The organism is Paraburkholderia sp. CNPSo 3281 (assembly GCF_024206515.1).
Taxonomy (GTDB): Bacteria; Pseudomonadota; Gammaproteobacteria; order Burkholderiales; family Burkholderiaceae; genus Paraburkholderia; species Paraburkholderia nodosa.
This window is the reverse complement of record NZ_JAMBPS010000044.1, coordinates 1-57,207: the sequence shown is the minus strand read 5'-3', so window position 1 is coordinate 57,207 and position 57,207 is coordinate 1. Positions and strand designations below refer to the sequence as shown.

The following is a 57,207-nucleotide window of genomic DNA, read 5'->3' as shown; positions in this document are numbered from 1 at the left end:
GGGCGGCGTTGCGATTGGCTCGCCGTCCGCGTCGGGCGTGATGGCCGGTGCGGTAGCGTCGTCGAGCGATTCGAGCGAGGCGGGCTCGCGTGTTTCGGCTGCAGCGGGCACGACCGCAAGTTCGCTTGCTTCGGACTCCAGTGTATCGGCGAGCATGAACAGCGCGCCCGTGCATAGCGTCGTGCTGATGAGGTAGTACAGCAGTGCGCTCCACGCGAGCACGGTTTGCAGCGTGACGGCCGCAATCAGCAGGCCGACCGAGACCAGCACGAGAAATCCGGTCGTGGTCTTGAGGCTCGATACCGCCAGCGCGCCGAGCGCGCCATAGACGATCGTCGCAATGGCGAGCCACCACGCCCATTGATGCAGGAAAGCGTCCAGCACGCCGCCAGCCGCGCCGAACACGAGCGCGTCGCAGCGAAGCATCGCGTAGATGCCCACCTTGGTCATGATCGCGAACAGCGCGGCCACCGGCCCGATTGCGCTTCGATACGCCTGTGGCAACCAGAACGACATGGGGAACACGGCGGCCTTGAGGCCGAATACGAGCATGAGCGTCGCGCCCGCGAACTGCGCGAGGGGCAGCGACGCGGCGTCCAGATGCGCGAGCCGCTCGCCCATGTCGGCCATGTTGAGCGTGCCCGTGAGGCCGTACAGCACGCCCAGCGCGATCAGGAAGAACGACGAGCCCACGAGGTTCAGCAGCATGTAGTGCAGGCCGTTGCGCACGCGGCGGCGGCCGCCTCCATGCAGCAGCAGTGCGTAAGAGGCGATCAGCAGCAGTTCGAAGAAGACGAACAGATTGAAGAGGTCGCCGGCGAGAAACGCGCCGTTCAGGCCCATCAGCTCGAACTGCACGAGCGCGCGATAGTAGCGCCCGCGCCGGACATCGGCGCTCGTGGTGCCGAGCAGGCAGCAGCACGCGAGCAGTGCGGTCAGCACGAGCATGAGTGCGCCGAGCCGGTCGATCTGCAAGACGATGCCGAACGGCGCGGGCCACGCGCCGAGCGCATAGCTGGCAATCTGCCCTTGCGCCGCGAATTCGGCGAGCGCCACCGCAATGGGCAGCAGCGCGAGCGTGGCGACCACGTTGATCGCACGCTGCAGGCGTTTCGCGCGCAGCGGCAGCGCAACGATCGCGCCGGCCGCGAACAGCGGAATCAGGATGGGGAGGATGAGAGCGTGGTTCATTCGCCGCGCATCTCCTTGCCAATCCGCTGCGGGTTGTCACCGTCCACATGATCGGTGCCGTCGATCGCGAGCGCGCGCAGCGCGAGCACGACCGTGAAGGCCGTCATGGCGAAGCCGATCACGATCGCGGTGAGCACGAGCGCCTGCGGCACGGGGTCCGCATAGTGCGCGCCCGGCGCGATCACGGGCGGCTTGCCGGTGGAGAGCCGGCCCATGCCGAGCAGGAACAAGTTGATCGCGTACGAGAACAGCGTGATGCCGAGGATCACCGGCAGCACGCGTGCGCACAGCAGCAGGTAGATGCCGCTCGCGCAGAGCACGCCGAGCGTAATGGCGAAGGCGGCTTCCATCAGCTTTTCTCCACGGATTGCATGTCCTTGTCGCGCACGCCAAGGTGCGAGACGATCGTGAGCGTCGTGCCGACCACGGCGCCCAGCACGCCGAGGTCGAACAGCATGGCCGTGCTCAGTTCGATTTCGCCGATCAGCGGCACATGCAGATGGCCGAACGCGCTGGTGAGGAAGGGGTGGCCAAGCACGATCGCACCCACGCCCGTTGCGGCCGCAACGAGAATGCCGAGGCCCGCGAGCGCGCGGTAGTTGATGCGGATGCGCGACTCGGTCCACAGCACGCCGCTCGCCACGTATTGCAGCAGGAGCGCAATGGAGAGCACGAGCGAGGCGATAAAGCCGCCGCCCGGTAGATTGTGGCCGCGCAGAAAGATGAACGCGGCGACGAGCAGGGTGAGCGGCAGCATGAGGCGCGCGAGAATGGCGAGCAGCAGCGGATGCGACTGCGACGACCACGGCAGGCCGCCCGGGCCCGTGTCGGGCGATTTCAGGCGCAGGCCGCGCAGCAGCGCCTTCACGGCGAGCCCCGCCACCACCAGCACGCTGATCTCGACCATCGTGTCGAAGCCGCGGAAATCCACGAGGATCACGTTCACGACGTTGTGGCCGCCGCTGCCCGGCAGCGCGTTCGCGAGAAAGTACTGGCCGACGCCGCCGATGGGTGCGCGCGTCATCACCGCATACGCCACGCCGCCGATCAGCGCGCCGCCCGCGAGCGCGAGCACCGCGTTGCGGGCGCGCGCGGCGGGAGGCTGTTGCGCGCGCTGCACGACAGGCAGAAAGTAGATGGCGAGCACGAGCAGCAGCACCGTGACCACTTCCACGGAGATCTGCGTGAGCGCGAGGTCGGGTGCGGAAAAACGCACGAACGCCAGTGTGACGAGCAGCCCGCAGGTGCTCAGCATCACGAGCGCATAGAGCGTATTGGCGCGCACGAGCACGACGCCCACTGCCATCAGCGCCATCAGCACGAGGCCGACGAGCGTCATCGCATCGAGCGGCGCCGAGCGGTACGCGCCGTCCAGCGACGCGAGCGCGAGCAGGGCGGCGCCTGGCACGATCAGCATCGCCGCGATCATCCACGCGAGATACGCCGGCAGCGAGCGCGTTTCGAAGAGATTGACCACGACGCCCGCGGCTTTTTCGAGCTGCTGCACGAAGCGGTCGAAGCCTTCGCTCGCGTTCATTTCGGAAAGTACCGAACGATGATGGCGGAACGCGTCGCGGCGAAAGAAGAACAGCAGCGCGCCGCCCACGAACGACACGCAGCTCATCACGAGCGGCAGATTGATGCCGTGCCACAAGCTCAGGCTGTACGTGGGCACGACGCCGCCCAACGCGAACCACGCCGCGGACTCGAGCATCTTGCCAATGGTTTGCTCCGGCACGAGGCCCACGAGCAGACAAATGATGACGAGAATCTCGACGGGCAGCTTCATGAAACGCGGCGGCTCGTGCGGCGGGTAGTGCGGAAGGTCGTGCGGCGTTTCGCCGTCGAAGAACACGCCCCACACGAAGCGCAGCGAGTACGCGACCGAGAGCCCCGCGGCGATGACGGCGAGCGCGGGAATGATCCAGCTGAAGTCGCCGAGCAGACCTTGTGCAAGCGTTTCGCCGAAAAACATCTCCTTCGAGAGGAAGCCGTTGAGCAGCGGCACCCCTGCCATGGCGAGCGATGCCACGGCGGCCAGCGCGGCGGTGTGCGGCATGAAGCGGCGCAGGCCACGCAGGCGGCCCAGGTCACGCGTGCCCGTTTCATGGTCGATGATGCCCGCCGCCATGAAGAGCGAGGCCTTGAATACCGCGTGATTGAAGGTGTGAAAGAGCGCGGCGACGGTGGAGAGCTGCGTGTCGAGGCCGAACAGCAGCACGATGAGCCCGAGATGGCTGATGGTGGAATACGCGAGCAGCCCCTTGAGATCGCGCTGCACGAGGGCCATGGCCGCGCCGCCCGTGAGCGTGACGAGGCCGATCAGGCTCGTCACGTAGAAGAACCAGTCGGTGCCTTCGAGCACGGGGTAAAAGCGTGCGATAAGGAAGATGCCCGCTTTCACCATGGTCGCCGAATGCAGGTACGCGGAAACGGGCGTGGGCGCCGACATCGCATGCGGTAGCCAGAAATGGAACGGGAACTGCGCCGACTTCGTGCAGGCCGCGAAAAGCACGAGCAGGAGAATCGCGGGATACAGCGGATTGCGCTGCACCTGGCCTGCATGCGCGAGCACGACGTCGAGGTCGTAGCTGCCGCACACGTGGCCCAGCAGCAGCACGGCGGCCAGCAGCGCGAGGCCGCCCGCGCCCGTGATGGTGAGCGCCATGCGCGCGCCGCGCCGCGCTTCGGGGCGCGAAGGCCAGAAGCCGATCAGCAGGAACGACACGATGCTCGTGAGTTCCCAGAAGATCACGAGCAGCAGCAGATTGTCCGACAGCACCACGCCGAGCATCGCGCCCATGAAGAGCAGCAGCAGCGCGTAAAGGCGCGGCAGCGACTCGCTGCCTGCGAGGTAGTAACGCGCGTAGATAAAGACGAGCAGGCCGATCGCGAGCACGAGCAGCGCGAACATGAACGAAAGGCCGTCCAGACGCAGCGCGAACGAGAGGCCGAGCTGCGGGATCCAGTCGGCTTGCCAGTGCAGCACACCATGGGTGGCCATGCCCACGCGTTCGCTGCCCAGCAGGCCCAGGCCGAGCAGTGGGGCCGCGAATGCGACCCACGTGCCGGAGGCGGGTGCGTGACGTCCCGCGAACGCGACGAGCGCCGCGGCGACGAACGGTATTGCGACGAGCCACCCCATTGCCATTCGACACTCCCCGTGAATCCGGCAGGGCGCCGAGCCGCCGCGCCGCAGTTCACGATCATAGCCGCAAACGGGGACGGAGTTCATTCATGTGGCATCAAGGCGGCCACGGGATGTCATACGAAGGAAACGTGCGTCAGGTCCTCTGGCCTTGGGGCTCGTCGATGATCTTCACATCGGCCAGACGAAGGTTTCGCGAGCGCGTTTCGTTTTGCCAATCCTTTCCACACGCACGCGCGGCCCGTTCATGCTCGTTTCGCGTTGTGACCGCGACTACGCCCTCACTGCGGAATCATCCCGGTCAGCACATAAGCCTGAATCAGCGTCACCACGCCCACGACAGCCGCGAAGAACAGGCTATGGCGCACGGTGAAGCGGAACAGCGACGATTCCTTGCCGACGAGGCCGGTTGCCGCGCAGGCCACCGCGATCGACTGCGGCGAAATCATCTTGCCGCTCACGCCGCCCGAGGTGTTGGCCGCGACGAGCAGCGTGTCCGACACGTTGATCTGGTGTGCCGTGGTGTGCTGCAGCGAGCAGAACAGCGCGTTCGACGACGTATCGGAGCCCGTGAGGAACACGCCGAGCCAGCCGAGGAGCGGCGAGAAGAACGGGAAGGCGGCGCCGGTGCCCGCAAGCGCGAGGGCGAGTGTGGACGACATGCCCGAGTAGTTCGCGACGAACGCGAAGGCGAGCACGAGACCGATGGAAAGCACGGGGCGGCGCAGTTCGCCGAGCGTTTCGAAGAACGCGGCCACAGCGGCGCGCGGCTTCATGCGCAGCAGGATCGCGGAGAGGATTGCGGTGATCATGATCGCGGTGCCCACGGCCGAGAGCCAGTCGAGCTTGAACACGGCTTCGTACGGCTTGGGCGACGCGACGATCGGCGCCGTGCGAACCACGAGCTGGTCGAGGCCCGGTACGTGCAGGCTCAGAATGGTGCCCGCGAGCGGCCCCTTCGCGGCGAAGAGCGCCTTGAACGGCTTGACGCTCCACACGGTCACGATGGCCGTGAGCAGAATGAACGGCGACCAGGCGCGCACGGTCTGCGCGATGCTGTACGGCGAAGCCTTGCGGCTCGAAGCCGCTGCACGCGAACCACCGCCGCCGAAACCGCCCAGCGCAGCGGCGCCGCCGCTCACCTTCACGCTCGCGCCTTGCGTTGCCCGGCGCGGCTGCCACACGTTGAGAAACGCGGCGAGCGCGACGAGGCTCACGAGCGCCGAGGTGATGTCCGGCAACTCGGGCCCGATGTGGTTCGACGTGAAGTACTGCGTCACAGCGAAGCTGCCGCCGGCCACGAGCGCGGCGGGCCACGTTTCCTTCACGCCGCGCTTGCCGTCCATGATGAAGACGAGCCAGAACGGCACGAAGAGCGACAGCAACGGCAACTGGCGGCCCGCCATCGCGCCGATCAGGAACGGATCGATGCCCGTCACCTGGCCCGCGACGATGATGGGAATCCCCATCGCGCCGAACGCAACCGGAGCGGTATTGGCGATCAGGCAGAGACCCGCGGCATAGAGCGGCTCGAATCCGAGGCCGACGAGCAGCGCAGAGGTGATCGCCACCGGCGCGCCGAAGCCCGCCGCGCCTTCGAGGAACGCGCCGAATGAGAAGCCGATCAGCAGCAGCTGCAGGCGCTGGTCATCGGTGATCGAGAGCACCGAGGCGCGGATGATCTCGAACTGTCCCGTCTTCACGACGATCTTGTAGAGGAACACCGCGGTGACGATGATCCACGCGATCGGCCAGATGCCGTAGGCAAAGCCGAAGCCCGCGGCAACGAGCGCCTGGCGCACGGGCATGCCGTATTCGAAGATAGCCACGGCGAGCGCGAGCAGCAGGGTGATCGCCGCGGCGACATGGCCCTTCATGCGCAGGCAGGCGAGCGCGACGAAGAAGAACAGAATGGGAATGGCGGCCACGAGCGCGGACAGCCAAAGACTGCCGAGCGGTGTGTAGATCTGGTACCAGGGTTGCACTACGGTCTCCTCCGATGATGCGGGTAGAAAATTTTTGTGATCTCGTCAGGCTTGCTGTGAGCGTTATTTCGCAGGCCTGACGACATGAGCGCTATTGCGGCTGGTCGCGTTCGCGCAGCAGGTCGTGGAGGCTGCGCGGCGCAGGCGTGAGCGGCGTGCGATGCTGCGTCCAGCCCATTTGCCGCGAGGGCGCGAGCCCGCGCAGACGCGTCATGGCCCAGCGCAGCGCGCGGTAGGCACGCGGGTGCGCGAACGCGCCGCTCCAGAAGCGCCAGATGAACTGCTCGCCCCTGCTGTGATTCGCGCCCTGGCCGCGCAACGGATGCGCGACGCTTTCCTCGGGGTCGCGGTTCGCCTCGGTGCGCAGGCGCACGAGTAGTTGCGGAATCGGAATGCGCACCGGGCAGACTTCGCTGCACGCGCCGCACAGGCTCGAAGCGGTGGGCAACTCGGCGGTCGCGTCGAGCCCGAGCAGATGCGGCGAAATGATCTTGCCGATCGGTCCCGGGTAGGTCGTGCCGTACGCGTGGCCGCCGATGCGCGTGTACACGGGGCAGTGGTTCATGCACGCGCCGCAGCGGATGCATTGCAGCGTGGCGCGCAATTGCTCGTCGGCGTAGGCCTGGCTGCGGCCGTTGTCGAGCAGGACGAGATGCACCTCGCGCGGGCCGTCTTTCTCGCCTGCGCGGCGCGGGCTGCTGATCAGGTTGAAATACGTCGTGATGGGCTGGCCCGTGGCCGAGCGCGTGAGCAGGCTCGAAAGCGGCACGATGTGCTCGAGCTTCGCCACCACCTTTTCCATGCCCATGATCGCGATATGCACGTCGGGCACCGTGGTGGAAAGGCGCCCGTTGCCTTCGTTTTCCACGAGCCAGAGCGTGCCCGTATCGGCGGCGGCGAAGTTCACGCCGGAGAGGCCGATCTGCGCATCCACGAAGGCGCGGCGCAGCGCCCGGCGGCCCGTTTGAATGAGCGTGTCCACGTCCTCCGTGAAGGGCGTATCGGGGATGTGCGCTTCGAACAGGTGCCCGATGTCGCCCTTCGTCTTGTGGATCGCGGGCATCACGATGTGCGAGGGCTTTTCGCCCGCGAGCTGCACGATGTACTCGCCCATATCCGATTCGATGCAGTCGACGCCGCGCTCCGCGAGGTAATGGTTGAGCTCGATTTCCTCGCTCGCCATCGACTTGCCCTTGATCACGCGCGTGGCCGCGTGACGCTGAGCGATGGCGTGGACGATGCGGTTCGCCTCAATGGCGGTCTCGGCCCAATGCACCTGAATTCCGTTCGCGCGCAGCTTCGTTTCCAGCTGCTCGAGTAGTTCAGGCAGGCGCGCGAGCGCATGCTGGCGCACCGCTTCGCCGAGATCGCGCAGGGCTTCGAGTTCGTCCGCCTCGGGGAACTGCGCGGCGCGCTTGCCTTGCAGGAAGTCCATCGCGCCGCGAAAGCTCTTGCGCAGCTGCGGGTCGTCGAGCGCCGTGCGCGCGCGCTGGCGGAATTCCGCGGTCGGGACGAAATGAAGCGTGTTTTCCTGCGAGGTCTGCGTGGTCGTGCTCAATCGGCGGCTCCGTGCTGCGCACCCGTTGCGCGATCCTCATCGGTCACGACGACGACCCACAGGGCGCGGGGACCATGCGCGCCATAGGCGGTGGTCTGCTGGATATCCGAGGTCTTCGACGGACCCGAGATCATCACGAGATTGGTGGGCATGCCGTCACGCCAGCGCTCCGCGGCCACGGCGGCATGCAGGTCGGCGTGCAGCGTGTTCGCGTGAATCAGCGCGACGTGCAGCGGCGGCACGAGCGAGACCGTGCGCGGCGCGTTCGCGTCGGGCACGACCACGAGCGTGCCCGTCGCCGCGAGGCCCGAGCGTGCGACGGTGAAGCCCGCGTCGATGGTGTCGAAGAGTTCGGCCTTCCACTGCTCGATCGGTTGCGCGTAATTGCGCGCCTGCACGGCGGCCGGCAGCGCTGCCTCGAGCGCCAGGCCTTCGGCGCAGGCGGTGTCGAGCAGCAGGCTGCGCACGCCCGCTGCTGCGAGGCGCGCAGCGAGATCGACGGCCCACGTTGCGGCGCTCGCGCAGATCACCTCGGCGTGCGCGGCTTCGAGCATGCGCTGGAATTGCGCGATGCGGTCGGTCAGCGCCAGCGGGGCGTGCGCCCGGCGCCCGGTGAAATGCGCGTCGATGCGTGCGTCGAGCGCTTCGAGTGTCGTGGCGGGCGCGGCGGGTGCATGGCCGCGCAGGCGTTGCAGCATACGCGCACGCGCGCCCATCGTATCGACGCTCATGCGGCCTCCCCGCCGGTGCGGCGCCAGAGGAACGAGGCGAGGTGCTCCACGGCGAGCGGCGCGCCCTTGTGCGCCGCCGCGTGGCCGATGTTGAGCAGGCACCCGCAGTCGGCGGAAACGAGGCGCTCGCAGCCCGTGGCACAGGCGGAGGCGATCTTGTCGGCGACCATCGCGCCGGAAATGTCCGGGTGCTTGAGCGAGAACGTGCCGCCGAAGCCGCAGCATTCCGATTCGCGTTCGTGCTCGATGCGTGTGACGCCGGGCAGCGCATCGACGACTTCGACGCCGTGCACGCGCGTGCCCATCTCGCGCCGCGCGCCGCATGAGGTGTGCAGTACGACGCGCTCGTCGGGCTGGCGCACGGCACCCTGTGCGCCATACGCCTCGAAGTCGACGTTCAGCACGCGCACGAGGAATTCGGTGAGTTCGTACACGCGCTCCGAGAGTCCCTCGGCGCGCGCAGCGTTGGCCGCGTCGCCATCGAACAGCGCGGGCCAGTGGTGGCGCATCATGCCCGCGCACGAACCCGAAGGCACGATCACGGGCCAGGGCTTTTCGAAGAGTCCGAGTTGCGCGAGCGCGACCTCGCGCGCCTGGCGCGGGTTGCCGCTGCTGTACGCAGGTTGGCCGCAGCAGCTCTGGCTGCGCGGGAAATGGACCGTGAGGCCTTCGCGTTCGAGCAGCTTCACCGCGTCGAGGCCGGCTTGCGGCACGAACAGGTCGACGAGGCAGGTGGCGAACAGATAGACGTCGGTGGGGCGCTCGGTGGGGTATTGCCGTGGCTTCATGTCTCGCTCGGTGTCTTGGCGCGCTTTCGGACTCCTTCCCCGCGGGGCCGGGGCCGGGCAGGGTGGGGACGAGCGCTGGTTTGGGCGCATAATTCCCGCTTCGGGCGAACGGTTCAAACTGGTTGGACCACTTGTCGCAAGCTAGAACGAGACTCGGGTATGACAATGAGGGACAGGGCAGGCACGCGCGGGCGTGTGGAGACCGTGATGCGGCAGATGGAGACGTCGCTGCTCGACGGCACCTGGCGTGCGGGGGCGAAGCTGCCTTCCGAGCGCGTGCTCGCGCTGGAGTACGACGTGGCGCGCAACACGGTGCGCGAGGCGCTCCAGCGCCTGGCCGCGCGCGGCCTCGTGCAGAGCCGGCCGGGCGCGGGCGTGTTCGTCACCGACCAGCTGCGCACGGGCTTTGCTTCGCCGTGGGGGCAACTCGTGGCCGATCATCCGGCCTTGCGCGAAGACATCCTCGAGTTTCGTCGCGTGCTGGAAGGCGCGACCGCGTATTTTGCGGCGCTGCGCGCGAGTGACGAGGATCTCGAGCGCATTCGCGCGCTGATGCAGGAGCTGGAGCGCACGCGCGAAGTGGACGACAAGGCTGCCGAAGCCGACACCGATGCGAAGCTGCACGAAGTGATCGCGCAGGCCTCGCACAACGCGATGTTCCTGCATCTGCACACGAGCGTGCTGGGCGTGCTGCGCGAGCACATCACGATCAACGGCACGGGGCTGCGCGTGCAGAACGAAGACGCGCCGGACCAGTTGCTGCTGCAGCACCGCACGCTGTGCGACGCGATCGTTGCGCGGCGTCCCGAGGAGGCGCGCACCGCGATGCAGACACACATCGACTTCGTTCGCACGCGGGTGGGAGAGGAGATCGGCTGGCCGGAAAGTGGTCCAACCAGTGACGATGTGCCGCGCGCCGCGCCAGCGGCGGCGCAGGCTGGCAAGCCGCCGGCGCGCAAAACCGCGCGTAAGGCACCTCCTGGCGCAAAGGAAAAGCCAGCGGCCCGCGCCGGGCGCGCGAACGCTGCTAAAGTCGGCTGATCGGGCCGACGGGCCTCATTCCGGGCCGCACGCCGAAGCTGGCCGTATGAGCAGGAGGAACAGATGAACCAACGCGCCGCGCGAATCGTAGCGTTGAGCGCCGTGACGCTGACCGTCAGCGACGTCGCGCGGTCGATGCCCTTTTACGAGGCGCTCGGCTTCGTGCAGAGAGCCGGGCCGGCGGTGCCGGGTTTTGCGTCGTTCGAACTGGGCGGCGCGGCCGGCGCCTGCTATCTGAACCTGCTGGAGGGGCCGCACGGCGCGGTGAACGGCTGGGGCCGCGTGATCCTCTACGTCGCCGACGTGGACGCCTTTTACGCCCACACGCTGGCGACCGGCGCCAGGCCAGAATTCGCGCCGCGCGACGCGCCGTGGGGCGAGCGTTATTTCCATCTCGTCGATCCGGACGGCCACGAGCTGAGCTTCGCCAGGCCGCTCACTTGAGCCGCCGCAATGCATTTGAAATATTCGTGACACTCGCTGCGCCGATAGTGGCGCGAGTTGACAGCATATCGACCAAGGAGAGAGTCGCCATGAATGAACTGGACCGCACGATGGACGCCGAACAAGGCGATGAGCAACAGCAGGAAGCCGAACTGCATCGCCGCCGGCGTCTGAACGAAGAGCTCATCGACGCCTACGACGAAGAGCTCGAAATGGAGGTCGACGACCGGCTGCAGGAGAGCGGTCTGCAGATCAGCGACGAGGCGCGTGCGCTGCGCCGCGTCTATTTCCGCGAGCTGATCCGTCTGCAGGGCGAGCTCGTGAAGATGCAGGACTGGATCGTGAGCACGGGGCACCGGCTCGTCGTGATCTTCGAGGGACGCGACGCGGCGGGCAAGGGCGGTGTCATCAAGCGCATCACGCAGCGCCTGAACCCGCGCATGTGCCGCGTGGCCGCGCTGCCCGCGCCGAACAACCGCGAGCGCACACAGTGGTATTTCCAGCGTTACGTGCAGCATTTGCCGGCGGGCGGCGAAATGGTGCTGTTCGATCGCAGCTGGTACAACCGCGCGGGCGTGGAGCGCGTGATGAACTTCTGCACCGACGACGAATACGATGAGTTCTTCCGCTCGGTGCCCGAGTTCGAAAAGATGCTCGTGAGGAGCGGCATCCAGATCGTCAAGTACTGGTTCTCGATCACCGACGACGAGCAGGAAGTGCGCTTCCAGAGCCGCATCGACGATCCGCTCAAGCAGTGGAAGCTCTCGCCAATGGACCTCGAAAGCCGCCGCCGCTGGGAGGCCTACACACACGTGAAGGAAGTGATGCTGCAGCGCTCGCACATTCCCGAGGCGCCGTGGTGGGTCGTGCAGGGCGTAGACAAGAAGCGCGCGCGCCTGAACTGCATTCACCACTTGCTGAGCCAGGTGCCGTATCACGAGATCGAGCATCCGCAAGTCACGCTGCCGGCGCGCGTGCATCATCCGGATTACATTCGCCAGCCGGTGCCGGAGGATATGTTCATTCCGGATATGTATTGAGGGGTTGGCCCGTTCGCAGCATTCAATTAAAAAGCTGCGCTCCCCTTACAGGGAGCGCAGCTTTTTCTCTGGCCGTTCGTGCTCAGAACACGTGCTTGAACACCCAATAAAGCGCCCCCGCCAGCACGATCGAAGCGGGCAGCGTGAGCACCCACGCCATCACGAGGCTGCGCACCGTATTCCATTGCAGGCCCGAGCCGTTCGCGGCCATCGTGCCCGCCACGCCCGAGGAGAGCACATGCGTGGTCGAGACCGGCAGACCGTACACGTCCGCCGCGCCGATCGTTACCATCGCCACAACCTCCGCGCAGCCGCCCTGGCCGTAGGTCAGGTGCTGTTTGCCGATGCGCTCGCCCACCGTCACCACGATGCGCTTCCAGCCCACCATCGTGCCGAGTCCCAGCGCGATCGCCACGGCGACCTTCACCCACGTCGGGATGAATTTCGTCGCGTGGTCGATCTGGCTGCGGAAGTTGTTGATGGACTTCAGGTCGTCGGCCGAGAAGGGCACCGCCTTCTGCTTGTCGAGCAGGCGGATCGCCTCGGAAACCACGTACATGTTGTTGCGCACGTTATCGACGACCGACTGTGGCACTGCCGCGAGCGAGCCGTAGCCGTGCACCTGTTCGGCCACCTGGTTCGACAGCGCGGCGAGCGCGGGCACCGTCGTGCTCGAAATCGTGCGGCGGCCGATGAAGCGTTCCACGTCGGCGCGCGGATCGGCGGGCGCGGCCACGCCGTTCGTGTAGCGCTCGAGCGCGCGCGTGGCGTCGTGCGCGACGGCGACGAAGGTCTGCGTCTGTTCGGCCGTCACGGCGCGGTTCAGCGCATAGGCCGTGGGCACCGTGCCGATCAGGATCAGCATGATGAGGCCCATGCCCTTCTGGCCGTCGTTGGAGCCGTGCGCGAACGATACGCCCGTGCAGGTGAGGATGAGCAGCGAGCGGATCCAGAACGGCGGCGGTTCCTTGCCCTTCGGCTCCGAGTAGAGCGCGGGCACGCGCACGACGGCCTTGAGGATGAGCAGCAGCAGGCCGGCCAGCAAAAAGCCGACGATCGGCGAAAAGAGCAGCGACTTGCCCACGCCGAGCGCCTGGCTCCAGTCCACGCCGCTCGTGCCGTTCGCGCCGTGCATGAGCTGGTTCATGAGGCCAACGCCAATGATCGAGCCGATCAGCGTATGTGAGCTGGACGAAGGCAGGCCGAAATACCACGTGCCCAGATTCCAGATGATCGCGGCGATGAGCAGGGCGAACACCATGGCGAAGCCCGCGCTGCTGCCCACCTGCAGGATCAGTTCCACAGGCAGCAGTTGCAGGATGCCGAAGGCCACCGCGCCGGTGGAGGTGAGCACGCCGAGGAAATTCCACGCGCCCGACCACATCACGGCGATATTGGGCGAAAGCGAGTGCGTATAGATGACGGTCGCGACCGCATTCGCGGTATCGTGGAAGCCGTTCACGAACTCGAAGCCGAGCGCGATCATGAGCGCGATGCCGAGCAGGATCCAGGGCATCGCCGAGCTTTCGCGCACCGCCGAGAGGTCGTCGGCGAGATGCATCCCCACGTACACCGCGCCTGCGGCGATGACGATAAGGAAGGCGAGCAGGCTGGCGTTGCGCCCGCGTGCGGGGGCGGCGCCCGGTTGCGGTGACAGGGAAAATTCTGGCATGGCAGGCGGGCTCCTGGGGGAGGGAGTGGGCAAAGGTTTCGCCTTCGATCGTGACCCGCCCAGGTGTCCGTTTGATGACGGATTCGTGCCAGCCATGCCCGATGCATGCCCGACGGACCGGCGCTCCATCGAATGAATCGCGCCGTCAGCAAGAGGATTGCGCAGATGCCAAAACGGGTTCTTTCGCTGCGTCTTTTGGTGCACCGCTGGGCCCACGCGCGGGCGAAGGCGGCGACGCGCCTGATCGGCAACTATCCCTTCTTCGCGGGTCTTTCCGGCACGCTCGTCGCGACGGTGATGGCGATCCTCACCTACGCGGCGCTCTACGAGGGCCGCGCCGAGGAGCTGCGCCACGCGCAGGAGAACTCGCGCAACCTCGTGCAGCTCATCAGCAACGACATTGCCCGCAACGTCGAGATTTACGACCTGTCGCTGCAGGCCGTGGTCCAGGCGGCGCAGCAGCCGCAGACCTGGAGCATGCCCGAAGCGCTGCGCCAGCGCGTGCTGTTCGACCGGGCGACTGCGGCGTCGAGGCTCGGCGGGGCCTACGTGATCGACGCCACGGGCCATGTCAAAGCCTCGCGCAGCAACGCCTTCGACGCCTCACCCGCCGGTATTTCGTTCGCCGACCGCGATTACTTCATCGCGCAGCAGCGCGACCCCCATGTGGGCCTGTTCTTTTCGAAGCCGTTCCATTCCCGCCTGCGCGGCGGGGCGCTCACGATCGGGCTCACGCGCCGCATCAACGCGCCCGACGGCTCGTTTGCGGGCGTCGCGCTGCTCGGGGTGCGCCTCGACTATCTCGATCAGCTGCTCGAGCGCATCGACCTGGGCCCGGGCGGCCACCTCTTCATCCTGATGCGCGACGGCACGTTGCTCGCGAGCAAGCCGCCCTCGACGCGCGGCGCCGGCTCGAGCTACGCGGACCTGCCCAATTTCGCCTTCTTTTCGCGTCGCGACGCCGGCACCTATACGTCGCACTCGGCCATCGACGGGGTCGAGCGCATCTACACCTTTGCGCACGTGGGCAACTCGCCGTTCATCGTCGTCGTCGCGCCCGCCGTGGAGGATGTGCTCGCCGGCTGGCGGCGGCGCAGCTATATCGCGCTGGTGATGACCACGGTGTTTGGCGGCGCATGGGTCGTGGTGTCCTGGATGCTCGCATTCGCGCTGCGCGACAAGGTGGTGGCCGAGGGCAAGCTCCTGCGCCTCGCCGTCACCGACCCGCTCACGGGGCTTGCGAACCGCCGCGCGCTCGACAGGCGTCTCGCGGAGGAATGGCATCACGCGGTGCGCGAACGCACGCCGCTTGCCGTGCTGTTTTTCGATATCGACCACTTCAAGCTCTTCAACGACACCTACGGGCACGCCGCCGGCGACGAGGTGCTGGTGTTCGTGGCCGGGCGCATCGCTTCAGGATCGCGGCGCGCAACCGATCTCGCCGCGCGCTTTGGCGGTGAAGAGTTCGCGGTGGTGCTGCCGGGCACGGCGCTCGACGCCGCGACGCGCATGGCGGAGAAGATCCGCAAACGCATCGAGTCGGACAAACTCACGCTGAGTGGTACGCACCATGGGTGCGTGACGGTGAGCGCGGGGTGTGCGAGCTGCAATCCGCCGGAGGGCGGCAGCGGGGCGAAGCTGCTGGCCGCTGCCGACCACCTGCTCTACGAGGCCAAGGAAGCGGGCCGCAATCAGGTCCGGTCGCAGCAATGGACGGGCGAGGGGGCGCAGCCGCTGGTGGACTCCGAGGCCGGAACCCGAGGCCGCGATGCGCCCGCAACGCGAGGCTGAGGCGCGCCGGCTTTCGTGCGGCGCGCGACGCCCTCCATCCCGTTCAGCGCGCGGATTTCGACAGCCGGTGGCCGAGGCCGAGGTTCGAGACGATCTGCCAGGTATAGACGCGCGAATAGTGCACGCCGAACTGGCGGCCGATCAACTCGCGCACGCGGCTATTGGTCCACGCATCGCTCGCGAAGCCGTGCTCTCGAGCGGAGCCGTGCAGGGCGCTCGCGATCCAGCCTAGCGCGGCTTGATCGAGCACCGAAGGACGGCCGCCCACGCTCATCTGCTGGAGCGCGGCGAGTCCGCCGTCCTCGACGATGGACTTGTAGCGCCTCACCGTCTGGGCGGAAAGGTGGAGTGAGTCGGCGACGCTATTCACGGTCGCGCCTTCCATCAACATCTGGCCGGCGGCCATTCTTCTCGCGACGCTCGGCAGGTTCTCGGTTCGGGTAAGCATGTGTTCACTCGTCGACGAAAGATTCCGGACACGCGGCAATGCGGATGTGCCGCTCCTGTAACCCTTCCTGCAAGCGGGTCTTGTCGCTTGCCATGGACCCGGCGCCGGTGCGGTGACGCGGGAGCATGACGGACGGCGAAATCGACGCCCGGTGAAGGGCGCTTGTTGCGAAACGCCTCGGTGTTCCGCAGCGGATATTAATAATTGTTTTTGTAGGGAATGTGTATAGCTAGCGGAAAAATAGTCTGCTTGACTTGTGGATAATCCTGAACTAATGGGAAAAAACAACCGACTCGCGTTGGTCAACAATGGACGCCGCCATTTCGTGCCGTTCCCGCAATGGGAAGTTTGCTCCCATTGCAGCCAGTTAACCTGACTTAATTGCTCGAAGATTGGAAAGCAACACTCCGCATTGTTTTGTATGACTAATTCGGTATTCAGCATATATTGAGTTGAATCGCTCTTACCCAATATGAATTAAATAGCGGCGGTCGCACCTTTAGATGTTTGTTAGCGTGTTCGGCCGCTGTCTGGTAAAAAATGGCATGCCTCGGCATGGGTGGCGACGGCGATGGAGCAATTTCAGGGAGTGATTTGATTTTTTTGTGCAGAATGTTTTCGCAAACATTTCGAATCGATTCCAATGCGGATTGGATTCGAATGAACGAATGCAGAATGCCGGATTCGCCGCGCAGCGTATCGCGTATCGAAACGGGTCCCTGAATCCTGCCGGGCCGCCAAATGCGTCTGCGCTTTTCGTCACACGATGCGCGGCATGGGCGGCGGCCCGCTTTCTGGCCGCTGCGGATGAATCAAGAACTCGATGAAAAGGTAAGTCGTTTGTTGCGCCGCGCTGCGAGCCGGCGCTCACTCGTGCCGTACGGTGCGTTTCATGCCCTGTTCGCGGGCGAGGTGCCGTTGCGGGTGCGTTACGAAAAGCTCGAGGCGGCGGCGGCCGCGTTGTGCGAGCCGCGCGAGGCCGACTATGCCTCGCTGCTCTCGACCGATTCGGGCCTGCCCGGCCCGGACTTCTATACGCGCTTCAAGCGCCTGCATGCCGAGCGCTACTACGAAACGCTCGGCGCGGACCGGCATCGTATGCTGCGGCTTGCCGAAAAGCGTCAGCTCGCCAACGAGGAACGCGAGCGTGTGTATGCCCATTACCTGCGCTGTGCGGCCGAAGTAGCCTGCATGAACAGCGCTTGACGCGTGAGAGCGGCGCCATGCCGCTCTCTTGCCATTCACGATCCACACAAGGAGGCTACATGTCCACGCGCTATCGTTCTTCCGCGCCGCTGCGCGGCGCCATACTCGTGCTTGCCCTCGGTGCGTCGCCGCAGGTGCCGCTGTTTGCGCAGACGGCGTCCGATGCCGCGCCTGACAGTGCGCCCAACGCCGCGCTGCAGATCGGCGAGGTGCAGACCACGGCGACGGTCGTGAGCATCGACGCCGCCACCAATTCGGTCACGCTGCGCGGCGCGCGACGCAACCTGGTGACGGTCGCCGTCGATCCGGCAGTCGGCGACGTGAGCAAGCTCAAGCCCGGCGATCATGTGAACATCCTCTACAAGGAGGCGTTGCTGCTGCGCGTCGAAAAGATGGCCACGAGGGGCATACGCTCGCGCGTCGATACGGTCGCGACCACGCCCGCTTCCGGTGGCATGACGGCGACGGCGCGCAGCGTGCAGGTGATCGCGACGGTGGAGAAGATCGACCGCAAGAGCCGCAAGGTCGCATTGCGCGGACCGAACCGCACGGTCGTGGTGGTGGCGCCGCCGGACGTGCCGCTCGAATCGATCAAGGTGGGCGACAGCATTCGCGCCGACTACGTGGGCGCGACCGCCGTGCATGTCACGCGCGACGGCCAGAACTTGCAGTGAGGCCGTGACGCCAGGGCGGCGTGGCTAGTCGGCGCGATTGCGGTCGCGCACGAGGATCGACACGTAGATCGCCGTGCAGACGATGATGACGGCCACGCCGGCAATCACCTTCTGGTGGTCGAAGTTGATGAGGCCGACCACCGCGATGGCGATGCCGGCGGCAGAGCCGAGCGTGCCCATTGCGGCCACGAAAATGCGCAGCTTGCTCCAGACGCGATGGCGCCGCTCGGGACCTGCGCCTTCGATAAATCGATGCAGTCGATCAAACATGGCGGCTCTTCCGGGTTGGGTAGAAGACGGTCATGCGGGCGCGAATGAACGAGCGGCCCGGACCAGATCAAGTATAGCCAGCCCATTATTACGCGTTCTTTCAATTGCCTGCGCCCTCGCGCGCCGGAATTCCCGATCGTTTTTTGCGCGCGTTTAAGTTTGTCTTAATTTTCGCTCGCCATGATGGAGCGGTCGGGTCGATTCGATAGTTCGATTCGCGGTTGTTCTTCACGTCCCCTGTTGGCCGCCGATTCACTCGGCGGCCTTTTTTTTCGTCTGCCGTCGACGTTTGCTAGCGTCGAGCCCGCGCATTCAAGCCTTATTTGTGATTCGTGGCGAGCGCGCCCGCGCTGTTTGCGCCGCCAAAGAGCTGTGTCAGATATTGCTGGTTGTTGTTCATGATCGACATGAGGTTATTGAGCGCGGTGAACTGGCGGTTGAATTTCGCGGTGAGCTGGGTTGCACGCACATCGAGCATCGACGACTGCTTCTTGATGTCGTCGAACTCCTTGTTGATGGCCGTGCTGCGCCGCTCGATGATGCCGCTCGACTGCACGTAGGGCGTAATGGCGCTGTTGAGTTTCGCAGTCATGCCGCCGCTGCCGAACAGCGCCGCAATTGCACTGTTGCCCGGCTGCAGCGCCTTCTTGAACGTCTCGTCGTCGATCTCAAGCTTGCCGCTCTTGTCGAGCTTGATGCCGATCTCGCCCAGCGAATGGGTCACGCCGTCGCTGCCCTTCACGCCCGCCGAAACGACCGCCGGCAGACTCGCCGCGAGGGTGCGCGCGATCGAGTCGCCGAGCAGGGCGCCCGCTTGCGCGCTCGTCGAACCGGTTGCGGCCGTGTAGGAGGTCAGCCCGTTCAGGGCATCCACATAGCTGTTGTACGCCTTCACGACTTCGCGGATGGAGGTGCCTGTCGCTTCGGTGTCGGGGGCGATGGTGAGCGTTTGCTTCGTGCCCACCGAGGCGCTCGCGAGCTTGATCGCGATGTCGCTCACCACGCCTTCGACTGTGTTGCTCGCGCTCGTGACGCGCGTGCCGTCTATGCGCAGCTCGGCGTCGCCGGCTGCCTCGACTTCGCGCATCTGCGAGGAAGCGAGGCGCGCATCGAGGCCCGGGCCCGCCTGCACGTCGATCGCGTTGGCCGCGCCGGTCTTGTTCGCGGTCAGCACGAGGTGCTGACCGTCGGCGCCGTTGACGATCGAAGCCGTGACGCCGGGGTTGTCCTTCGCCCGGTTGATCGCCGCGACGACGTCGGTGAGCTTGTTGCTGCCCGCGGCGATCGTCAGGTGCATGGACTTGCCGCCCATCGAGATGTCGAGGCTGCCTTCCCCGAGCGTCTCGCCCGTGTCGAAGCTGTCCGACGCGAGCTTATGCGCCGTCGCCAGGCGATCGACTTCGACCGTGAAGCTGCTCGCCACGGCGTTCTTGCCAGCCACCGCGCTCAAGCCCTTGTCCTTCTCGCTGGTCGTGGCGGTGAAGCGTTGCAGCGCGGCGCCATCCTTGAATGGCTCGAGTGCGGTCTGGAGCGAAGCGAGCGCCGACTTCAGCGTGCCGAGCGCCGATAGCGTCGTGTTGCTGGCGGTCTGCTTCGCGCTGAGGATGGCGCTTGGTCCCGCGATCTTTGCGTTGACGAGCGCCTTGACGAGCTGATTGACGTCGAGCGAGGAGTTGGTCGTGCCGCTGATGATCGACTGGGCGGCGTCGCTCAGCGCGCTGTTCGCGCTGGCGGTCGTGGTGTTCGTGATCGTGCTTGCCATGAAAGAAGTCCGTTCGTCCTGGTGCGTCGAGTCGACGGAACGCGCGAATGCGCGGCCATGCTTTCATTACGGCAAGCTTTCATGAAACTTGATGAAAGAAATGAAAAGATTTTGAAAAGTATGTGGCCGGCGCTGTGGAGGCAGCCGGCCGCCCGCTTCAGGCGTGCTCGGGGAAGCCCGAGCGGCCTTGTGTAAGGTCGGTGAGCGTGGTGCGCGCGGCGTCCACGGCGGTGGCGGGCAACTGGATCGTGAGGCGGACCGTCATGGCGTACTGGCTTTCCACGAGCGTGAACTGCTGCTGGTCGATCCAGTGGCGCACGCGGGTTTCGTCGGGATAGCCGAGTTCGACGGTGAGGCGCGCCTGCGCGATGCGCTCGACGCGTTCGGCCCCATGCAAGGCGCTGGCAATGGCCTCGGTATAGGCGCGCACGAGGCCGCCCGCGCCGAGCTTCACGCCGCCGTAGTAGCGCACCACGGCGGCGAGCACACCGTCCAGGTCGTGATGGCGCAGCACTTCGAGGATCGGGCGGCCAGCGGTGCCGGAGGGTTCGCCGTCGTCGGACATGCCGGACTGGCCGCCCGCGAGCAGCGCCCAGCAAACGTGCGTGGCGGTGGGATGTTCGTCGCGCAGACGGCGGATTTCAGCCATGGCCGCTTCGCGGTGGGCAACAGGAATAGCGTGCGCGATGAAGCGGCTCTTGCGGATATCGAGTTCCGCGCTGACGGGATGGGCGAGCGTGAAAGTTGGCACAAGCGGGCTGGCACTGCAGGCGAAACCCCCATGTTAACCGATGCGCACGGGCCGGCTTTCGACGTCCGTCCCCATATCTTGTCAGTTTGCGTAATGGTTCTTTGCGTTAGAGGCTAATGACGCCCCGGCCTTCAGCCCGGATAATGCACGGCATGACGGATCTAGCTCTGGCTGGAGCGAAGCCGAACTCCTCATTCGGTGATCCGTCATCGTTCTTTCTTTCGCGGCGCCGCTGTACCGTTGTGGCAGACGCGATGCTCCAAAGCACAGAAGCCAAAAAATCCCCGGTCGGACTGTGTCACGACCGGGGGTCACAAGGCTCGCCTGTTCTCAAGAGGCAATCCCACCTTACGTCCGCAAAATTGCGTCCGCAATCGGAAAAAAAACCTGGTGCGCCTGGCGCCCGAAGAGCGCTAGTGTTCTCATTCGCGCGCAAAAAAAATCCCGGCCATCTCTGGCCGGGCAATGAGAATACACCGTGCGCTCCGGGGAACGAAACGCCCATCAACGTTAGCCGCGGGCCGTGCGGCCGGCAACTCTTCCTCATTACCTGCAATTACTGACGTCTGCCTTTCCGGGCGTGTCCGGCGCGCTGCGCGGCAGGCCGGATCCGCCATGTGGCGGGCATCGCGGTAGAATTGATTCGTATGCCGAACGATATCCGTGCGCTCGCACGCACAGGGCGAAGTAAGGCGCCGAAATGCGCCGAGGCCGGTCTCCCCTGGGGGAAGACCGGCCTCGGTGTGCCGCTTCAGGCGCCTCCGGAGAAGACGGCGCCTGGATCACGCGTACGTCATGCGGATCAGTAACGCGGCGGGGGCGGCGGACGACGGTCGTCGTCGCGGTAGTGCTGGGGACCCGGATCGTGGGGGTGATGGTGCATCCACTCATCGTGTTCCCAATAACGGTGGCCGTCGTAGTAACGGTTTTCGTGCCAGCCGATCGAGACGTGCGCGTCCACCGGCATCATGTGCGGTTGACCGTATTGCGGCGCCGATTCGGCACGCAGCCCATACGGGGCGGATTGAGCGAAGGCGCTCGATGCGCCCATCAGTGCGCCGCCGGCGATCAGTGCTGCGGCGATGGCGCGGGCGGGGGTCTTCCAGCTCTTCGTATTCATGAGTTACCTCCTCTTTGGTTGCGTCGTCAGTCACGTGGCACCGGAATGCCTTTGTGTTGCGACCACGGTTCAAAGCTTATCGGCTCGATGCGGAGGAATACGTGACCACTTGTAAGCTTTCGTTTCATACGATTCTTCATGCGAGAAAGGCCAATCTAACAGTCGGCCCTTGATGCAGAAAGGATTAAGCGTCACGCCTGACAATCGGGAACAAGCCATAGGGGGTCGTGTTGTCAACTGACGTTACATTCGGGCGGCGCTGGCCGCCCGAATGCGTCACTTGTACCGGCCAGCAGGTCCCCCTGTCGTTCTTACCGGGGTGTTTTCGGCGCGGGTTGTGCGCCAGCGACGTCGATTGCGCTTTGCGAACCTAGTTGCGCGCGCAACTCATATTTCTGGATCTTGCCCGTGGCCGTGCGCGGCAGTTCGCCGAATCGCACGGCGCGCGGCACCTTGAAGTGCGCGAGAAAGAGCCGGCAGTGCGCGATGATTTCCTCGGCCGTGGCGCTCGCGCCGGGCCGCAGTTCGACGAACGCGCAAGGCACTTCGCCCCACTTCGGGTCGGGCATCGCCACGACGGCGGCGAGCGCGACGGCCGGATGGCGATACAGCGTGTCTTCCACCTCGATGCTCGAAATGTTCTCGCCGCCCGAGATGATGATGTCCTTGCTGCGGTCGGTAATGCGCACGTAGCCGTCGGGCGTCATCACGCCGAGGTCGCCCGTGTGGAACCAGCCGCCGCGGAAGGATTCTTCCGTCGCGCGCTCGTTCTTCAAATAGCCCTTCATGCAGATGTTGCCGCGGAACATGATCTCGCCGAGCGTTTCGCCGTCGGCGGGCACGGGTTCCATCGTCTGCGCATTGCGCACGCTCACACCGCTTTGCAGGTGATAGCGCACGCCCTGACGTGCGGTGAGGCGCGCCTGCTCCTCGTCGGGCAGCGTCTGCCAGCGCGCCTGCACCGCGCACACGGTAGCGGGGCCGTACACCTCGGTCAGGCCATAGACATGCGTGAGTTCGATGCCGATCGCCTTCATCTTCGCGATCACGGCCGGCGCGGGCGGCGCGCCGGCCACCATCGTGTGCACCGTGTGAGCGATGCCTTCGCGATAGGCTGCGGGAGCGTCGGCGAGCGCGCCCTGCACGATGGGCGCGCCGCAATAGTGCGTGACGCGCTCGCTGAGAATGAGGTCGAACACGAGCTTCGCGTCGAACTTGCGCAGGCACACGTTCACGCCCGCGCGCGCGGCGACGGTCCACGCAAAGCACCAGCCGTTGCAGTGAAAGAGCGGCAGCGTCCAGAGATACACGGCGTGCTTGGGCATGTCCCATTCGAGGATGTTGCTCACCGCGTTGAGGTACGCGCCGCGATGGTGATAGACCACGCCCTTGGGGTCGCCCGTCGTGCCCGAGGTGTAGTTCAGCGCAATGGCGTCCCATTCGTCGCGCGGAGGCTCCCAGGCGAACTCGGGATCGCCTTGTTCGAGGAACGCCTCGTAGTCGGTTGCACGCGGGAAGCACTCGGGGTCGGCGGCCGCGATGTCGGCCACGCTGACGATCTTGAGGTTCGGGAATTCGAGCGCCGCGCGCTGCGCGAGCGCTGCGTATTCGGTATCGACGATCAACGCCTTCGCTTCGCCATGGCGCAGCATGAACAGCATGGTCGCGACATCGAGTCGCGTGTTGAGCGTGTTGAGCACCGCGCCGAGCATGGGCACGCCGAAGTGCGCCTCGACCATCGCGGGGATGTTGGGCAGCAGCGCCGCTACCGTGTCGCCGCGGCCGATGCCCGCCTGCGCGAGGGCGCTCGCGAGCCGCCGCGTGCGCGCATAGGTTTCGCGCCAGTTGCGGCGTATGTCGCCGTGGACGACGGCCACGCGGTCGCCATAGACTTCGGCGGCGCGGGCGATGAAATCGATCGGCGTGAGCGGCACATAGTTGGCTTCGCGTTGCGCGAGCCCTTCTTCGTAGGGGTGCAACATGGCGGTGTCTCCGAACGGCTATTGGTTTGTCGATATGATTCGCGCTACCGTAGCAGGGCCGCGCACGCCAGTCTGTCGCCGGCGCGACAGAGCGGGTCGCGACGCACGGTCCGCCCGGCAAGATCGACCCAAAGATTGACCTAACCCAGGAAAGCGCGATGTCGCAATCCATTATGCCCCCGGACGGGACCCCGCCCGCCCGCGAATCATGGCGCGAAGGCGAGCGCATCGACGCCGCCAACGCCGCGCGTCTGGCCGCGCTGTTCGAGCGCTGCGCGTGGTTCCGCGCGCTTGCGCCCGAGCATCGCGAGTGGGTGCTCTCGTCCTCGCATGCGCAGGGCTATGCCGCGGGCGCGATCGTCGCCGCGCGCGAAGCGCCCTCGGACTGGTGGCTCGGCGTGAGTTCCGGCCTCGTGAAGCTGGCGATCTTCAATGCATCGGGGCGCGGCTGCACCTTTTCGGGCGTGCCTCACGGCGGCTGGTTCGGCGAGGGGAGCGTGATCAAGCGCGAACCGCGCAAGTACGACGTGATCGCGCTGCAGCCGTCGCTCGTCATGGCCGTCGCCACCGAGACGTTCCACCGGCTCATGGACTACAGCCTACCGTTCAACCGCTTCGTGATCCATCAGCTCAACAACCGCATGGGGGAGTTCATCGCGTTGATCCAGAACAGCCGCTTGCTCGACGTGGATGCGCGCGTCGCGCAGTCGCTCGCGCAGATGTTCAATCCCGATCTCTACCCCGAGACGGGGCGTGCGCTCGACATCTCGCAGGAGGAGATCGGCATGCTGGCGGGCGCGTCGCGTCAACGGATCAATCAGGCCCTGCAGACGCTCGAGCGCCAGGGGCTCGTCGCGCTCTCGTATAACCGCGTGGACGTGCTCGATCTCGACGGGCTGCGCGTATTTGGCCGCGATCAGATCTGAGGATCGCAGAACTCCTTATCAATCTTGCGAGGAATAGAAGACTCTCTCCCTCGCGAGCCGGTTTTTAGGCGTGGCCGCGCTGCGTAGACTTTGCTCATCGAATTCATACGGAGAGCATGGTGAAAAACGCAATGCGGCGCGCGGCGCTGGTGTCGATGATGGCGATCGTTCCGGCGGTCTCGTTTGCCCAATCCGCCGGCACACACAACGGCCCGGTGACGCGCGCCCAGGTGCTGCAGGAATTGGTCGATCTGGAGTCGGTGGGCTACAACCCGGCTTCGGCGAACGACGCCACGTATCCGGAAGATGTGCAGAGCGCCATGCGCCGGCTCGCCGAAAAGCGCGCCAACGAAGCGCGCCTGGCGCAGGAGCAGGTCGCGCACTCGGGCTACGGCGCACCGCCCGCGCCCAATGCGGAAGCGGGCGCGCCCGCCGCCGTGTCCGGCAGCGAGCCGCCGCCCGCGTATCGCCATCATTGATGGCGGTGCTAACCGCGCCCTGAGCCGACCTTGGTGCCGCTGGCCCCCTTGGCGCTCTCGGGCCCGGCCGCGACATCGGGCGGCACGCCCAGCAACTGGAGCGTGCCGGCCGTGACGCCCGAGAACACCGGCCCCGCGACCGTGCCGCCATAGAACGCCTTGCCGGCCGGATCGTCGATCATGACCGCGACGATCACGCGCGGCGCGCTCATCGGCGCCATGCCGACGAACAGCGCCCGATAGCGGTTCTTCGCGTAGCCCGCGCCGACCTGCTTGCGCGCGGTGCCGGTCTTGCCGCCCACCCGATAGCCTTCCACATTGGCGGCGCGCCCGGTGCCGCCGTCGCTCGTCGCCATTTCCAGCATCTTGCGCATCGCGGTAGCCGTCGCCGGCGTCGTGACCGCGCGCGCCGCCGACGCGGAAGCGCCGCCCGCGCCGCCTGACGCATCGCGCAGTAGGGCCGCCGGATGCAGCGTGCCGTCGCCGGCGTAGGCCGTGTAGATCTGCGCCATCTGCAGGAGCGAAGTGGAAAGGCCGTAGCCATATGCCATCGTCGCCTGCTCGATGGGGCGCCAGCGCGCCCACGGCCGCACGCGGCCAGGCGCTGCGCCCGGGAAGGTGACGCCGGGCCTCTGCCCGAGCCCGTACTCCTGATACTTGTCCCAGATCGTTTGCGCGGGCAGATTCAGCGCGAGCTTGGCGAGTGCGATGTTGCTCGACTTCTGGATCGCCTCCGCCACGGTCATGCGGCCGTGATTCGAGGTGTCGTGAATCGTCGCGGGGCCGATGCGGTATGTGCCCGGCGCGGTGTCGATGATCGTGTTCGCGTTGACCTTGTGCAGGTCCATCGCCAGCGAAACGACCACGGGCTTGATGGTCGAGCCGGGCTCGAACGTGTCGACCACGGCGCGGTTGCGCAACTGCTTGCCCGTGAGCCGCGTGCGGTCGTTCGGGTCGAACGACGGCCAGTTGGCGAGCGCGAGGATTTCGCCGTTCTGGGCGTCGAGCACGACGACGCTGCCCGCTTCCGCATGATTCTTCGCCACGGCGGCCTTGAGTTGCGTGTACGCGAGCTGCTGCACGCGGCGGTCGATGGTGAGCTGCACGGTGTCGCCGTTGCGCGGCTGCACGCGCTCGCTCGGCTCGGAAATGACGCGCCCGAGCCGGTCGCGGATCACCTCGCGCTGGCCCGGCGTGCCGCGCAGGCGCGCGTTCGCGGCAAGCTCGACGCCTTCCTGGCCGGCGTCTTCGATGTCGGTGAAGCCCACCACGTGCGCGGCCGATTCGCCTTCGGGGTAATAGCGCTTCGAGTCGGCGATCAGGGTGAGGCCGCCCGCGCCCATCTCGTCGATGTGTGCGGCGGTTTCGGCGTCCACCTGGCGCTTGAGCAGCACGAAGGAGCGGTCGCCGGCAACGCGCCGTTCGAGTTCCGCGAGCGGCATGTCGAGCAGGCGCGCAAGCGGCGCGTGCGCGGCGGCGTCTAGAAGCCGCGGATTCACCCAGACTTCGAAGCTCGCGAGGCTCACGGCCAGCAATGCGCCGTTGCGGTCGACGATGCGCCCGCGCATGGCGTCGAGCTCCAGCGTGCGCTGGTAGCGCTTTTGGCCCTGCTTGACGTAGAAGCCGTGATTGGCAACCTGAATCCAGAACGCGCGCCCGGCCAGCGCCGCAAATGCCGCGAAGGTGATGAACACGATGAGCTTCGAACGCCACGCGGGCAGGCGCGGCGCAAGCATCGGGTGACGGGTCGCGGCTGCGTGCGGGTCGCGCGGCGGTTTCCTGGAACGGATCATCAGTAAGGCGGGATGGCGGGGGCAGAGTCACATTGTAAACATGATGTAATTTAATTGAAATGATGGGTGCGCACAGCAAGGCAATTGGGCGCGCGTTGCACGCCGTCATGCGGCGCGAGCGGTGCAGGGGAGCGGGAGAGGCGCCAAGCGAAGCGGGCCGCGAACGCGGCCCGGCGGGAAGATAAGCAAACCGGCGGAGAGCCGGTATGGCGACAACGTTACGCGTGCGCGGGCAAGCGGAAGCTCGCGATCGACTCGCGCAGCCCGCTCACCTGATCCTTGAGCGAGTGGGCGGCGGCAGCGGCCTGTTCCACGAGCGCCGCGTTCTGCTGCGTCACCTGATCCATCTCGCCCACGGCGCGATTGACCTGTTCGATGCCGGCGCTCTGCTCGCGCGAAGCGTTGCTGATCTCTTCGAGGATCTCGTGCACGCGTCGCACCGACTGCACGATCTCGGTCATCGTCGAGCCTGCGTTGGTCACGAGGTGCTGGCCTTCGGTCACGGTGCCGGTCGACTTTTCGATCAGCGCCTTGATTTCCTTCGCGGCGGTGGCGGAGCGCTGCGCGAGGCTGCGCACTTCGGCGGCCACCACCGCGAAGCCGCGACCCTGTTCGCCCGCGCGCGCCGCTTCCACCGCGGCGTTCAGCGCGAGGATGTTGGTCTGGAACGCAATGCCGTCGATCACGCCGATGATGTCGCCGATCTGTTGCGAGCTCGTCGTGATGTCGCCCATGGTGCGCACCACGTCGTCGACTACGGCGCTGCCGCGCGTCGCGACGTCGGCGGCCTGGCTCGCGAGCGATGCCGCATGCTGGGCGCTATCCGCGTTCTGGCGCACGTTAGCCGTCATCTGATCCATGCTCGACGCGGTCTGCACCAGCGCCGCCGCCTGTTCCTCGGTGCGCTGCGAGAGATCCGTGTTGCCGGCCGCAATCTCGTTCGCGCCCACGTTGATGTTTTCCGCGCCGCTGCGCACGCGCGAGACGGTTTGCACGAGCGCCGTCTGCATCGTGGCGAGCGCACGCATCAGGCTGGTCTCGTTCGTGCCCTGCACCTGCAGGCGCAAGGTGAGGTCCCCCTCGGCGATGCGGTTGGCCGCGTCCACCGCGCCTTCCAGTTCGCCGCCGATACTGCTGCGCACGCTGCGCACCACGAGCACCATCACGGCGGTGGCGGCGCCGCCCAGCAGGAAGGTCACGCCGAGCCAGCGCAGCAGGCTGTCGTAGAACTCGGCGCGCACGTCGTCCATGTACATGCCCGTTACGATCACCCAGTCCCACGGCACGAAGCGGTGGCCGAAGCTCAGCTTGGGAACGGGTTCGCTGTGGCCCGGCTTGGCCCAGAGGTAGTCGAGGAAGCCGCCGTTCGGGCCGCTCGCGGCATTCACGAGACCGGTGAACACGTGAGTGCCCGCGGGGTCGGTGAAGTCGCTCAGGTTCTTGCCGTCGAGCTCGGGCTTGATCGGATGCATCAGCATGACCGACTGCGAGTTGTTGATGCTCAGATAGCCGTCGGTGCTGTAGCGGATCGAGCCGATCACGGTGAGCGCCTGCTTCTGGGCGTCGGCTTCGGGCATGACGTTGCGTTGCGAGAGGCCGTAGTAGTAGTTGGCGATGCTCATCGCTTCGTCGACGAGCGTGGTGAGCTGCGCGCGCCGCTCGCGGATCATCGCTTCGCGGCTTTGCCAGGCGCCAAAGGCGACGATCAACAGCAGGCCGATCCAGAGGATCGCGATCATCGAGCGGAGCTTTTTGTTGAGGGTCATGGTCTGCATGGTCGGTCGGGTATTTCTCAGGGCAGGAGCGGGACGACTGGCGATACGTTGCCGCCAGAGTGTGTTTACGGCCTACGCAAACGTGAGCGAGACCCAGGGGGAACCCTGCTTAGGCAGTCTTTTCCTCATACAAAACAAAGATCTTTGATCTGGCTCATATGACGCGACGCTGAAACGCCTGCGAACACGCCGACAAAAGCCACAAATTTCACTGTAACTCCATGATTTGCCACTCTCTGCGGTGATCGACTGCGGATAGGAATCATTTCCGATATAGTCGCGACTTTGCCCCCGGCCGGCCTGACTTCGAGGCCTGCGATGACGCCGGGATGAAGGACCTTTCCCAACGATGCGACGCACACGGCGCAGTTCCCGCTGCCGCCCTCATGACGTCCACTGGAGCAACAAGAATGAACGCACGCGAACCCGCCCTGGTCCCCGCCGCTATTGCCACATCGCGCAGCGCGCGGCTGCGCCAGATGCTGACCAGCAACGAACTCGAATTCCTGATGGAAGCGCACAACGGCCTTTCCGCACGCATTGCGCGCGAGGCGGGGTTCAAGGCGATCTGGGGCTCGGGCCTCTCGATCTCCGCGCAGTTCGGCGTGCGCGACAACAACGAGGCGAGCTGGACCCAGGTGGTCGACAACCTCGAATTCATGGCCGACGCGAGCGACCTGCCCATCCTGCTCGACGGCGACACCGGCTACGGCAACTTCAACAACGTGCGCCGTCTCGTGCGCAAGCTGGAGCAGCGCGGCATTGCGGGCGTGTGCATCGAAGACAAGCAGTTCCCGAAGACCAACAGCTTCATCAAGGGCGAGGCGCAGCCGCTCGCCGACATTGACGAGTTCTGCGGCAAGATCAAGGCCGGCAAGGACTCGCAGACCGACGAGCACTTCTCGATCGTTGCGCGCGTCGAGGCGCTGATCGCGGGCTGGGGCATGGACGAAGCGCTCAAGCGCGCCGAGGCGTACCGCCAGGCCGGCGCGGATGCGATCCTCATCCACAGCAAGCTCTCGAAGCCTGACGAGATCCTCACGTTCGCGCGCGAGTGGGCGGGCCGCGGCCCGCTCGTGATCGTGCCGACCAAGTACTACAGCACGCCGACCGATGTGTTCCGCAAGGCGGGCATCAGCACGGTGATCTGGGCGAACCACCAGATTCGCGCGGCTGTTTCGGCCATGCAGGCCGTCACCAAAGCGATTTACGACACGCAAACGCTCGTCGACGTCGAAGACCGCATTGCTACGGTCAACGAAATTTTCCGCCTGCAGGACGCCGACGAATACTCGGAAGCCGAGGACCGCTACCTTTCGGCTACGTCGCGCGGCGCAGGCTCGGCGATCGTGCTGGCCGCGAGCCGCGGCTCGGGTCTCGACGTCTACACCGAAGACAAGCCCAAGGTGATGCTGCCGGTTGCGGGCAAGCCGCTCCTGCGCTGGCTCGTCGATGCGTTCAAGAAGCAGTCGGTCAACGACATCACCGTGGTGGGCGGCTACAAGGCCGAAGCCATCGACACGGCGGGCATCAAGCTCGTGCGCAACGAGCGTTTCGCGCAGACGAACGAACTCGCTTCGCTCGCGTGCGCGGTTGGCGCGCTCGATAACGACACGGTGATCTCGTACGGCGACCTGGTGTTCCGCAGCTACATCCTGCGCGATCTCGTGGAAAGCGAAGCGGACTTCAGCGTGGTGGTGGATTCGTCGCCTGAGTCGGAGAACAGCAGCACGCGCGACTTCGCATGGTGCTCGGCCGCCGACGAGCGCGATCTGTTCGGCAACAAGGTATTTCTCGAGCGTGTGGCGAGCGATCCGGCCGCGAACGGCGCGGCCCCGCACGGCCGCTGGATCGGCCTCGTGAACGTGCGGGGCGCCGGCCGCGCGAAGCTCGCGAAGAAGCTCGCACAACTGCAAACGCGCGCCGACTTCGACACGCTCGACATGCCGGCGCTGCTCAACGCGCTGATCGCAGACGGCGAGAAAATCGAAGTGCAATACGTGCACGGCCACTGGCGCGGCGTGAACGACCTCGAAGACTTCCGCCGGGCAGGAGATTTCGCTCATGCGCAAACGCCGCTGGGCGCGGAGGGCCAGGCATGATCGAAGCCGCACAGTTTGTCGAAGCGGCGCGCTCGCGTGGCTTCGAGTGGTATGCCGGCGTGCCGTGTTCGTACCTCACGCCCTTCATCAACTACGTGCTGCAGGACGACTCGCTGCACTACGTGAGCGCGGCCAACGAAGGCGACGCGGTCGCGGTCATCGCAGGCGTGGCGCTCGCGGGCAAGCGCGGCATCACGATGATGCAGAATTCGGGCCTCGGCAACGCCGTGAGCCCGCTCACCTCGCTCACGTGGACGTTCCGCCTGCCGCAACTGCTGATCGTGACGTGGCGCGGCCAGCCAGGCGTGGCCGACGAACCGCAGCACGCGCTGATGGGCCCGGTCACGCCGCGGATGCTGGAAACGATGGAAATCCCGTGGGAGACGTTCCCCACCGAAGCCGGCCAGATTGCGGCAGCGCTCGATCGCGCCATCGAGCACATGGACGAAACGGGCCGCCCGTACGCGCTCGTCATGCAGAAGGGCAGCGTGGCGCCGTACGAACTCGAGGGCGGCGGCGCGATGCCGGCGAAGCACGCGCTGCCCGTCGCGCAGGCCAGGTGGACCGAACGGACTCCTGATCAACTGCCCACGCGCCAGCAGGCGCTCGAGCGCGTGATCGCCGCGACGCCGGCCGAATCGACGGTGGTCGTCGCCTCGACCGGCTTCTGCGGCCGCGAACTCTACGCGCTCGACGACCGCTCGAACCAGCTCTACATGGTGGGCTCGATGGGCTGCGTCACGCCGTTCGCGCTCGGCCTCGCGCTCGCGCGGCCCGACCTGAACGTGGTCGCGCTCGACGGCGATGGCGCCGCGCTCATGCGCATGGGGGTGTTCGCCACGCTTGGCGCCTATGGTCCGGCGAACCTCACGCACGTGCTGCTCGACAACGGCGCGCACGATTCGACGGGTGGCCAGGCCACCGTGTCGGGGCAGGTGTCGTTCGCCAACGTGGCCGCCGCGTGCGGTTACGCCGACGCCGTGGAAGGCGACGATCTCGCCATGCTCGACAGCGTGCTCGCCGCCGCGCGCGAACGCGCGAAGAGCGCTTCGGGTGTCGAAGGTACGCGCTTCGTACGCCTGACGATTCGCCGTGGCACGCCCGACGGCCTGCCGCGCCCTACGATCACGCCGCCCGATGTCAAGACGCGCCTCATGCGCCACATCGGCGCCGCTGTCGACACGTCAGCTAAATAAGGAACTACCGATGCTGCTGCTCAATCCCGGCCCGGTCACGCTTACCGAACGCGTGCGCCAGAGCCTCCTCCAGGAAGACCTGTGCCATCGCGAAAGCGAGTTCTTCGACGTGCAGGAAGAGGCGCGCACGCGCCTCGTGGGCGTCTACGATCTCGACCCCGCGCAATGGCAGGCCGTGCTCATGACGGGCTCCGGCACGGCTGCGGTCGAAAGCATGATCTCGACGCTCGTGCCCGCGAACGGCAAGCTGCTGATCGTCGAGAACGGCGTGTATGGCGAGCGCATCACCGCGATCGCGAAGCAGTACGGCATCGCGCATGAGGTCGTCGAGCACGACTGGATGCAGGCGCCGGACCTCGCGCGCATCACGGCCGCGCTCGACGCCGACAAGTCGGTCACGCACGTCGCGATCATTCATCACGAAACGACCACGGGCCGCCTGAACGATCTGCGCGCACTGGGCGAGGCGTGTCGCGAGCGCGGCGTGCAGATGCTCGTGGACGGCGTGAGCAGCTTCGGTTCCGAAGCGATCGATTTCGGCGACGCGAGCATCGCGGCGGTGGCGGCGACGGCGAACAAGTGCCTGCACGGCGTGCCGGGCGCGGCCTTCGTGGTGGTGCGCCGCGCCGCACTCGCGCAAGCGCATAGCCGCACGTACTATCTCGACCTCAAGCGTCTTGCCACGCTGCAGGATCAGCGCAATACGCCGTTCACGCCTTCCGTGCACGCGTATTACGCGCTTGTCGAGGCGCTGCGCGAACTCGCCGACGAAGGCGGCTGGCAGGCGCGTCACGCGCGCTATGCAGCGCTTTCCGGGCAGGTGCGCTTGGGGCTCGCCGCGCGCGGCATGGAGAGCGTGCTGCCGAAGGACGAATCGTCGGTGGTGCTGCGCGCGTTCCGCTTGCCCGCGGGCGTCGATTATCCGTTGCTGCATGACGAGCTCAAGGCGCGCGGCTTCGTGATCTATGCGGGGCAGGGCGGCTTGTCGGCGGAACTGTTCCGCATTTCGACGATGGGCGACATTCACGCGGCCGACGTCGAGCGCTTGCTGGCGGCGTTCGATGAAGTGACGCGTTAAGAGCGTATTTCGAATATTGCGAAAGCGATTGGCGGGCGGCTTCGGCCGCCCGTTTGCTTTTGCGCCCGGCTTCAATATCCCGTGACCACCGCAAGCGCCAGCGTCGCCGAAGACAGCACGAGCAGCACGAGAAAGAGCGGCAGAATGAAGCGTATCCACTCGCCAAAGCCCACGCGCGCCGTGGCCAGATACGCGAGCAGCATGCCGGAGGTGGGCGTGACCATGTTCGTGAGGCCGCCGCCCAGCACGAATGCCAGCACCGAGGTCTGGCCGCTCACGCCGGAAAGCTGTGCGATAGGCCCGATGATCGGCATGCTCACCGCGGCCTTGCCCGACACCGAGGGAATGAACACGTCGAGCAGCATCTGCACGGCCATGAGCCCGTTGGCGACCCAGACGCTCGAGCGTCCGTGCGCGAGGCGCGTGAAGTAGTCGATCAGCGTGTCGAGCACGAAGCTGTTCTGGAGGATCAACTCGACGGATGCCGCAAGCCCGATCAGGAGACCCGCGAGCACCATGCCCTTCATGCCGTCGACGAAGGCCTCGGACGCGCTGCGCGAATCGAGCCGCCCCACGAGCGCTGTCACGATGCTGATCGCCACGTAGAACGCGGAAAGCTCGACGTTGCCCCACTTCAGTTCGCGCGTGCCGAACACGAGTGCGGCGGCCGCAACGGCGAGGATGACGAGCGTCGCCTTGTGGCGGCGCGAGAGCGGCGTGGGCGCATGCAGCGCCTCGACGGCTGCCTCGCGCCGATAGCCGCTGCGACGCACATAGAGCAGCAGATACGCGACGCCGATCGTCAGAAACACCACGAACACGCCAAGCCGCAACGCCAGCCCGCTGAAGAGCGGCACGCCGACGATGGGCTGCGCCACCGCGAGCGAAAGCGGATTCGTGACCGAGGCGATATAGCCGATCTTCGCCGCAATCGCGACGAGCGCCACCGCGAACAGATTCGAGAGGCCGAGCCGTTTCGCGAGCAGCATCACCATCGGAATGATGACCAGGTACTCCGAAATAAATCCGAGCAGCGTGCTGCCAAGCCCGATCAGGATCATGAGCAGCGGCGCGAGCACGTAGACGTTGCCGGCGGTAAGCTGGAGCAGGCGGTCGATGCCGGCGTCCACTACGCCCGTGCGCTTCATGACGCCGAACATGCCGCCCACGAACATCACCATGACGATGAGCGGCGCGTTCTTGATGAGCCCGTTCGGTATGGCGACGAACACCGAGACGAGGCTCGCGGGCGCCGCATGGTCGGGCGTGCTCTTCGTCACTGCCGGCGCGACGAGCGTGGCGAGATCGCCGCTTTTCGGCACCACATGGTAGGTGCCTGGAATCACGAGCTTGTCGTGGCGCTCGAAGCGGCCCGCGTCGACGAACCAGGTCATCGCCAAGGCGGCGGCGAGCACCCAGAGCATCATGACGACAGGGTGCAGCATCTTGCCGTGCGGCCTCGTTTCCTCTTTCGCGCCTTCTGCGGGCGGCGTGTCTTCACGCGGGGAGGAGGGCGGAGCGGTGATCATAAGGAATCCTCCATGCGCGCTCAGGCGGAAAGCGCCGCGGCGCGTGCGCCCGTATAGCCGAGTTCGGCGGAGATCGCCTCGGCGCAGGCCTGAAGGCGTTCGAGGTAGTCGGGAATCTCGGCGCGGCCAATGCGCATTTCCGGCCCCGAAATGGCGACGGCCGCCACCGTCGCGCCCGACATATCGCGCACCGGCGCGGAGATCGCCACTGCGCCGGCCGTCACTTCGCCGAGACTCACGGCGTAGCCCTTGCGCGCGATCGCATCGAGTTCCTCGACGAGTGCGATCAGGTCCGGCGCCTCGGGCATCTTCTTCATGCGCGCGAGATAGTCGGTGCGCACGGCACCGGGTGCGAACGCGAGCAACACCTTGCCCGAAGCGCCGTGATTGATCGAGCGGCGGTTGCCGACCGCGCCGACGGCGCGCATCTGGTGCGTGGTCTCGCAACGCGCGACGCAAACCGTCTCGAGGCCCTCGCGCACGCGCAGCACGATCGTCTCGTTGATGGCCTGGTTGAGCGCGAGCATGTGGCGCGAGGCCGAGCGCACGAGCGTGTTCTGCTGCGTGGCCGCCACGCCGAGCACGAAGGCTTGCGGGCCGAGCGCGTAGGTGGCGGTTTGCGCGTCCTGCACGACATAGCGGTGCAGTTCCAGCGTGCAAAGCATGCGATAGGTGCGCGATTTGTTGATGCCCAGTTGCGTGGACAACTCCGTTACGCCAAGGCCGGGATGCTCGGCCACATAGCTGAGCAGTTTGAGCGCGTTGTCGACGGCATCGACGATGTAGGTCATGGCTAAGCTCACTTTGCGTTGAGTTGCACACGCACCCAGTTGGCGAGGGCGTCGGCGAAGGCGTCGAGGTCGCGCTTGAGCGTGTCGAAACCCGCATGCTTCGCAAACGCGGCTTCGTCCATGTAGAGCGCGCGGTTCAGTTCGATCTGGATGCTGTGGCGGTTGCGTGCCGGATCGCTCACGGCGCGCAGCAGGTCGCCGCCCTGGTACGGCTCGTTGATCTGCACGCGATAGCCGGCGGCCGCAAAGTGGTCGGCGACCCATTGCGTGAACGCCGGATCCGATGTCGTGCCGCGCCGGTCGCTGATGACGAAATCGGGGCGCGCCTCGCCCGAGTCGACGTTCATTTCGTTGCCGCGCGATTTCATGGAGTGACAGTCCACATGCCACAGCGCGCCGTGCTGCGCGTAGGCCGCTTCGGCCGCCTGCGCGAGCGCCGCGCGATAGGGGCGGTAATACGCGTCGATGCGGTGCCGGACTTCATCGACGGAAAGCTTGCGCTCGTAGAGCGGCACGCCGGGCAGCGCGTAGCGGCGGATCAGGCCCATACCCCGCTGCGTGTACGGTTCGGGCGCGAGCGGCTCGGGCCAGGGCTCGGCGAGGAGTTCGGCGTCGATGTCGGTGATGGCGCGGTTCGGGTCGATATAGGCGCGCGGAAATCGTGCGCCGATCAGCACGCCGCCGCGTCCGGGGACGCCGCCCCACAGTTCGTCGACGAACGCGTCCCACGAGCTGAGGATCGCCTCGCGCGGCGCGACGGTGCCGAAGTCGTCCGGCAAGGTGATGCCGCTATGCGGGGAGTCAAACACGATCGGCAGGGGCGCGGCCTGTGCCGCAACGATGAAGCAGGGCGCGTGTTCGTTTGCGTGGGAGGAAGGTGGGTTGGTGTTCGTCATCGCTAGTCAGTTGCCTGTCGCATGTTTTAATGATTAAAACAGCGTTTCAATTTCAATAGACAGCGTAGCGCGCGATAAAAATTGGGCCGATTGGGGTTTCCCCTGGAATGGCTCGGTAAAAATGGCGAATTGAACCAGCGGTAAAGGATTGCAGCGTTTTTTACGGACGCCGCGACGCCCCACTCAGTGTCGCGGGTGTGGGACAGATTCTTGACGAGACGGAAAGCCGGCCCGAATAATAAATAATACGTTGTTTTAAACAATAAAACAAGCGGGCGATAAGACGAGCCGTCGCCAACGGGGAGCGCAAGCGGGCAGCCGTTGCTCTGCGCCGCGCAGCGAGGCCGTTTCATCAGGATTACAAAAGATAGATCGCACCTCGCGGCGCGCATCTGGAGATCAACGTCAATTCACGGCACATCGAATGCCAGAAGGAGAAAAACGCATGTTTCAAGCATCCCGGCGCAGCCTCGCACTCGTCATCGGCGGTCTCGGTCTCGCGGCCTCGCACGCTAACGCGCAGTCGAGCGTCACGCTTTACGGCATCGCCGACGGCGGCTTCACCTACACGAGCAACCAGGGCGGCAAGTCGAACTTTCAGGCGACGGCCGGCAGCGAGCAGGGCTCGCGCTGGGGCCTGCTCGGCAGCGAGGATCTGGGCGGCGGCAATCGCGCGATCTTCCGCCTCGAGAACGGCTTCAACCTGCAGACCGGCACCGCGAGCGCGAACGGCCGCATCTTCGGCCGCCAGGCGTGGGTGGGGCTCGCGAGCGACCGCTGGGGCTCGCTCACGTTCGGCCGCCAGTACAACGCGGCGCAGGACTCGCTCGAACCGCTGCAAATGGCCGTGGAGACTTCGCAGTACGGTACGCACCCGTTCGACACCGACGACCTGAACAACACGTTCCGCACCGACAACTCCGTCAAGTACGTCACGCCCAAATTCCACGGTCTGACGATCAACTCGATGTACGGTTTCAGCAACAACGCAGGCAACTTCGGGACGAACCGTTCATGGAGCGTGGGCGCGAGCTACGCGGGCGGCCCGCTGCAGTTCGGCGCAGCCTATGTGCAGCTCGATCATCCGGCTACGGACACGACCGGCGCGATTCCTTCGGACAACTACTTCACGTTCCTGAAGGGCATTACGCAGCAGCGCATCTGGGGTGCGGGCGGTGTTTACACCTTTGGTAATCTCGGTGTGGGCGCGATGTACACGAACGTCGCGTTCGAACTGACGCCGCAAAGCCAGTACCAGCACTATCAGAACGCGGAAGTCAGCCTGCGCTATGCGATCACGCCGTCCATCCATGCCGCGATCGGCGAAACCTGGACGGGCGTGAATGCGAACGGCCAGAAGGATAGCTGGCACTACTGGCAAACGACCAGCGCGCTGCAGTACTTCCTCTCGAAGCGCACGGACGTCTATCTCGACCTCATCTATCAGCGCGCGACGAATGCCGTGGCGCAGATCGAAGGGACCTCGGGCGCATCGAGCAACGGCAACCAGTTCCTCGCGGTGACGGGCATCCGCCACAAGTTCTGATCGGCTGACCCGGGTGGTCAGTTCGCGGCCCGCTCGCGCGTGCCGATCGTGCTGGCCGCCTTCGCTTGCTTCGCGGGCTTGCGCCGCGCGCGCGCCTTCTTGAGCCAGATGAGCACGCCGGTCACGCTGAGCATCGCGACGACAAGGCCGGTAAGGCTGATGGCGATGCGTCCCGGCAGCCCGGCGATGCGCCCCGAATGCAACGGAAACTGCGCTTGCATGAAGATGTCGCCTGCGCTGCCGTGGCCGGGAATCTGCCTGCCGAGCACCTGGCCCGTGCGCGCGTTCATGATGAGCCAGGCATTGCCGAGGCCCGCGTCGCCGTGATCGTTGCCCGCCTCGAAGTAGCCCACGCCATACACGCCGGAGGTGGGCAGCCCGAAGACTCCGCCGGGCGGCGCCGTGATGCCTTCGCGGCGGCCCATCCCGGCGGCTTCGGCCACGATGCGTTCGCGCGCAGCCGTTGCTTCGTCAGGCGTGAGCGCAGGGCCCGGCGCGACGATGCGGAACGGGTCCGGCGCGAGGGTCGAGAACACCGACACCACGGGGCGCACGACCTGCGCGCCGAGGTTCATCGAAATCGATGTCACGGCCACGACGATCAGGAGTCCCCAAAGCCACACGCCGCCCGAACGGTGCAGATCGAACGTGAGCGCATAACCGCCGCGCTTCACGCGAAAGGCGAGCGACTTGCGCCAGCTTTTCAGGCTCGGGAATGCGAGCGCGATCGCGATGAAGCCGTCGAGCAGCCATACCATCCCGACCACGCCCATCGTCCATACGCCGAAGTCGATGCCCATCTTCGTCGGCATGAACAGCGTGTAGTGGAGCTGGTAGAGAAAGGGGATCAGGTTCTGGCGCGCAAGCGAAGCCTTGCCCCACATGCGGCGGCCTTGCTCCTCGCCTGTGACGGGATCGAGCGCGACCTGGTTGAAGTCGAGCGCATAGGGCGCCTGGCTTGCGGGGTTTAGGCGCGGCGCCACCTGCGCGATCCAGGTGTGGCCGGGCTCGACGGAAAGTGGCATGAAGGTCACGACCGCGTGCGGTTCCCCGGCCTCGAGGCGCTTCGCGAGTTCGAGCGCGGGCAGCGGTGTGCCCGGCGTCGCGCTACGGAAGAACGACGGGTTGAGCAACGCATCGAGTTCGTGGTCCCACGCGATCACCGCGCCGGTGAGTCCGGCGAGGAACAGGAAGGCTGCGGTGCCAAGACCGAACCAGCGGTGCAGGCGGACCCACAGCGGTCTCATGCGAAACCTCGGGACGCCGGCCGGCGCGCGGGGGCGAACGCGATCACAATTGGGCTCACGGCAATCTTGAAGGTTACTGCAAATAGGAATCGTTTGCATTCTACGGATCGACCGTCGAAGGCGCAAGCTTTGCGAAAGGCGGGGATATGGGGTCGGAAGAAGCGCGGAGCGCGCAAGGATGACTGCGGCGCTTGCGAACCGTCGTCGCGGGCGCCGCTACGGCCGTGAGACGCGATGCCCGGCCGTGGAGACCGGGCGCGCCATCACACGGGGTCCTTGTCAGGCGGTCCCTCGGGCTGCTGCGGTTCGTCGTTGTGATGGCCCGGTGCCGGCGGGGCGAGCGGGTCGCGTTCGGGGTCCCGCGTCGGATCGGCGAGTGGATCGGGAAGCGGATTCGTGTGCGAGCAGATCATCGCGAGGTCCTCTTGCGCTAAAGCGTGTGGCCGTGTGGTGCGCGTCAGCTTATAGCGTAGGCGATCGATTGCATGCCTGGCACTCGCAATTGAACAATCGCAGCGCGCGAGTGCGCGCGAATCAGAGCCCGTTGAGGTCGGCCGGCGTGTCGACGTCGCGCAGAATGCCTGGGTCGTCGACTTCGATGCGCGTCAGCGGCTGTGTGCTCAGCAGGGCGCGTGCGCCCGCGTCGCCATCGAGCGCGACGAGCGCCGCGCGATGCGGGTAGCCGAAGCCCACCGGATGCCCGCGCTGCCCACGATAGAACGGCGCAACGAGCGATGCGCCGCCATCCAGCGCACGCGCCACGGCTTCGATCGATTCGACGGCAATGCATGGCATGTCGGCCAGCGCGACGATCCAGCTTTCCGCTTCATGATCGGTTTCCACGCCGGCAGCCAGGCTCGCGCCCATGCCGCGCGCGGCGTCGGGCGCGAACACCACGTCGCAGCCCGCATCGTTGAGCACATGCGCGAGTGTTTCCGCCCCGGGACGCACCACGGCGATCACCTTGGGTACGACGCGCAGCAGCCGTTGCGCGGACTCGCGCGCGACGCACGTACCTTCTGGAAGTGGAGCGAGGAGCTTGTTGCGCAGACCGTTGGGATCGAAGCGCGAACCGGTGCCGGCGGCGAGCAACACGCCGGTGGCGAACGAAGCATAGGCCATGGGTGTGGTACGCCCGCGAAGAGGGTGAGCAGTGATTGTGCGGCGCAAGCGCACGTGAGGCAAGCCCCGTGCGCGGCATTTGCCTGGCTTTCTCCTGCGTTTACCGTCCGCTCATGCACTATGCGGGTGCAGGACCTGCATGGCAGGCCGCACAGTGCCGATCATGCGAGTGAGTTCATCTGCGGAACGACCTTGTCGAGCGTGATCGGCAAATCGCGCACGCGCACGCCGGTGGCGTGATAAACAGCGTTCGCAATGGCCGCCGGGACGCCGGTAATACCGATCTCGCCGATGCCGCGCACGCCAAGCGGGTTGAAGCGCAGATCCGGTTCGCCGACGAACAGCACGTCCAGTTCGTCGATGTCCGCGTTCACGGGCACGTGGTATTCGGCGAGATTGTTGTTCGCAATGCGCCCCATGCGCGTGTCGAAGAGGCCCTCTTCGTGCAGGGCTGTGCCCACGCCCCACACCATGCCGCCCATCAACTGGCTGCGCGCCGTTTTTTCGTTGAGCACGCGTCCCACGTCGTACGCGCCGACGATGTGCGCCACCTGTACCGTTCCGGTATCGGCATCGACGTGCACTTCGGCGAACACCGCGCCGAATGAGTGAAACGCATACTGCTGCTTTTCCGCGCCTGGCTTCGTCGCGACCTGCGCCTCGACCGGCTGGCCGCCCGCGCGGGCGATGACGGCGGCGGCCGGATCGCGGCGCGAGCTGTCGCTGCGGCTCACGACCCAGCCGTCCTGCACGGTCACGTCGTCGTCGGCGAGTCCGTAGACGGGTGAGCCGCGATCGGCGCGCGCGAGCGCAATGAGCTTGTCGCGCACGGCTGTGCATGCGGCCTGCACGGCGGGCGAGACACTCGCCGCCGACTGCGAGCCGCCCGAAACCGGTGCGATCGGCAAGGTCGAATCGCCCAGCGCAAAGCGGATGCGATTGGGCGGGAAGCCGAGCGCGTCGGCGGCCACCTGGGTCATCACCGTGTAGGTGCCGGTGCCGATGTCCTGAGTGCCCGACGCGACCATCGCGTTGCCGTCGGGCAGGATGCGCGCCACGGCGGCGGCTTCGCTGCGATTCGCGGGATAGGTCGCGCTCGCCATGCCAAGGCCGATGAGCGTGTTGCCGTTGCGCATGGCGCGCGGCGTGGCGATGCGCCGCGACCAGTTGAAGCGCTGCGCGCCCGCCTCATAACATTGGCGCAGCGCCTTCGAGGACCACGGCTTGCCGTCCTGCGGTTCGCTTTCTGCGTAGTTCTTCAGGCGCAGCGCAACCGGGTCCATTTTCAGTTGCCACGCCAGCTCGTCCATAGCCGATTCGAGCGCGAACGAGCCCGTGGTTTCACCGGGCGCGCGCGTGAAGGTCGGCGTGCCGACATTCAGGGGTACGACACGATGACTCGTGCTGCAATGGGGCACCGCGTACATCATGCGCGTGACGAGGCCGCACATCTCGAGCCAGTCTTCGAACGTGGACGTGTGGGCAAGCGTGTCGTGGCGCAGGCCCGTGAGTGTGCCGTCCGCGCGCGCGGCGAGCGCGAGATGCTGCTCCGTGTGCGGGCGCGAGCCGACCGGCCCGAACATCTGCGGCCGCGCGAGCGCGAGCCTCACCGGGCGTCCCGTCTGCTTCGCGGCCATCGCGCACAGGCTCACATGCGACCACGACGAACCCTTGCAGCCGAAGCCGCCGCCGAGGAACGGCGAAATTACGCGCACGTTGTCCGGCGCGATGCCGAAGACGGCCGCCACCGCGTCGCGCGTGCCGCTCACGCCCTGGGTGGCGTCGTAGAGCGTGAGGTCCGGGCCGTCCCAGTGCGCCATCGTCGCATGCGGTTCCATCGGGTTGTGGAACTGCGTGGGCGTGGTGTAGACGGCCTCGAAGCGCACCGCGCCTTCGTGTAGTCCAGCTTCGACGTTGCCGCGCGTCGATTCGACCGGGCGGCCCATCGGGCTTGGCGGCGCGTGCGCGTCGCCTTTCGCACGGTTGAAGTCGAGCGTGGCCGGTGTCGGCGCGTAGACGATGTTGACGTGGCGCGCGGCATCGGTGGCGTGTTCCAGCGTGTCGGCCACCACGACCGCAACCGGCTCGTTGCTGTAGCGCACGACGTTGTCCTGCAGCAGCGTGAGGTGTCGCCCCGCCGGCGGTTTGAGCGGCGAGCGGCCGCCGTTGGGCAGCCGCATCGCGCTCTGGTACGTCATGACCAGCAGCACGCCGGGCATCGACTGCGCGCGGTTCGTGTCGATCGAGGTGATGGTGCCGCTCGCAATCGTGCTGGTGACGAGCACGGCATGGGCGAGTCGCGTTTCGGGGAAATCGCTCGCGTAGAGCGCGCCGCCCGTGACCTTGAGCATGCCGTCGATGCGGTCCATCGGTTGTCCGGTCAGCGCGCTCATGCGATCTCTCCGGTGCTTTTACCTTGCGTGCCGGCGGCGGCGAGCATGGTCGAGCGGACGATCGCGCGCTGCGCGAGCCCGACCTTGAACGCATTGCCACTCAGCGGCTTTGCCTGCGCGAGTTCCGCCGCAGCGGCCTCGCGTAGCGTCGACTCGTCGAGCGTTTTTCCCTCAAGATGTTGCTCCGCCACGCTCGCGCGACAGGGCCGATGCGCAACGCCGCCCAGCGCGATGCGCGCCGTGCGGATGCGGTGTCCGTCGAGTTGCAGCGCGCTCGCGACCGAGACGAGCGCGAAGGCATAGCTCGCGCGGTCGCGGATCTTGAGGTAGTGCGCATGCTCGCTGAACAACGGTGGCGGCAAGTCGACCGAGGTGATCAGTTCACCTGACTGAAGCGTCGTGTCGAGATCGGGCCGGTCGCCGGGCAGGCGATGAAACGACGCGAACGCAATCGTGCGCGCGCCGCCCGGACCGCTCACCTGCACGGCGGCGTCGAGCGCCGCGAGGGCGACGCTCATGTCGGACGGATTGACGGCCACGCATTGTGCGCTTGCGCCGAGGATCGCATGCATGCGATTGAAGCCGCCAATCGCCGCACAGCCGCTGCCGGGCGCGCGCTTGTTGCATTGGGTGAACGCAGTGTCATAGAAATACGGGCAGCGCGTGCGTTGCATGAGATTGCCGCCCACGGTCGCCATGTTACGCAGTTGCGGCGAAGCGCCGGCGAGCAGCGCTTGCGAGAGCAACGGGTAACGCGTGCGCACAAGCGTGTGATTGGCCGCGTCGCTGTTGCGCACGAGCGCGCCGATGCGCAGGCCGCCGTTGGGCAGCGTTTGAACCTGATCGAGCGCCGCGATGCGCGTAATATCGATGAGCGTCACCGGATGCGCGACGCCGCCTTTCATGAGATCGAGCAGATTCGTGCCGCCGCCGATGAACATCGCACCGGGCCGCTGCGCGGCGGCAATCGCGCCGTTCACGTCGACGGCGCGCTGGTACGAGAGGGCATCCATTTCTGTGCCTCCGTGCTCAGGCGCTGGCCGTGTGCGCGTCGCGCACGGCGGCCACGATGTTGACATAGGCGCCGCAGCGGCAGATGTTGCCGCTCATGCGCTCGCGTATTTCGGCATCGCTCAGTTGCGCGGGGCGTGTGCGCACGTCGGGCGTGGCGGCGCTCGCTGCGCCTGCCGCAAATTCGCTCAGGCATGCCGTGGCCGAACACAGCTGGCCCGGCGTACAGAAGCCGCACTGGAAGGCGTCGTGCTCGATAAAGGCGCGCTGCACGGGACTCAACGTGGCCACGCCCGCGAGCCCTTCGACCGTGGTGATGCGCCGGCCTTCGTGCATCACGGCCAGCGTGAGGCAACTGTTGATGCGCCGTCCTTCGACGAGCACCGTGCAGGCGCCGCACTGGCCGCGATCGCAGCCCTTCTTCGTGCCGGTGAGGCCCGCATAGTCGCGCAGCGCATCGAGCAGCGTGACGCGCGGTTCGATATGCAGCGCGTATGCGCGGCCGTTGATGTCGAGCCGGACCGGTTGCGCGGGCGCGGGGGGCGGCGCTTCGGTTGGGGCCGTGGCCGGCGGCGCATTCTGTGCATGCAGATGAGGCGTCGCGCTCAACGCGGCAGCGGCGGCCGCCGATTGCAGGAAGCGGCGGCGAGTGACGTCGGCGGGCGCGCGGGAGGGGGAAGCTTGGGAGGCGTCGTCGCAATCGCACGGCGCATCGAGGGGACGTTCGTTGGACATGGCGATCTGCGGACTCCAGGATGAAGACGGAACGTAAAGAACGTAAACCGGGACTTCAGGCGCTGGCCGCGCGGGGTTGCGCAGGGCTTCGTCGCGCAGCGGCGCGCTTCTTTCGTGAAGCAATTCCGATGCCGCGGTGGCTCGGCCGGGCACTGCAGAACTGCAAATTGCACTTCTCGAACACGAAAGTAAAGCGCTTACGCGTGAATTTTTCGCTGCCTGGTGCTTGATGGCACAACGCTGTCGCATGGCTGACGCCAGCCCGGCGCGAAGCTGGCGTCGTGGACAGAAATGCAATGCAGCAAACGGGAAAAGCGTATTGAAAGATCGTGCGCGGCGCGGGCGCGTTGCTTCGCGCAACGCTATGCGCCGTCTTCCTGAAGGTAACGATGCACGAAGGCGATCGCCATGCTGCCTTCGCCAACGGCAGAGGCTACCCGCTTGACCGGGCTCAGTCGCACGTCCCCGCAGGCAAAGATGCCGGGTACGCTCGACTCGAGCAGGTAAGGATCGCGCCGGTGCGACCAGCGCCCGGCTTTCACGCTATCGTCGCCGGTCAGCACGTAGCCGCGCTTGTCGCAGGCGATCTCCTGCGGCAGCCAGCCCGTTTCCGCGTCCGCGCCAATGAATACGAACAGGCCGCCACATTCGCGGCGGCTCACGCTTGCGCTGGCCGTATTGAGCACGTCGATGGCGTCGAGATGCGTCTCTCCATACACGCCGACCACTTCCGAATTCAGTTCGACGCGGACGTTCTCCTTTCCCACCAACTGCTCGACGAGATAGCGCGACATCTTGTTTTCGAGCGACTCGCCGCGCACGATGAGCGTCACGCCGCGCGCATGATTGGCGAAGTACAGCGCGGCCTGTCCCGAAGAATTGCCGCCGCCGATCAGATACACGTCGAGTCCGTGCGTGCCGCTCGCCTCACTGCGCGCCGCGCCGTAATAGATGCCTTTGCCGATGAAGCGGTCGAAGCCTTCGATCGCAAGACGCCGCCAGGTGACGCCCGTCGCGAGAATGAGCGTGTGCGCTCGCACCACGTCGCCGCCGTCGAGGTGGACTTCGCGCGCGGCGGTATCGACGCGTGCAACCGCGCGCGTGACGAGGATTTCGGCGCCGAGGCGCCTTGCCTGCTGCAACGCGCGGCTCGCCAGTTCGTCGCCGGAAATGCCGCCAGGAAAGCCCAGATAATTTTCGATGCGCGAAGAGGTGCCCGCCTGGCCCCCCGGGGCTTCACGCTCGACCACAATGGTACGGAGTCCTTCCGACGCACCATAGACAGCGGCAGCAAGGCCAGCCGGGCCGCCGCCGATAATCAGCGTGTCGTATTCCGCGAGACGCGGCTGGGTTTGCAGCCCCAGGCGTTCCGCCAGGTCGCGCGTCGCGGGGCGGCTCAGCAGGGTGCCGTCGGCGAGGCGCAAGGCGGGGCAGTGCTGGTCCTCGGGGCAGGGGCCGTTCCAGCGTGTTTTGAGTTCGGGCGCGTCGGGCGTCATCCACTCGCAGCTGATCTGGTTGCGCGCGAGAAATTGGCGGAGGTTCGCGCAAGCCGGGTCCCAGCGCGCGCCAACGAGCGTGACGCGTGTTTTCGGCGGCTCCGCGGAAAGGCCCTGCAATCCGCCTATGCGTTCGCGGGCGAGCGCGCCCATGCGCGTGGCGACGTCTGACGAGGCGGCGGCGAGCGCGTAGTAGTGCTGCGCGTCCACGCGCATGACGCGCGAGGGCACGGCTGCGCGATACGCGCCGGGAAACGGCGAGCTGAGCGCAAGCGGCACCTCACCGAAGATCGTGCCGGGCAAGCGCCAACCAAGCGTGCGCTCGATGCCGTCAAAGAGCTTGACGACCTCCATCTTGCCGGACAGCACGGCATAGAGCGCACGCTCGCCGCCTTCGTGCACGGCGTACTCACCGGGACTCAGGTGCAGGTCCGCGGAGGTGTGGGCGAGGCGTTCGAGTTCGGCTTCGGGAAGCGTGGAGAACAGCGGGATCGCGCGGATTTCGTCTGTGGTCAGCATGGCTTCGCAAGTCGCGGACAAGCAGGAAACGACGATGGGACAGCGGCGCGGGGACCGGGCCTTCGTGTTGCGGCGCGGCCGTTTTTTTGACATCTCATGCAGTATAGGCGGCGCGCATGCGGACAATCGCCGAATTAATCGACTGACGAATTGCGCACGAGTGTCATTCAAGAGGATCGCTAACGATGTCGTCGGTGTCTAGTGCAGCCACGGCCTCGCGCAGCCAGACGAGCGCCGGATCGGCGTGATTGCGCGGATGCCATGCCGCATGCATCGAAAAGCCGCGTGCCTCGAACGGCAGCTCGAACAGGTCCACGCGGTCCTCGTGGCGTGCGATGAGCCGGCAAGGCAGCGTCGCCACGTAGTCCGTGCGCGCGAGCACCTCGGGCACGAGCGTGAAATGCTGAACCGAGTGCGCCACGCGGCGGCGTCGGCCAAGCGCTTCGAGATGCTCATCCATGAAGCCGAAGAAGCTCGCGCCGCTGGTCGAAACGAGCACGTGCTCGAGCGCGCAATAGCTGTCCAGGTCGAACGGGGCCGCGCCGCGCGGGTGGCCTTTGCGCTGCGCCACGACGAAGCGTTCGTCGTAGAGCTTTCTGGCCTTCAGCGTTGGCGGCACCTGCTGCGCGGAGCCGAGCAGTAAATCGATTTCGCCGCGCTCGAAGCGCTCCGCGAGCGACCCGGATTCAATGGCGATGAACGCCAGCTGCAGTCCAGGTCCGGCCAGACGCGGCCACGCGATCATCAGCGGCAGGCCGAGCACGGCCACGCACTGGTCGCTCGCGGCGACCACAAAGCGCCGCGTGCCCGTGAGCGGATCGAACGCGGGCTCGCGGCGCACCACCATTTCGAGCGTCTTGAGCGCCGCATGCAGCGGCTCCATGAGTTCGAGCGCGCGCGCCGTGGACGTCATGCCGCGGCCATTGGCGGCGGGAATGAGCAGCGGGTCGTCAAAGAGCTGGCGCAGCCGCGCGAGCTGCGCCGAAACGGCCGGCTGCGTGAGATTCAGGCGCGCGGCGGCGCGCGTCACGTTCGACTCGGCGAGCAGGGCGTCGAGCGACACGAGCAGGTTCAGGTCGACGCCAGAGAGATCAATCACAGTGATACGTGGAATGTCGGCAATTGATTTCAAGAATACGTCTTGCTCGCCTAGAGTTCAATCCGTCAGATGCGCACCCTTTCTGCTAGGAGAAGCCATGAAAGCCTGGATGCTCGATCAACCCGGCCAGCCGCTCGCACTGCGCGACGTGCCGCAACCCGAACCGCGCCGCGGCGCGTTGCTGGTGGGCGTGGAGGCCGTGCCGCTCCTGAGCTATACGCGCCAGTACGTGCAGGGCAAGCTGCCCTACGGCTACCCGCAGGGGCCGTTTTCACCGGGGACCAACGGCATCGGCCGGGTGCTCGCCGTCGGCGCAGGCGTGTACGGCTATCGCGTCGGCCAGCGCGTGGCGCTGAGCCCCTACTGGGTTGCCGACGAAGCGCTGCGCGAACCCGCCCAGGCGCTGCTCGGGCTCACGGCGATCAGCCCGGACAGCGCGCCCATGCTCGGCGATTTTCCGCACGGCACGCTGCGCGAGGCGGTCGAGTTTCCGGCCTCGACGGTGTTCCCGCTCGATGGCCTCGATCACGTCCCCTCGGCGCAGCTCGCGGCGCTCGGCAAGCTCGTGGTGCCGTTCGGCGGCCTGCGGCGCGGCCGGCTCGCGGCAGGCGAAACCGTGGTGGTGAACGGCGCGGCCGGCGCATTCGGCTCGGCGGCCGTGCTCGATGCGCTCGCACTCGGCGCGGGCCGTGTGGTGGCGCTCGGGCGGCGCGCGGCGGCGCTGGCGCCGCTCGCGAAGCTCGGCGGCGCACGCGTGGTCACCGTCGCGCTCAGCGGCGAGATGGCGCGCGACGTGGAGGCGATCCGTGCCGCCGCGAACGGCGGCGCCGATCTCGCCTTCGACATGGTGGGCCACGCCAGCGACCCGGGCGCCACGCTCGCCGCGCTGCGCAGCCTGCGCCGCAACGGCCGCATGGTGCTGATGGGCAGCATGGAGGTGGAGTTGCCGATCAAGTATGGCGAGATGCTCATCAACAACTGGGAGCTGATGGGCCACTTCATGTACAGCGGTGCGGACTACCGTGCGCTGATCGCGCTCGTGCAGTCCGGGCAGCTGCCGCTCGAGGCGATCGACGTGCAGCGCCACGCGTTCGATGCGCTGGAGAGCGCGATCGACGCGGCGGAAAAGGCGCAAGGGCTGACCTGCGTGACGGTTTGCGCGTCGTAATTCGTTTGAGCATGCCAAAAACAATTCGGCCCGCAAGCGCGACTGACGCTTGCGGGCCGATGACGTTGCGAGTGCAACGAGGCTCAGTCGATGCCGTGGAACACGGCGTCGTCCGGGCCGAGGTACGCGGGCGGACGCCACACGGCGTCGCGCATCGAATGCTGCACGAGATTTTCCACGCCCAGCAGTACCGCGAAAATCGCCATGCGCACCGGAATGCCGTTGTCGGTCTGGCGGAAGATCGCAAGGCGCGGGTCGTGGTTCAGATCGGTCGAGAGATCGTTGGCGCCCGGGCGGCTGTCGCGCGGCAGTGGGTGCATCACGAGCGTTTCAGCGCTGCAGCACTCGTCCATCAGCGCCTGGTTGATCTGGAATTCGGGCGTGTAGCCTTCGAACGACTCGTCGGCGAAGCGCTCCTTCTGGATGCGCGTGGCGTACACCACATCCGCGCCGCGCAGGCCTGCGCGCAGATCATGCGTCTGCTCGACTACGTGGCCGTTGGTCGAGATCTTGTCGACGATGTATGCCGGCATTTCGAGCTGCGGCGGCGAAATGAGCGTGAACTTGATGCCGCGATAGAGCGCAAGCAGTTTCACGAGCGAGTGCACCGTGCGGCCATACTTGAGGTCGCCCACGAGCGCGATATGCGCGCCGTCGACGATCTTGCCGAGGCGCGAGAACTCACGCTGGATCGTGTAGAGGTCGAGCAGCGCCTGGCTCGGGTGCTCGCCGGGACCGTCGCCGCCATTGATCACGGGGATGTTCACGGCGCGCGCGAATTCGGCCACCGAGCCTTGATCAGGATGCCGAATCACCATCGCATCCACGTAGCCGGCCATCACGCGGCTCGTGTCGTAGATCGATTCGCCCTTGGCCATCGAGGAGAACGTGAAGCCGGTCGTGTCGCACACCGAGCCGCCCAGGCGGCAGAACGCGGCGCCGAAGCTCACGCGCGTACGCGTGCTGGCCTCGAAGAACAGGTTGCCGAGCACCGCGCCTTCGAGTACGCGCGAGATTTTCCGGCGGTGCGCGATGGGCTGCATGATGTCGGCCACGCGGAACAGGGCTTCGACGGACTCGCGCGAAAACTGGTCAACGGAAAGCAGTTGTGGCTTGCCCTCGAACTGCATCTGGCTGGCGAGCGAGCGCGAATCTACGCTTTGCGTATAGTCTTCGCGCGGCTCGCCGTTGCCGACGATTTCCGAAACGAAGCGCTCGACGATCTCCGGCATGGCGCGCGATTCCTGCGACTCCTCGGGCAGCAGCCATGTGTCGAGCGCGCGGCGCGACACGCCGATGCGGCTCGCAAATGCGTCGCGGGTCATGTTCAGACGCCGCATGGCGTCACGGAGGAAGGCTTGTTGCGGAACGCTCATGCTGGCACCCGTGATTGCTGGTTAATGTACGCGGTGCGTATATTAGTTCGGTGGCGCGAGAAGTCAAGTTCTTTTGTCGGAAGAGCACTCGAGAGACCTTGCCGCGCGAGTGAGCGCGTACCGCGCGCGCAGCACGCCGCCTGCTGGCGCGCGCCCGAACTCGCGCGATCTCGGTTACACTGCGCGACATGCTACGTAACCCGCTCCGCCACGATCTGCAGAATGTCACCGCCGCCACGCGCGCGGTGCCGTCGCTCGCGCAGGCCGCATCGGTGTGGGTGAAAGCCAAAGCCAAAAAACAGCCGCTCATCTGACCGGAGTCTGCTGTTCCGTCAGATGTGCGACGGAACAGCCAGTCGAAGGCGCCCCGCCTTCCGCCTCACTCCCGGCTTGCTTCCCTCCTGCGCACCGCTGAACGGGCCTTCCATACGGTCGAGTTCAAGGGAAAGTCATGTCTGAGTTTTCGGGTATCTGGATTCCGCTCATCACGCCGTTCAACGCCGGTGCAGTCGATCATGCTGCGCTCGACGCGCTCGTGCGCCACTACGTCGAGGCTGGCGTGGCCGGCTTCGTCGCGCTCGGCACGACCGGCGAGCCCGCCGCGCTGAGCGACGCGGAAGCGGACGACGTGCTCGCCACCGTACTGGCGTCGGCGGGCGGCCTGCCAGTTGTGGCGGGCGTGAGCGTTAATCATACGGCGGCGGTCTGCGAGCGGATCGCGGCGCTCAACGAACGGCCTATCGCCGGCGTGCTGGCGGCCGCGCCTTACTACATCCGCCCTGCGCAGGCGGGTGTGATCGGCCACTTCGCGGCGCTCGCCGATGCGAGCCGCAAGCCTCTGATCGTCTACGACATCCCCGCGCGCACGGGCGTGCACATCGAGTTGCCGAGCCTGCTCGAACTCGCCGCGCACGAGCGCATTGTCGCGGTGAAGGACTGCGGCGGCTCGCTCGACAAGACGCTTGCGCTGATTCTCGACGGCCGTTTGCAGGTGCTCTGCGGCGAGGACATCGACATGTTCGGCGCGATGTGCGCGGGCGCGAGCGGGGCGATTGCGGCGTCGGCGCATTGGCGGCCGGAGCGTTTCGTGGGGATGGCGCGCGCGTTGCAGGAAGGGCGCCTCGCCGATGCGCGCGCGATCTGGCACACGCTCGTGCCGCTCGTGCGCGCGGCGTTCGCCGAGCCGAATCCGGGACCGGTGAAGGCTGGGCTGGCTGCGTGCGGGCTGATCCGCAATGAACTGCGCGCGCCGATGACGCGCGTGAGCGGTGAACTGGAGGCGTCGCTGGCGCGCCTCGTGGTTTGACGCCGCCCGCGCGGGAAGGGGGCGTGGCGGGATGAGATGCTGGGGGAGGAAGCGCGGCGTGTGCCGCCGCGTGTACGCCGCCCGAAAGCGGCGCCTCTAGCGCGCCGCGCGTGCGTTCGCGGCGCTGGACGCGCGACGGCGGCGCGTGCGAAGGCGTTCGACCGCGGCGGGTTCGCCGTTTAGCAAAATGCGGCGGCCGGGCACGTGCTGCGCGACGAGGCGGGCGATGTCGAGCGCCGTGCTTTCGGCGGGCACGACCTGGCGGCGCGCGCTGTCGTCGAGCGGCGTCGTCCATTCGACGAGCCGGTAGGCGCGGCCCCACGGATGCTGGAGCGGCGTGGAGACCCGGCACGACGCGACTGTCGAAGCCGCGCCATCGCGCAGCAGGGACTGCAGGTGCACCAGCACATCGTCTTCAACCATGACCTCGCTCCTCCTAGGCTTGCCGCACAAAAAAACGCCGCCGATCTTCCGGCGGCTCAACAGGGGTTGACCCTATGGTTGCAGCAAAGAATTAAACCAACCTTAAGAGAGGAAGTTGGGCGATGCGTGCCGGGGTGTGCCCGAGTGGGCCAATGCATGCGACGGTGCGAGCCCTATGCGGGCGCGCACCGCCCAGAAAAACGCGGCGGGGTGGAGCGGCCGGCCTATGTGTGGCCGGCGCAAAGACAAGCTGACAGGCGGTGACTAGTGCGGCTTCGTTCCATTTTGCCGCAGCGTCGCGCGTGTCTTGCGCGCGGCGAAAAGCGGCAGATAGTCCTGGATGCGCGCTTGCGCTCGATATTCATTGAGCGTGTCGGCGTAGATGCGCGCGACCGTTTCTTCCGGCGTGTTGGTTTCTTCGGCGATGGTATGGACGATCTCGGAAGCGTCGGCGGTCTTCGGCATGACTTGGCTCCGATCAGCGAGGAGGGTTGGTAGGCGGCTTTGTATTCAAGGATATCCGGGCGCGGGATACCAATTGAATCCGCCTATCGAGCAAAATCGCCGCACGCACGTCGAAAGCGTGATCTGTCTGAGCTTTAACGCCCGCTCGCACGCGAGTCCCGTATTTTCAGGACTTCCAGCGAAAAACGGCCACGGCGAGACAGAATGCCTGCGCCGTGGCCGCCTGGTGGCATGCGGCCATGGGCCGCAAGCGTTCTTTACGCCGCGCTTTCGAGCGACGGGTAGTCCGTGTAGCCCGTTTCGCCGCGCGCGTAATACGTCGACGGATTCGGCGCATTGAGCGGCGCGTTCAGTTCGAAACGGCGCGCCAGATCGGGGTTCGCGATGAAAAGCTGACCCCACGCGACCGCGTCGGCTTCGCCTGCGGCGAGCACGGCCTGCGCCGATTCGAGCGAGAACTTTTCGTTGGCGATGAACGGACCGCCGAATTCGGCTTTCAGCTGCGGCCCAAGACGGTTGTCGCCAAGCGATTCGCGCGCGAACAGGAACGCGATTTTGCGCTTGCCGAGCTCGCGCGCCACATAACCGAACGTCGCCGCCGGATTCGAATCGCCCATCGTGTGCGCGTCGCCGCGCGGTGCGATATGCATGCCCACGCGATTCGCGCCCCACACATCGATACACGCGTCGGTGATTTCGAGCAGCAGGCGCGCGCGATTCTCGATCGAGCCGCCATAGGCATCCGTGCGCTGGTTGGTGCTGTCCTGCAGGAACTGGTCGAGCAGATAGCCGTTCGCGCCGTGAATTTCCACGCCGTCGAAACCGGCCGCCTTCGCGTTGACCGCGCCCTGGCGGAATGCAGCGATCACGCCGGCGATCTCTTCGGTTTCGAGCGCGCGCGGCGTGACGAAGCCGCGCTGCGGACGCACGAGGCTCACGTTGCCTTGCGGCGCGATGGCGCTGGGCGCCACCGGCAGGTCGCCGTTCAGGAACACAGGGTCGGACACACGGCCCACGTGCCACAGCTGCATGAAGATGCGGCCGCCGGCGGCATGCACCGCATCAGTCACGATCTTCCAGCCTTCCACTTGCTCTTGCGACCAGATGCCAGGCGTTTCGGCATAGCCGACGCCTTGCGGCGTCACCGAGGTCGCCTCGCTGATGATGAGGCCGGCCGTGGCGCGCTCGGCGTAGTACTTCGCCATGAGTTCGTTGGGCACGCGCACTTCACCTGCGCGTTGACGCGTGAGCGGGGCCATGATGATGCGGTTCGGCAGCGTGAGGTCGCCGATCTGGATGGGGTCGAAAAGCGTTGCCATGTAGGGTCACCTTGTCTGCGGGCGCGGCCCGCGGGCTGAAAAGCGATACGGGAATCGAAACGGACGATGCAAATCCAGCGGATGTTTCGTCGCCGGGCAATCACAACTGCGCGTTCATATGGGCGATAAACGCCTCGATGACCGGCTCGTTGCGCTTGAAGAACACCCACTGCCCCACGCGTTTGGACGTGACGAGTCCGGCCTTCTGCAACACGGCCAGATGGGCGGACACCGTGGATTGCGAAAGCTCGCAATGCGCGTCGATCTTGCCCGCGCAAACGCCGTTTTCGAGCGGCAGCGCCTGGTCGCCGAAGTGCATCTGCGGCTCGCGCAGGCACGCAAGAATCTCGCGGCGCACGGGATTGGAGAGCGCCTTGCAGATCGCGTCGACGTCCAGATCGGGAGTGGTAGAGGGGTTCTTCATCGAGGCTGCATCGTAACTGTCCGAATCATATATCGGAATTCTACGATATGGGCGATGACACTGATTTCAATAGGGTTGTCGACACATTTCCCTTTTCCTCGCTCGATTTACGCCGTCGCCCGCTGCGCAACCGTGGCCGCGACGCGCACGCGGCTCACATACGCCAGCGCGGACAAACTGATCATGGCGGTCGCGATCAGCCAGTAGCTCGGCGCGCTCTTCTCGCCGGTGGCGCTCAGCATCCACGTGACGATGGCCGGGGTGAAGCCGCCGAACACGGTCACGCCGATGTTGTAGCCGATCGACATGCCGGTGGCGCGCGTCGCGGCCGGGAAGATCTCGGCCATGAGCGCGGGCAGGGCGCCGAAATAGATCGACTTCAGGAGCGCGAGCCACGCAATCAGCACGAAGAGCGGCAGCGCACTCGCATGGCTGGTCGCCCAGGCGAAGCCGGGGTAGGCGCTCGCGAGAAAGAGCAGCGTCACACAGGTCATCTGCGTGCGCCGCCCGATGCGGTCGGACAGATGCCCCGCGAACGGCGTGACGACGGTGAGGATCACGCCGCCCGCCATCGTCGCCGCGAAGCCGGTTGCCGCCGGCAGATGCAGCTGGCGGATCGCGAACGTGGGAATGTATTGCAGCAGATAGTTGACCGCCGTCGAGACGGTCATCAGGCCGACCGCCGTGAGCACGAGCCGCTTTTGCTGGCCCAGCACTTCGCGCACGGGCGTTTCGGTGCGCGCGGTGCGCTTGAAGTCCTCGGCGTCTTCAATGTCGCCACGGCCAAGGCGCTCGGGCACGGCATCGTGCGAATCGGCTGCACCGAGGGCTTTACGCGCTCGTTCCTGCCCCACGTGCTCGCGCAGCATCACGCCGCCGCGCCGCACGTGCATTTCAATCTGCGCTCGGGCGCGCCTTCGCAGGTCGAGCAGTGGGTGGCCACGGGCGAGGCGGACCTGGGGCTGGCGTTTTCGAGCGGCGACCCCGCGAAGGTCTACGTGCAGTACAGCGCACAGGCGCCGATCTGCGCGCTGCTCGATCCGGGGCATCCGCTGGCGCAGCGCGCCTCGCTCACGCTCGCGGACCTGCGTGATTATCCCGTCGCGCTGCTCGAGCGCGGCAACACGGCGCGCCAGCTATTCGACGAGTGCTGCGCTCGGCACGGCATCAAGCTCGAGCCCATCCTCACGAGCAACAATTCGAGCGCCTTGCATGCGTTCGCGGCGCTGGCGGGCGCGATTACGCTCGGCAGCCGGCTCTCGCTTTCGGGCCTCGCGGACGATCTTTCGCTGGTGGCGAAGCGCTTCGACGAACCCACGCTCAACCAGCGCAACCTGTGTGTGATGACGATGCGCGACCGGCGACTTTCGCGCCCCATCGAGGGGGTGCTGAGGGCCCTGATCGTGGCGATCGAACGCGCGTTGTGATGACCGGGCGCGTCAGCGGTTGCCCGCGCGCCCCGTCATGCGTCCCAGGATGTCCACGCGCTGCACCAGTTGATGGTAGATCACCGCGAGCACGTGCCCGGCGATCAGTACGTACGTCAGGTACGCCAGCCAGTAGTGGACCTTCGAGCCGAGATGGCCGAGCGCCTTGTCTGCCGGCACGACGGCGGGCACCTGAAACAGCCAGAACCAGTTCACCGGATGGCCGCCGCCATACGAGTTGATATATCCACTGATCGGCATGGCAAAGAGAATCAGATACAGCAAGCCATGACCGATATGCGCGAGCTTCTGCTCGAACGCCGGAATGCGTTGCGGCAGCGGCGGCGCGGAGCCGGAAAGTCGTGTCACCACGCGGATCAGCGTGAGCAGCAGGACGGTCAGGCCAATCGATTTGTGGAAATTCACCCAACTGCCGCGCGACGGGTCATGACGGTCCATCGTCGTCATGTACCACGCCACCGGGATCACCACGAACATGCATAGCGCCGTCAGCCAATGCAGCACGCGTAGCGTCAAGCCGTAGGTGGGACGTGCGAACGACAACGCGGAAACGGAGTGTGGGCTTCGGGACATGGTAAAGGCCTTTTCGCGGTCGAATTAACCAAGCCTGCCACAAAAACGGCTCTGCGGAACATCCCCGGCCGATGCAGTTTTGTTAGGTCCCGTTACAACGGCTGTCGCCAAAATGACATTGGATGATAAGTCAACCAGAATTCTTCGATGGATTTCCCTTATCTAGTTGTCGGTTGACCTGCCGATAACTGCGTAAAGTGATTCGGCCTGTCTGTCTCACTTTGGCCGTAAGTTGCATTGTCAATCAGGAGTCGGGAATTCCATGTCCAGCAATTTCGCAGAAGCCCCGTTTGGCGAGGCGTACGCCGCAGCCAATGCCGCTCGCCGGCGAGCGGCCGTCGAAAGCCCGCTCATGAACGCGCGCAAACGAGCCGACAGGGCTTGCGCGCTGGTCAACTGGATTCTTCTGGCCGGCGCCTTGGGGATCGGCTGGCACTTCGACGCGCTCACACCCGTGCTCGTCGTCGGATTGCCGCTGGCGCTCGTGTCCACGCTGCTCGCACTTGCCCTGCCGGGGCACAAGATCGCCAGGATGGGTTCCGCGCTCACCTTCATGGGCGGCGCGGCCCTTTTGATCGACGTGGGGGGCGGCCAGGACGAGTTTCACTTCGTGGTGTTCATCCTGCTTTCGCTGCTGCTTGCCTATCGCGACGTGCAGGTCGTGCTGCTCGCTACCGGCTTCATCTCCGTCCAGCAACTCGCGTTCAACTATTTTCAGGCGTGGGGCTGGCCTGTCAGAGTCTTTGCGCAGACGGGCTTCGATGTCGTGGCGCAGCACTGGGCGTTTCTCTGGCTGCAAACCTTGTTCATCGCAGCGATTTCGGCGCGCCAGGAGCGCGACGCGAACATTGCGGGCGAACTCGCGGCCATGTCGGAGGGGATCGGCCAGGCTTCGGGCTACATCACGCTGAGCGAGCAGGCGCGGCCCGCAAGCGACGTCGCCGGCGCATTCCACGCCACGCTCGCGGCCGTGCGTAAGACGCTGCTGCAGGTGCGCGATAGCGTGAGCGAAGTTTCGGAGTCCGTAGCGGGAACCAGCGCGCGTAACGCCGTCCTTTCGGAGCGGACCGGGCAGCAGCGCCGTTCGCTCGAAGGCATGGTAGCGGCAATGGAGCAGCTCAAGCAAAGCGTGCACGAGAGCGTCGATCACGCAATGACGGCCAGCGCGCTGGCGGGCTCGGCGAGCGAGGTCGCGACGCAGGGGCGCGGGGCGATCAAGGCGGTGATCGAGACGATGGGCGACATTTATCGCTCGTGCGAACGCATTACCGACATCATCGGCGTGATCGACGGCATCGCGTTCCAGACCAACATTCTCGCGCTCAACGCTTCGGTCGAGGCAGCGCGTGCGGGCGATCAGGGGCGGGGGT

The 57,207-nt window shown here is 66.1% G+C and carries 48 protein-coding genes and 3 pseudogenes (1 of these 51 only partly in view); 17 read left to right on the top strand and 34 right to left on the bottom strand.

Annotated features, from left to right (window positions below):
• The 7 genes from M3I56_RS30575 to M3I56_RS30545 form a co-directional block, all read right to left on the bottom strand.
• Positions 1–1,191, bottom strand: partial view of a monovalent cation/H+ antiporter subunit D gene (locus M3I56_RS30575; protein WP_254357121.1) — the 5' portion only. The gene continues 474 nt to the left of window position 1, outside the view; 1,191 of the gene's 1,665 nt are visible here — the first part of the coding sequence; it begins with the start codon at positions 1,189–1,191; its stop codon lies beyond the left edge, outside the window.
• Positions 1,188–1,541, bottom strand: coding sequence for a Na+/H+ antiporter subunit C (locus M3I56_RS30570; protein WP_254339742.1), 354 nt, complete (start codon positions 1,539–1,541; stop codon positions 1,188–1,190). The genes M3I56_RS30575 and M3I56_RS30570 overlap by 4 nt, the downstream gene beginning before the upstream one ends.
• The gene (locus M3I56_RS30565) at positions 1,541–4,342 is read right to left on the bottom strand and encodes a monovalent cation/H+ antiporter subunit A (protein ID WP_254357120.1); all 2,802 of its coding nucleotides are present in this window, start codon (positions 4,340–4,342) and stop codon (positions 1,541–1,543) included. Before M3I56_RS30565 ends, M3I56_RS30570 begins: the two co-directional genes overlap by 1 nt.
• A 278-nt stretch (positions 4,343–4,620) precedes the next feature.
• Positions 4,621–6,324, bottom strand: coding sequence for a lactate permease LctP family transporter (locus tag M3I56_RS30560; RefSeq protein ID WP_254357119.1), 1,704 nt, complete (start codon positions 6,322–6,324; stop codon positions 4,621–4,623).
• Between the two features lie 91 nt (positions 6,325–6,415).
• Positions 6,416–7,882 (bottom strand): LutB/LldF family L-lactate oxidation iron-sulfur protein, encoded by a 1,467-nt coding sequence (locus M3I56_RS30555; RefSeq protein ID WP_254357118.1) that lies wholly within the window; start codon positions 7,880–7,882, stop codon positions 6,416–6,418.
• The gene (locus M3I56_RS30550) at positions 7,879–8,598 is read right to left on the bottom strand and encodes an LUD domain-containing protein (protein ID WP_254357134.1); all 720 of its coding nucleotides are present in this window, start codon (positions 8,596–8,598) and stop codon (positions 7,879–7,881) included. Before M3I56_RS30550 ends, M3I56_RS30555 begins: the two co-directional genes overlap by 4 nt.
• An 11-nt stretch (positions 8,599–8,609) precedes the next feature.
• Positions 8,610–9,401 (bottom strand): (Fe-S)-binding protein, encoded by a 792-nt coding sequence (locus M3I56_RS30545; protein ID WP_254357117.1) that lies wholly within the window; start codon positions 9,399–9,401, stop codon positions 8,610–8,612.
• 207 nt (positions 9,402–9,608) lie between these two features.
• Here M3I56_RS30545 and M3I56_RS30540 point away from each other — a divergent pair.
• The 3 genes and pseudogenes from M3I56_RS30540 to ppk2 all read left to right on the top strand — a co-directional run.
• A pseudogene (locus M3I56_RS30540) lies at positions 9,609–10,271 on the top strand (FadR/GntR family transcriptional regulator); the annotation flags it as partial.
• 234 nt (positions 10,272–10,505) lie between these two features.
• On the top strand, positions 10,506–10,886 hold the full coding sequence (locus M3I56_RS30535; RefSeq protein ID WP_254357116.1) for a glyoxalase/bleomycin resistance/extradiol dioxygenase family protein: 381 nt from the start codon (positions 10,506–10,508) through the stop codon (positions 10,884–10,886).
• Between the two features lie 110 nt (positions 10,887–10,996).
• Positions 10,997–11,926, top strand: a complete 930-nt coding sequence (gene ppk2, locus M3I56_RS30530; RefSeq protein WP_254357133.1) for a polyphosphate kinase 2 — start codon at positions 10,997–10,999, stop codon at positions 11,924–11,926.
• Between the two features lie 82 nt (positions 11,927–12,008).
• Here ppk2 and M3I56_RS30525 read toward each other — a convergent pair whose 3' ends face one another.
• Positions 12,009–13,598, bottom strand: coding sequence for an inorganic phosphate transporter (locus tag M3I56_RS30525; RefSeq protein ID WP_254357115.1), 1,590 nt, complete (start codon positions 13,596–13,598; stop codon positions 12,009–12,011).
• Between the two features lie 165 nt (positions 13,599–13,763).
• Between M3I56_RS30525 and M3I56_RS30520 the strand changes: the two genes are divergently transcribed.
• Entirely contained in the window at positions 13,764–15,389 is a 1,626-nt protein-coding gene (locus M3I56_RS30520) for a sensor domain-containing diguanylate cyclase (RefSeq protein WP_254357114.1), read from the top strand.
• A 43-nt stretch (positions 15,390–15,432) separates the two neighbouring features.
• On the opposite strand, the gene M3I56_RS30515 is transcribed toward M3I56_RS30520, so the two are convergent.
• Positions 15,433–15,837 carry a helix-turn-helix domain-containing protein gene (locus M3I56_RS30515; protein WP_028202557.1) on the bottom strand — a complete coding sequence of 135 codons (405 nt, stop codon included), beginning with the start codon at positions 15,835–15,837 and terminating at the stop codon, positions 15,433–15,435.
• A gap of 807 nt (positions 15,838–16,644) precedes the next feature.
• Between M3I56_RS30515 and M3I56_RS30510 the strand changes: the two genes are divergently transcribed.
• Both M3I56_RS30510 and M3I56_RS30505 read left to right on the top strand, forming a co-directional pair.
• Positions 16,645–17,043: a hypothetical protein gene (locus M3I56_RS30510; RefSeq protein ID WP_254357113.1), complete on the top strand. Its 399-nt coding sequence runs from the start codon at positions 16,645–16,647 to the stop codon at positions 17,041–17,043.
• 59 nt (positions 17,044–17,102) lie between these two features.
• Entirely contained in the window at positions 17,103–17,717 is a 615-nt protein-coding gene (locus M3I56_RS30505; RefSeq protein ID WP_254357112.1) for a hypothetical protein, read from the top strand.
• A gap of 24 nt (positions 17,718–17,741) precedes the next feature.
• On the opposite strand, the gene M3I56_RS30500 is transcribed toward M3I56_RS30505, so the two are convergent.
• The 5 genes from M3I56_RS30500 to M3I56_RS30480 form a co-directional block, all read right to left on the bottom strand.
• Complete coding sequence (locus M3I56_RS30500) at positions 17,742–17,987, bottom strand: DUF2964 family protein (RefSeq protein WP_254357111.1); 246 nt, start codon at positions 17,985–17,987, stop codon at positions 17,742–17,744.
• Between the two features lie 319 nt (positions 17,988–18,306).
• The gene (gene fliD / locus M3I56_RS30495) at positions 18,307–19,749 is read right to left on the bottom strand and encodes a flagellar filament capping protein FliD (RefSeq protein ID WP_254357110.1); all 1,443 of its coding nucleotides are present in this window, start codon (positions 19,747–19,749) and stop codon (positions 18,307–18,309) included.
• Between the two features lie 157 nt (positions 19,750–19,906).
• Positions 19,907–20,500: a YigZ family protein gene (locus M3I56_RS30490; RefSeq protein ID WP_254357109.1), complete on the bottom strand. Its 594-nt coding sequence runs from the start codon at positions 20,498–20,500 to the stop codon at positions 19,907–19,909.
• An 802-nt stretch (positions 20,501–21,302) separates the two neighbouring features.
• Positions 21,303–21,620 (bottom strand): hypothetical protein, encoded by a 318-nt coding sequence (locus M3I56_RS30485; RefSeq protein ID WP_254357108.1) that lies wholly within the window; start codon positions 21,618–21,620, stop codon positions 21,303–21,305.
• A gap of 311 nt (positions 21,621–21,931) precedes the next feature.
• Positions 21,932–23,602 carry an acyl-CoA synthetase gene (locus M3I56_RS30480; RefSeq protein ID WP_254357107.1) on the bottom strand — a complete coding sequence of 557 codons (1,671 nt, stop codon included), beginning with the start codon at positions 23,600–23,602 and terminating at the stop codon, positions 21,932–21,934.
• Positions 23,603–23,775: 173 nt separating this feature from the next.
• Here M3I56_RS30480 and M3I56_RS30475 point away from each other — a divergent pair, with 173 nt between their 5' ends.
• Both M3I56_RS30475 and M3I56_RS30470 read left to right on the top strand, forming a co-directional pair.
• The gene (locus M3I56_RS30475) at positions 23,776–24,528 is read left to right on the top strand and encodes a Crp/Fnr family transcriptional regulator (protein ID WP_254357132.1); all 753 of its coding nucleotides are present in this window, start codon (positions 23,776–23,778) and stop codon (positions 24,526–24,528) included.
• 116 nt (positions 24,529–24,644) lie between these two features.
• Positions 24,645–25,007, top strand: coding sequence for a DUF4148 domain-containing protein (locus M3I56_RS30470; RefSeq protein ID WP_302057064.1), 363 nt, complete (start codon positions 24,645–24,647; stop codon positions 25,005–25,007).
• An 8-nt stretch (positions 25,008–25,015) separates the two neighbouring features.
• Here M3I56_RS30470 and M3I56_RS30465 read toward each other — a convergent pair whose 3' ends face one another.
• Positions 25,016–26,800: a penicillin-binding protein 2 gene (locus M3I56_RS30465; protein WP_254357106.1), complete on the bottom strand. Its 1,785-nt coding sequence runs from the start codon at positions 26,798–26,800 to the stop codon at positions 25,016–25,018.
• A gap of 218 nt (positions 26,801–27,018) precedes the next feature.
• Positions 27,019–28,566 (bottom strand): methyl-accepting chemotaxis protein, encoded by a 1,548-nt coding sequence (locus M3I56_RS30460; protein ID WP_254357105.1) that lies wholly within the window; start codon positions 28,564–28,566, stop codon positions 27,019–27,021.
• Between the two features lie 419 nt (positions 28,567–28,985).
• Between M3I56_RS30460 and aepX the strand changes: the two genes are divergently transcribed.
• The 3 genes from aepX to M3I56_RS30445 are packed head-to-tail and all read left to right on the top strand — an operon-like array spanning position 28,986 to position 32,951.
• On the top strand, positions 28,986–30,677 hold the full coding sequence (gene aepX, locus M3I56_RS30455) for a phosphoenolpyruvate mutase (RefSeq protein ID WP_254357104.1): 1,692 nt from the start codon (positions 28,986–28,988) through the stop codon (positions 30,675–30,677).
• Entirely contained in the window at positions 30,674–31,873 is a 1,200-nt protein-coding gene (aepY, locus tag M3I56_RS30450) for a phosphonopyruvate decarboxylase (RefSeq protein ID WP_254357103.1), read from the top strand. The genes aepX and aepY overlap by 4 nt, the downstream gene beginning before the upstream one ends.
• A 10-nt stretch (positions 31,874–31,883) precedes the next feature.
• Positions 31,884–32,951, top strand: coding sequence for a 2-aminoethylphosphonate aminotransferase (locus M3I56_RS30445; RefSeq protein ID WP_254357102.1), 1,068 nt, complete (start codon positions 31,884–31,886; stop codon positions 32,949–32,951).
• Between the two features lie 71 nt (positions 32,952–33,022).
• Here M3I56_RS30445 and M3I56_RS30440 read toward each other — a convergent pair whose 3' ends face one another.
• The 3 genes from M3I56_RS30440 to M3I56_RS30430 are packed head-to-tail and all read right to left on the bottom strand — an operon-like array spanning position 33,023 to position 36,167.
• Complete coding sequence (locus M3I56_RS30440) at positions 33,023–34,480, bottom strand: YfcC family protein (protein ID WP_254357101.1); 1,458 nt, start codon at positions 34,478–34,480, stop codon at positions 33,023–33,025.
• Positions 34,481–34,500: 20 nt separating this feature from the next.
• Positions 34,501–35,271, bottom strand: coding sequence for an IclR family transcriptional regulator (locus M3I56_RS30435; RefSeq protein ID WP_254357100.1), 771 nt, complete (start codon positions 35,269–35,271; stop codon positions 34,501–34,503).
• Positions 35,272–35,279: 8 nt separating this feature from the next.
• Complete coding sequence (locus tag M3I56_RS30430; protein WP_309249195.1) at positions 35,280–36,167, bottom strand: N-formylglutamate amidohydrolase; 888 nt, start codon at positions 36,165–36,167, stop codon at positions 35,280–35,282.
• Positions 36,168–36,612: 445 nt separating this feature from the next.
• Here M3I56_RS30430 and M3I56_RS30425 point away from each other — a divergent pair, with 445 nt between their 5' ends.
• On the top strand, positions 36,613–37,713 hold the full coding sequence (locus M3I56_RS30425) for a porin (protein ID WP_028202542.1): 1,101 nt from the start codon (positions 36,613–36,615) through the stop codon (positions 37,711–37,713).
• 17 nt (positions 37,714–37,730) lie between these two features.
• Here the strand turns inward: M3I56_RS30425 and M3I56_RS30420 are convergent, their stop codons facing one another.
• From M3I56_RS30420 to M3I56_RS30395, 6 genes are all read right to left on the bottom strand, one after another.
• Entirely contained in the window at positions 37,731–38,960 is a 1,230-nt protein-coding gene (locus tag M3I56_RS30420) for a PepSY domain-containing protein (protein ID WP_254357099.1), read from the bottom strand.
• A gap of 263 nt (positions 38,961–39,223) precedes the next feature.
• A complete protein-coding gene (locus tag M3I56_RS30415) occupies positions 39,224–39,373 on the bottom strand; it encodes a hypothetical protein (RefSeq protein ID WP_169739093.1) in 150 nt (49 codons plus the stop codon).
• A gap of 121 nt (positions 39,374–39,494) precedes the next feature.
• Positions 39,495–40,082 (bottom strand): NTP transferase domain-containing protein, encoded by a 588-nt coding sequence (locus tag M3I56_RS30410; protein WP_254357098.1) that lies wholly within the window; start codon positions 40,080–40,082, stop codon positions 39,495–39,497.
• A gap of 161 nt (positions 40,083–40,243) precedes the next feature.
• A complete protein-coding gene (locus M3I56_RS30405) occupies positions 40,244–42,475 on the bottom strand; it encodes a xanthine dehydrogenase family protein molybdopterin-binding subunit (RefSeq protein ID WP_254357097.1) in 2,232 nt (743 codons plus the stop codon).
• Positions 42,472–43,488: a xanthine dehydrogenase family protein subunit M gene (locus M3I56_RS30400; RefSeq protein ID WP_254357096.1), complete on the bottom strand. Its 1,017-nt coding sequence runs from the start codon at positions 43,486–43,488 to the stop codon at positions 42,472–42,474. Before M3I56_RS30400 ends, M3I56_RS30405 begins: the two co-directional genes overlap by 4 nt.
• 16 nt (positions 43,489–43,504) lie before the next feature.
• Complete coding sequence (locus tag M3I56_RS30395; RefSeq protein ID WP_254357095.1) at positions 43,505–44,221, bottom strand: (2Fe-2S)-binding protein; 717 nt, start codon at positions 44,219–44,221, stop codon at positions 43,505–43,507.
• A 20-nt stretch (positions 44,222–44,241) separates the two neighbouring features.
• Between M3I56_RS30395 and M3I56_RS30390 the strand changes: the two genes are divergently transcribed.
• Positions 44,242–44,451: a hypothetical protein gene (locus tag M3I56_RS30390; RefSeq protein WP_254357094.1), complete on the top strand. Its 210-nt coding sequence runs from the start codon at positions 44,242–44,244 to the stop codon at positions 44,449–44,451.
• Positions 44,452–44,583: 132 nt separating this feature from the next.
• Here M3I56_RS30390 and M3I56_RS30385 read toward each other — a convergent pair whose 3' ends face one another.
• Positions 44,584–46,236: a cyclic nucleotide-binding domain-containing thioredoxin-disulfide reductase gene (locus tag M3I56_RS30385; RefSeq protein WP_254357093.1), complete on the bottom strand. Its 1,653-nt coding sequence runs from the start codon at positions 46,234–46,236 to the stop codon at positions 44,584–44,586.
• Positions 46,237–46,399: 163 nt separating this feature from the next.
• The gene (locus tag M3I56_RS30380; protein WP_254357092.1) at positions 46,400–47,368 is read right to left on the bottom strand and encodes a LysR family transcriptional regulator; all 969 of its coding nucleotides are present in this window, start codon (positions 47,366–47,368) and stop codon (positions 46,400–46,402) included.
• A 64-nt stretch (positions 47,369–47,432) separates the two neighbouring features.
• Between M3I56_RS30380 and M3I56_RS30375 the strand changes: the two genes are divergently transcribed.
• A complete protein-coding gene (locus M3I56_RS30375) occupies positions 47,433–48,503 on the top strand; it encodes a zinc-binding dehydrogenase (protein ID WP_254357091.1) in 1,071 nt (356 codons plus the stop codon).
• Between the two features lie 83 nt (positions 48,504–48,586).
• Here the strand turns inward: M3I56_RS30375 and M3I56_RS30370 are convergent, their stop codons facing one another.
• Complete coding sequence (locus M3I56_RS30370; RefSeq protein ID WP_028202535.1) at positions 48,587–49,879, bottom strand: aspartate carbamoyltransferase; 1,293 nt, start codon at positions 49,877–49,879, stop codon at positions 48,587–48,589.
• Between the two features lie 451 nt (positions 49,880–50,330).
• Here M3I56_RS30370 and dapA point away from each other — a divergent pair, with 451 nt between their 5' ends.
• Entirely contained in the window at positions 50,331–51,185 is an 855-nt protein-coding gene (gene dapA / locus M3I56_RS30365; protein ID WP_254357090.1) for a 4-hydroxy-tetrahydrodipicolinate synthase, read from the top strand.
• Between the two features lie 192 nt (positions 51,186–51,377).
• Here dapA and M3I56_RS30360 read toward each other — a convergent pair.
• The 5 genes and pseudogenes from M3I56_RS30360 to M3I56_RS30340 all read right to left on the bottom strand — a co-directional run.
• Positions 51,378–51,608 (bottom strand): annotated as a pseudogene (locus M3I56_RS30360) (DUF2866 domain-containing protein); the annotation flags it as partial.
• Positions 51,609–51,872: 264 nt separating this feature from the next.
• On the bottom strand, positions 51,873–52,073 hold the full coding sequence (locus M3I56_RS30355; RefSeq protein WP_028202533.1) for a DUF3562 domain-containing protein: 201 nt from the start codon (positions 52,071–52,073) through the stop codon (positions 51,873–51,875).
• Positions 52,074–52,330: 257 nt separating this feature from the next.
• The gene (locus tag M3I56_RS30350; RefSeq protein WP_254357089.1) at positions 52,331–53,392 is read right to left on the bottom strand and encodes an alkene reductase; all 1,062 of its coding nucleotides are present in this window, start codon (positions 53,390–53,392) and stop codon (positions 52,331–52,333) included.
• A gap of 100 nt (positions 53,393–53,492) precedes the next feature.
• Positions 53,493–53,816, bottom strand: a complete 324-nt coding sequence (locus M3I56_RS30345; RefSeq protein ID WP_028202531.1) for a helix-turn-helix transcriptional regulator — start codon at positions 53,814–53,816, stop codon at positions 53,493–53,495.
• 107 nt (positions 53,817–53,923) lie between these two features.
• Positions 53,924–54,589: pseudogene (locus M3I56_RS30340) on the bottom strand (MFS transporter); the annotation flags it as partial.
• A 33-nt stretch (positions 54,590–54,622) separates the two neighbouring features.
• Between M3I56_RS30340 and M3I56_RS30335 the strand changes: the two are divergent.
• Positions 54,623–55,243, top strand: coding sequence for a LysR substrate-binding domain-containing protein (locus tag M3I56_RS30335; protein WP_254357088.1), 621 nt, complete (start codon positions 54,623–54,625; stop codon positions 55,241–55,243).
• Between the two features lie 12 nt (positions 55,244–55,255).
• Here M3I56_RS30335 and M3I56_RS30330 read toward each other — a convergent pair whose 3' ends face one another.
• Positions 55,256–55,837, bottom strand: coding sequence for a cytochrome b (locus M3I56_RS30330; protein ID WP_254357087.1), 582 nt, complete (start codon positions 55,835–55,837; stop codon positions 55,256–55,258).
• 262 nt (positions 55,838–56,099) lie between these two features.
• Here M3I56_RS30330 and M3I56_RS41170 point away from each other — a divergent pair.
• A partial coding sequence (locus tag M3I56_RS41170; RefSeq protein ID WP_302057062.1) for a methyl-accepting chemotaxis protein occupies positions 56,100–57,207 on the top strand: 1,108 nt, incomplete at its 3' end.

Coding starts and splice junctions, on each gene's coding strand:
- M3I56_RS30345 (WP_028202531.1), bottom strand. CDS start 53,816: ATGAAGAACCCCTCTACCACTCCCGATCTGGACGTCGACGCGATCTGC.
- dapA (WP_254357090.1), top strand. CDS start 50,331: ATGTCTGAGTTTTCGGGTATCTGGATTCCGCTCATCACGCCGTTCAAC.
- M3I56_RS30410 (WP_254357098.1), bottom strand. CDS start 40,082: ATGGCCTATGCTTCGTTCGCCACCGGCGTGTTGCTCGCCGCCGGCACC.
- aepY (WP_254357103.1), top strand. CDS start 30,674: ATGATCGAAGCCGCACAGTTTGTCGAAGCGGCGCGCTCGCGTGGCTTC.
- M3I56_RS30460 (WP_254357105.1), bottom strand. CDS start 28,566: ATGACCCTCAACAAAAAGCTCCGCTCGATGATCGCGATCCTCTGGATC.
- M3I56_RS30470 (WP_302057064.1), top strand. CDS start 24,645: ATGGTGAAAAACGCAATGCGGCGCGCGGCGCTGGTGTCGATGATGGCG.
- M3I56_RS30405 (WP_254357097.1), bottom strand. CDS start 42,475: ATGAGCGCGCTGACCGGACAACCGATGGACCGCATCGACGGCATGCTC.
- M3I56_RS30570 (WP_254339742.1), bottom strand. CDS start 1,541: ATGGAAGCCGCCTTCGCCATTACGCTCGGCGTGCTCTGCGCGAGCGGC.
- M3I56_RS30535 (WP_254357116.1), top strand. CDS start 10,506: ATGAACCAACGCGCCGCGCGAATCGTAGCGTTGAGCGCCGTGACGCTG.
- M3I56_RS30515 (WP_028202557.1), bottom strand. CDS start 15,837: ATGCTTACCCGAACCGAGAACCTGCCGAGCGTCGCGAGAAGAATGGCC.
- M3I56_RS30505 (WP_254357112.1), top strand. CDS start 17,103: ATGTCCACGCGCTATCGTTCTTCCGCGCCGCTGCGCGGCGCCATACTC.
- M3I56_RS30430 (WP_309249195.1), bottom strand. CDS start 36,167: ATGACGAACACCAACCCACCTTCCTCCCACGCAAACGAACACGCGCCC.
- M3I56_RS30420 (WP_254357099.1), bottom strand. CDS start 38,960: ATGAGACCGCTGTGGGTCCGCCTGCACCGCTGGTTCGGTCTTGGCACC.
- M3I56_RS30370 (WP_028202535.1), bottom strand. CDS start 49,879: ATGAGCGTTCCGCAACAAGCCTTCCTCCGTGACGCCATGCGGCGTCTG.
- M3I56_RS30435 (WP_254357100.1), bottom strand. CDS start 35,271: ATGACCTACATCGTCGATGCCGTCGACAACGCGCTCAAACTGCTCAGC.
- M3I56_RS30400 (WP_254357096.1), bottom strand. CDS start 43,488: ATGGATGCCCTCTCGTACCAGCGCGCCGTCGACGTGAACGGCGCGATT.
- aepX (WP_254357104.1), top strand. CDS start 28,986: ATGAACGCACGCGAACCCGCCCTGGTCCCCGCCGCTATTGCCACATCG.
- M3I56_RS30415 (WP_169739093.1), bottom strand. CDS start 39,373: ATGATCTGCTCGCACACGAATCCGCTTCCCGATCCACTCGCCGATCCG.
- M3I56_RS30395 (WP_254357095.1), bottom strand. CDS start 44,221: ATGTCCAACGAACGTCCCCTCGATGCGCCGTGCGATTGCGACGACGCC.
- ppk2 (WP_254357133.1), top strand. CDS start 10,997: ATGGACGCCGAACAAGGCGATGAGCAACAGCAGGAAGCCGAACTGCAT.
- M3I56_RS30510 (WP_254357113.1), top strand. CDS start 16,645: ATGAATCAAGAACTCGATGAAAAGGTAAGTCGTTTGTTGCGCCGCGCT.
- M3I56_RS30475 (WP_254357132.1), top strand. CDS start 23,776: ATGCCCCCGGACGGGACCCCGCCCGCCCGCGAATCATGGCGCGAAGGC.
- M3I56_RS30545 (WP_254357117.1), bottom strand. CDS start 9,401: ATGAAGCCACGGCAATACCCCACCGAGCGCCCCACCGACGTCTATCTG.
- M3I56_RS30480 (WP_254357107.1), bottom strand. CDS start 23,602: ATGTTGCACCCCTACGAAGAAGGGCTCGCGCAACGCGAAGCCAACTAT.
- M3I56_RS30440 (WP_254357101.1), bottom strand. CDS start 34,480: ATGATCACCGCTCCGCCCTCCTCCCCGCGTGAAGACACGCCGCCCGCA.
- M3I56_RS30485 (WP_254357108.1), bottom strand. CDS start 21,620: ATGAATACGAAGAGCTGGAAGACCCCCGCCCGCGCCATCGCCGCAGCA.
- M3I56_RS30500 (WP_254357111.1), bottom strand. CDS start 17,987: ATGTTTGATCGACTGCATCGATTTATCGAAGGCGCAGGTCCCGAGCGG.
- M3I56_RS30330 (WP_254357087.1), bottom strand. CDS start 55,837: ATGTCCCGAAGCCCACACTCCGTTTCCGCGTTGTCGTTCGCACGTCCC.
- M3I56_RS30520 (WP_254357114.1), top strand. CDS start 13,764: ATGCCAAAACGGGTTCTTTCGCTGCGTCTTTTGGTGCACCGCTGGGCC.
- M3I56_RS30525 (WP_254357115.1), bottom strand. CDS start 13,598: ATGCCAGAATTTTCCCTGTCACCGCAACCGGGCGCCGCCCCCGCACGC.
- M3I56_RS30550 (WP_254357134.1), bottom strand. CDS start 8,598: ATGGGCGCGCGTGCGCGTATGCTGCAACGCCTGCGCGGCCATGCACCC.
- M3I56_RS30355 (WP_028202533.1), bottom strand. CDS start 52,073: ATGCCGAAGACCGCCGACGCTTCCGAGATCGTCCATACCATCGCCGAA.
- M3I56_RS30445 (WP_254357102.1), top strand. CDS start 31,884: ATGCTGCTGCTCAATCCCGGCCCGGTCACGCTTACCGAACGCGTGCGC.
- M3I56_RS30390 (WP_254357094.1), top strand. CDS start 44,242: ATGAAGACGGAACGTAAAGAACGTAAACCGGGACTTCAGGCGCTGGCC.
- M3I56_RS30425 (WP_028202542.1), top strand. CDS start 36,613: ATGTTTCAAGCATCCCGGCGCAGCCTCGCACTCGTCATCGGCGGTCTC.
- M3I56_RS30350 (WP_254357089.1), bottom strand. CDS start 53,392: ATGGCAACGCTTTTCGACCCCATCCAGATCGGCGACCTCACGCTGCCG.
- M3I56_RS30375 (WP_254357091.1), top strand. CDS start 47,433: ATGAAAGCCTGGATGCTCGATCAACCCGGCCAGCCGCTCGCACTGCGC.
- M3I56_RS30385 (WP_254357093.1), bottom strand. CDS start 46,236: ATGCTGACCACAGACGAAATCCGCGCGATCCCGCTGTTCTCCACGCTT.
- M3I56_RS30565 (WP_254357120.1), bottom strand. CDS start 4,342: ATGGCAATGGGGTGGCTCGTCGCAATACCGTTCGTCGCCGCGGCGCTC.
- fliD (WP_254357110.1), bottom strand. CDS start 19,749: ATGGCAAGCACGATCACGAACACCACGACCGCCAGCGCGAACAGCGCG.
- M3I56_RS30465 (WP_254357106.1), bottom strand. CDS start 26,800: ATGATCCGTTCCAGGAAACCGCCGCGCGACCCGCACGCAGCCGCGACC.